The following is a 57,671-nucleotide window of genomic DNA, read 5'->3' on the forward strand; positions in this document are numbered from 1 at the left end:
ACTATCAGGCGGACGCTACCGCTCCTACAGTTCCAAAATTCCCCTCCGCCACTTTCCCTTTCCGTATATTTTCAAGTTCAATCTATATAAGCAAAAATGCTACAGTTACCTACAAGCGAGCTTGTGTGCAACCGTAGCATAGAATGAGAGTGACGAGCCTCAGGTGTCGTAGCTGACCAGATAATGATGGAGCTCCGTATTATAGCTGCCGATGCTGTGTTCGATCAGCCTGCCTTCCCCGTCATAGGAGTTGCGCAGGCGCTTCAGCACAGGCGTCCCCGGCGGAAGCTTCAGCAGCAGGCATACCTCAGGTGGTGCTGACTCGACAAAAAACCGGTCCCTGAAGTTCTCCAGCACGATGTCGTTCTCCTCCAGCGAGTCGTACAGGGACTGGATGTCCTCCCCCAGCTCTGCCGACCCTCCGCCGGGCAGTGCTGCTGCCGTCAAGAAGTGCACCAGATGGATATAAGGCTGTCCATCCAGAATATACAGACGTTCAATCCGCTGGCAATACGGCCCGTAGCGGCTGTATTCCTCTGTCCCAGTCTCATTGGTGACCAGACTTGTGCTCAGCAGCTTCTTTTCCAGCTTATGACCTGCTTCAACCAGCAGCTCTGTGAACCGTTTGCCCTTAGAGAGCTTCTGATAGGCGGTATTGCGCATGACAATGGTTCCGACACCGCTTTTCTTCTGCACATAGCCTTCCTGGGCCAGCTCCTGGACCGCACCTCGGACCGTCATTTTGCTGACCCCGAACTCCTTCTCCAGCTGCGGCTCGGAAGGGATAATGCTGCCGAGCGGGTATACCCCGTGCAGAATCCGGTCCTTGAGGATCTTCTGGATCTGCTGGTATAAGGGGCCTTGCTTGCGTTTCAGAGACACCTTACGTTCACTACCTTTCAACATCTGAGGTATGGCCATCCAGCGCGCGGAGCACCTCGCTCTCGGTGAACAACGCTGTATCGCCCGGGATGGTATGGGCCAGCATCGCTGCGGCCGCTGCCATATCCACCGTCTGCTGCTGCGGATAATCCTGCAATTCACCATGAATAATGGCACTGGCATAAGCATCCCCGGCACCGATCCGGTCATACACCGGGAAGGTGAGCTTACGGGAGAACGCGAACGTACCTTGACGGTACAGATATCCTGTGAGGGAATGCGTATTGTCTGCGTTAATCTCACGGTGGGTGCCCGCTGCCGCTGCGATTCCGAAGCGCTCCGCCACAGCGGGCACCGCTTGCTTCAACTGTGTTATTCTATCATAATCTGCCGCTGCGGTGCCAAGAATGTACAGCGCATCCTTCTCGTTCATCAGCACCAGATCGGCAAGCGTAAGCAGCTCTTCGTAATGCGGGCGGGCCTTGGCATAACCCTCCTCGCCCCATAACGCCGGACGGTAGTTACAGTCGAATACCACCCTGCCCCCCGCACGCTTCACCTCTGCCGCAAGCTGCTTCATTTGCCCGCGCACCCTGTCATTCATAGCCAGCGTAATGCCGCATAGATGAAGCACATCCACCCGGGAAACCAGCGCCGCCATATCATACTGATCAGCCTCAGCGGTATTGAAGCTGCTGCCCAGCCGGTCGGTATACGTGACTCTTCCGGGGCGGGCACCGAACCCGTTCTCCAGGAAGTACATCCCGAGGTGCTTGCCGCCCCGGCGGATCAGTGACGTATCTACCCCAAGCTTGCGCAGATAAGCGATTGCGGCTTCCCCTACCGGAGTCTCCGGCAAGGTCGTGATTAATGCTCCGTTATGGCCATATCTGGCCAGCGCTGCCGTTACATTTACCCCGCTGCCCGAAAAAGAGTACTCCAGCCTGCTGCTCTGGGCCAGTGTCTCCACCCCCGGAACCTGCAGCCGCATCATCACTTCGCCAAATGCAGCGATTCTAGGCATACCGGTCCACCAGTGATTTCATCGCGCTGAGCAGCGTGCGGACATCCTGGATGTTCGTGTTCCCGGTCTGCGGATCGATGATCGAGGAATAGACATGCGGGATCACCTGCGGTACACCCGCCTGAAGCGCAATCTCCAGAATGGGCGCGAAGTTATCCAGATCGATGCCGCCCGTAGGCTCAAGGGCAAATCCTTCTTCTCCGCAGGCCTTGGCTACCGCACGATACTCTTCTTCCAGCTCCAGCCCCTTCATCGGATAATATTTGAGCGCATTGCCGCCCATGTCCCGGACCAGGGCGATGGCAGCGTGCACCGGAACGATGGCCTGCGAAGCATTCCCCGCGCTGACCGGGCCGGTGGATATATTGACATAGCCCGGCTGTCCGCAGGGAGAGACCAGGCTGTTAATCCAGCTGTCCTTGGCTCCCAGATTGGCCCGGGTCGCTCCTACAGCCGGAAACACCTGATTGATATGGCTGCCCGCATAGCTTGAAGCAATCTCTGCGACTACCGCCGCCTGGCGGTTGTCCCCGGCTCCAAGCCCGATGGATACGGCATCCTGGATCATCTGTCCATACTCCGTCATAGCGGCGGACGCTTCGCGGGCGTTGGCGTAATTTTTGGAGAGTACGCCTACCAGAACATGCCCTTCGGCAGCCTCGTATATATCCTTGGCATTCCTGATACTGCCGGCCAGTACATTCAGTGCCGCTCTGTTCTTATAGAATCGCTCCTGAATCTTGCTCATTATGATCTGCCCCCTATAATCTCATGAATTCTGCTGACAATGACCTGCAGATCATCGCCCTGCAGCGGCCTTGGATCGATATCGAAATACCCTTGCTTCACTCCATAGTCCCGGGTGTACACTGCAATCTCGCCTTCCCGCAGGCGGTCATTGACCTCCCTTGCATCCACGCCCGCAGCAGCGGCATCAATCTGGATGCGTCCCCGGTAAATCGCCCGGCCCGCTTCATCCTGCACGGTGCGGACCGACACTCCGGGAAGACCGGCCAGCGGCTGAAGCGCCTCCAGTGCCTGCTTCTCCTGCTGGCTGTTGTCCGCCTTGTCCTGGTACTCGTCCAGAGCCTTGAGCAGTCCGAAGGTCGTCTCTTTGCCGACCTTCATGCTGCGGCCGATCCCGTGCAGCTGCACCTTTAGCCACCCGATGTATTCCTGCTTGCCAGCTACAATGCCTGAAGTAGGACCTTCCACCGCCTTCGAGCCGCTGTAGATGGCCAGATCGGAATACTGGACATACTTGCGCAGATCCTCCTCCGCAGCCGCATCGACAATCATCGGTACTCCCCTGCGCTGTGCCACCTCCCAGGCTTCCTCCACCGAGATCATATTCTTCTGGACCGCATGGTGGGATTTCACATAGAGGATCGCTGCGGTACGTTCACCGATGGCCTGTTCAATATGCTCTGCACGGCCTTCGTTGGCATATCCCGCTTCAACCACCCGGCCGCCGCCGAGGAAAACCATCGTCTCCACCGGCGCTCCATACTGCACATTATGGCCCTTCAGCATAATGATCTCATTCTTCAGCACCGGCTCCTGGTGCAGACGCAGACTGAGGCGGGGATCTCCGGCGGTCACAATGGCTGCCACCGACAGCGCAATGCCGCTGGAGGCCGAATTCACGACAACAGCCCCTTCCGAGCCGAGCAGACGGGCGATGTACGCTCCCGATTTGTCCACCAGATCCGCAATCTCCACGTACTGCTGCCCGCCCTGCTTCATTGCCTCCATCACCGAATCTGTTGGGGCAGATACACCAAGGATGCTCATTCTTCCACTGGCATTAATCACACGCTTCAATCCATATTTAGCTTGTAATGAGTGATCCATTGATAAAGACTCCTTTTGCTTCAATATAGTGATTCGCGGTCCGGACATCGCCCTCCGAGTCTATAAGCTGCTTCTCTCCGGCTTCCAGAGCGAACAAAGTCAGGTTGGCCTGCCCGCCTACCCGGATCTGCCCAAGCTCCGGCTTGCCGAGCCACGCTGCGGCGCTGCTTGTGACTGCACGGATCACTTCTTCCAGGCTGTAGCCGAGATAGAGGAATTTGGTCAGTACATCCGCCATACTGTACACTGGACCATTCAGCCGGTTGCCCCGGTAGATGTCTGTGCTGATCGTATTCAGCGCAACCCCTGCCTGCTTGGCCTGCTCCGCCACTTGGAAGGAGAAGCTTGCCGTGCCGTGTCCTACATCCAGCAGGACGCCCCGGGCCACAGCGTCCAGCAGCTCGGGCAGCGGGGTGCCGCCCGCCTGGAACAGATTATTGGCTTTGCCGTTCAGGTAATGGGTAATTACATCGCCTGCCCGCAGCAGCTCCAGCACTTCGGAGATCGCAGGCGGAGCGGAGCCGATATGCACCATGAGCGGGAGCTTCATCTCATCCGATAAGGTACGCGCCAGCTTAAGCGGCTGTATGCCGCTGTCTTTGACGACGCTTTGGCTGATGCGGGCTTTCAGGCCGACGATGAATTCAGGATAAGCCTCTACTGCTGCAAGTGCGCAGTTTCGGTCAATCCAGTCCAGCTTGGAGAGCTCATCGGTCCGCGTAAGGCCGATTCTTGAGATATTGAGCAGCGCGAATACCCGTGTATCCGCCAGAAGACTGGCACTATAAAAAGCCCCGATCCGGTCTGCCCCGCAGCTTCCGGCATCCACCACTGTCGTCACTCCCTGCTTCACCCCGATCTCGTCGATCACATCACCATAGGGGTCAAGCTCCGGCACAGCATGTACATGCAGATCAATCCATCCGCTGGAGCCGTATAACCCGGAGCAGTCCAGCAGGGTCCTGCCTTCTGCCTGGCCCGGCGGGGTAATCGCGGTGATGATCCCATCCTGAATGGAGATATCTACCGTCCGGCCGTCCACCAGCCGCAAATTGCGCAGCACGTTCTCTGTGCCCACTTGTCCCATCTCCTTTTTTCCAAATACAGATTTACAGGGGAATTACAAAAAATGATTAATGACATGAACTCCATACATCCTTATATTTAACAAGTAGTAACGGACATGCCGTCCTCTTAGAAAAATATAAAGCTGCTTCACTCCAAAGATTATAATGTTATAATGTTTATAGTAGCACAAGTGTAATCCAGAAGAGAACTGCAATTTCTAAGTCAAGAGGTTCCATCCTAGATTTCTAGTCCGAATATCTTAACACTGGAGGTACTGCTGTATGGCTAATTCCGCACCCAAGCCATCCTTGCTGAACCGGTTCCGGCTGACCTGGAATCATTTCAAGTCAAGGCTGCTGCTGAAATACGCTTTTTCCTATATCCTCATGTTCCTGATCCCGCTCACAGGTGTTACCATCTTCGTCTATGAAAACGCCGTCAAGGGCCTGCGGGTCGAAATTGAACAGTCCAATGTCAATCAGCTCAATCAGGTGAAAAGCACCATCGACGGCCGGATGAACGAGCTTCAGGAGATCGCCGGAAGAATCGCCTATGACAAGCATCTGACTCCTTATATGGTCCGGCATCCCTATTACAGTCTGGAGGCGATTCAGGCACTGGCCAATTACAAGGCCAGCAGCAGCATCGCGGAGGATCTGTTCCTCTACTTCCACGGTGATTCCAATATCTATTCTTATCGCGGCCTGGCTGATCTTCATGTCACCTTCGATACCCTCTATCAGTTCGAGCGCTGGACCTCGGAGGAGCTGCGGCGCGACTTGAACGAGACCCGTCAGCCGCTCGTCCGTCCTGCCGAGAATGTGACCGTCAATTCCCGGATGGAGCCGATGCTCGCCATGCTTGTCCCGGTGAAGCCGAATGACCCTTTCCCTTACGGGACGGTCGTCTATCTGATGAAGGAATCCAATCTTACCGGCGTTATGGATTCGGTTCTGAGCGATTTCTCAGGCAGCAGCTATATCTTCGGCCCCTCCGGCGAGGTGCTGACCGCGAACAGCCATGGCGTCAGCTTTCCCCAGAACGAGCTTCAGACCCTATCCGCCCTTGAGCCGGGGATACACAATCTGGAGCTGGACGGGGAACAGTACTCCGTCGTGTCCGTGCAGTCGGAGGAGAATGGCTGGACCTACGTCACCACGATGCCCAGCTTCCAGTTCTTCAGCCGGGTTGCCCATGTCCAGACACTGATTCTGATTGTCTTCTGTATTACAGTCGTTACCGGCATAGCGGCCGCGCTGCTGCTGGCCAAGCGGCAGTATCACCCGATCCGCGATCTGATGGAGTTCGCCAAGCCGAGAGGCAACAGCAATGAGGCTCCGAAGCTGCGCGATGAATGGGAGTCCATCCGGCAGACGCTTCATGACTACAGTGCCCGGATTGATCTCCAGGAGCCTTTTGTCCGCAACCAGTGCATGCTGCTGCTGCTCAAGCACGGCCAGCCGGATGATCCCGAGATTGAACAGATGATCCTGAGCGCAGGCTTCCGGCATCCGCAGGGACAGGGTCTCTACTTCTCGGCCATCCTGTCCTGGGATGATACCGCTCCGGGCGGCAAGTCCTGGCAGGAACGCCATCTGCTGCAGGAGATGCTGAGCAATATCTGCCTGCCGGGCCCGGATGCGCAGATCTTCGGGATTGAATTCTCGGTCAAGGACCAGTTCGCCCTGATCATCTCCCTTCCAGGGGAGGGAGAACTGCCCGTTCAGAGCCGGATGGAGCAGGTGATTGAAGCGATTCAGGATGTGATCCGTGAACACTCGCAGCTTGCGCTGAGTATCGGTGTCGGTATGGCCTACCGTGATCTCGCCCGGCTGAACCAGTCTTTCATTGAAGCCGCCGCCGCGTTGGAGCACCGGATGATCCGGCGCAGCGGCCAGGTCACCTACTTCGAGCAGCTTGCGGAGCTGAACCCTGCCGCTGCCGAGAGCTTCTGGATTCCGCGCAAAACCATGCTGAAGCTGGAGCAGAGTCTGAAGCAGGGCAACGAATCGGTAGCGGCCCAGATGATTACCGACACCATTGACACGATCAAGGACGAGCCGCTGCAGGTTCATCTGTTGCGGTGTATCTGCTTCGATCTGCTGAACGCTTTTCTGCGCACCGCCTCCGAGCTTGGAATGGATGAGGTGTTCACCAATATGCCGGAGCTGACCTCCTTCGAGACATTAGAGGAGCTGGAGAGCCGGCTGCTCTCGCTGGCTTCCGCCATTTGCGCGCAGGTCGAGCGGAACACAGAGACCAGTGAGTCTTCCCTGATGGATGACATTCTGGAGTATGTGGACCAGCAATTCGCAGACTACACCCTCAGCCTGGAGCATGTAGCGCTGAAGTTCGCCATCTCGACCTCTTATTTAAGCCGGAGCTTCAAGGAGAAGACCGGCAGCAATTTCTCGCAATATATCTGGCAGCGGCGTGTGGACGAGGTCATCCGGCTGCTGGAGAACACCAGCGCTCCGCTCAAGGAGATCATCGAGCAGGTCGGTTACCTGGATGCGCCCAATTTCATCCGCAAGTTCAAAAAAGAAACCGGTCTGACGCCGGGGCAATACCGCAAGGAACATGCCTTGAAGGGGGCCGCTGCGAAAAGACCGGTTTGAGGCGGGGCTTCCGCCCTGTGGATAGGCTGAACCGTGGATAGGCTGAACCTGAAATTGCGATGTCCAAGCAATTATTTATCCTGTGAATAGTTAATAGCCTGAACCCCTGAAATCTGGTGAGCACCCCTATAATTCTGCAACAAATGCAACATTTCCCGTATCGGTTTGGCCCGAATCCGCGATTGTTGCACAAAAGGCAGGATTTCACCTTTTTCAGGCCGCTTAGCAGGCAGATTGTTGAATTCTATGCAACAATCTGCCTGTACACCTGGCTACGTACGAACCGAAGCTGCAAAAAGTGCAACATTTATGTCCTCAATGCCTTATAAAGGAGTTCCCTGGCAGTTGGGAGTGAACCCCTCGCCCGTAGGGGAACTGGGACTGGTTGCTCCACTTCATTGCCTACTCCGATTTCTGAAGCTGCCGCCTACTCTGCTTCCTGCAAAATATGCTCTACCAGCTCATCCAGCGGCACGGTAGCCAGCGCAATCGCGGTATCGGTTACTCCGTAATAGATATAGAGCAATCCGTCCTTGACTACATTGCCGGTCGGGAAGATGACATTCGGAATCTGGAAGCCGAATTTCTCGTAATACGTCTCCGGCTCCATAATGAAGTTATGGGTCCGGGCGATGATTTTCTCCGGCTGCTCCAGATCCAGCAGCATCGCCCCCACGCGGTAGACGATCTCTTCATCTACGCCGTGATAGAGCACCAGCCAGCCCTTGTCTGTACGGATTGGAGGCGTAGAGCCGCCGATCTTCCGCGATTCCCAGGACAGGTTCCCGGCGGTGGCGAGCAGCTTGGGCTCTTCCCAATGCACGAGATCCTCGGAATAGGTAATCCACATGGCGGCTTTCTCCGTTCCGTAAGCCTCGCCCACATATTCTTCGGGGCGGCGGAGCAGCACGAATTTGCCGTTTATTTTCTCAGGAAACAGGATGTTGTCCCGGTCGTTAATGTCCAGCGGCGTGGTGTCCGCGACGAACTCCCAGTCCAGCAGATTGGTTGACTTCAGAATCGAGGAGCGGGTCAGCCAGTGGCCCTCCTCTCCCCCCCAGCCGTCCGGGTAGGCCGGAATGGAGCGCTCAGGGACGCCGCGCCCGGTAGGATAATAGCTCATGGCGCAAGGGCGCAGGGCGTAGTTCAGGTAGAACGTTCCGTCGATCTTCACAATGCGCGGGTCCTGCACACTGCCGTACGGGAAGCCCAGCATATCCGGCGTAACAATCGGCTCATCCTTCACATGGGTGAAGTTCACGCCGTCCTCGCTCTCCAGTAGACCCAGAAAGTTCTTGCACGGAGTCAGGGACCCGGCTGTACGCTCAATCATATAGAACTTGCCGTTATCGATGATAACCGCAGGATTGAACACGGTCACCTTGCGCCACTCATAGCCGCCCGGGACGACAATCGGATTATTGGGATGTCTTGTAATTTGCATGTCTATTCCTCCTGCGAATGATGTTGGTGGTATATAGGAAGCACTGTGGTATACAAGAAACACTTAGGATTTGAACTTGAAGCTTGATCGTCACTGCGGTGAACATTTGGACTTTCGGCCGCTGTTGTGTTTGAATTTCCTGATTATAACCGCTCCTCGCGGTAGAAATCCGGTGACAGCTTATGCTTCCGATGCTAGCTTTCCTACGGAAAGCTTTCAGGCGGACGCTGCCGCTCCTGCAGTTCCAAATTTCCCCTCCGCTTCTTTGCTTTCAGTTAATTTCATTCGTGCTTCTTTGCTTCCTGTCGTGCTTCTTATATAGCTTAAGCGTCTGGACCTCATAAGGCCGGAAGGACAGCGGGATCACGCCGCCGGTGGTCTCCACTGAGCCGGTCTTTCTCTCCAACAGATTGACCCGGCAGGCGCTGATCTCCTCGTCCTTCCAGTCCAGCGTGGCTGTCTCTCTGCTGCCTGCCGCCTCATACAGCCGGACAATCGTGCCGCTGCCGTCCTCGGCCCGCTTAATTGTGTCGAGCATGACGTGGCTGCTCTGGAAGGCAAGCCAGGCATGGGTGCTTGGATAGCGGCCGGAATGTGCAGCTTCGCTAATGGCCAGCAACGGCTCATTCAGCTCCGCCGCTTCCCGCACCACATCGGCCTGCCGCCATTCTCCGCTGTGCGGATAGAGCGAATACGTAAATTCATGCTCCCCCTGGTCCGCATAACTGTCCGGCCAGCGCGGGGAACGCAACAGCGAGAGGCGCAGCACCCCGTCATGGATGTCATAGCCGTATTTGCAGTCGTTCAGCAGGCTGACGCCATAGCCGCCTTCGGACAGATCGGCCCAGCGGTGTCCGCAGACCTCGAATTGCGCCTGCTCCCAGCTGGTGTTGCGGTGGGTCGGGCGCTCCAGCGCGCCGAACGGAATCTCATAGGTAGCCTTCGCGGCCACAATATCGACCGGAAAAGCAACCTTCAGCAGCTTATGCTGCTCCCTCCAGCTTACGCGGGTGCGGAAATCCACTCTGCGGCTGTTCCGGGGCAATACAATCTCCTGCTCAATCTGTGATTCACCGAGCTGCCAGCGGAACTTCAGCACGGTCTGCACAGGTCCGCTGCTGACCACCCGGCGCTCCAGCAGCTTCGCCTTGCCCGCAGGCTGCTGTTCATAACGCGGGTCTATATCCCAGGCATCCCACAGCGGCGGGGTGTCATGATAGAACTGCAGCTGGTTGCCGGTCTGGCCGGGCTGGAGCAGCTCGCGGTCCGCGCTTTTGTCATACCAGCGGCTGATCTCGCCGTCTTCATTAAACTTCAGGATATAATGGTCCGTCTCCCATTGCTCCGGGAAGCCGTCTCCCGCGGCTGAATCAACCTGCCGCTCAAGCCTTACTCCGGCTGGTTCCCCAGCCTCCCGCAGCCAGATTGTCCGGCAGCCGAAGGCCGGGACCTTACGGACCTGCACAGCCAGCGTGTAGCTGTCTCCTCCAGCCTCCGTGTTCCAACACTCACTCGGCAGCAGGCCGTCTTCATCGAAGGCCTGCATAGCAGCCAGCTCAGGACCACCCTCCAGCCGGATGACCTCCGTCCGCTCCCAGCCCAGGCTGTTGAAGACCACATAAGGACGGCCTTCGCCCGAAGTATTCACCCGGCCTGCCAGAGTGTGCAGAGCAGTGTCCAGCACCTGCCCGCCCAGACGGAAGATCTCAGCGTATTCCTCACGCGAGGTTGTATACACCTCCGGGATGGAAGTCCCCGGAATGATGTCATGGAACTGGTTGAGCAGCAGCAGCTTCCAGCCCTCGGCGAGCTCCCCGGCGGGCAGCAGACGCTGCACATCCGCCTGATTCTGCTGCTCCAGCTCCAGAGCACCGTCCTTCTGCGCCAATACACTCCAGATCTCCGCCTGCCGGTATAAGACCTCCGCCTTGCGGTTGCTGCGTTTATTGAAGGCATGGGTCGTGAAGGTGCCCCGGTGCAGCTCCAGATAGAGATCGCCGTGCCACGCCGGAAGCTCCGGCTGACGCGCACCGATCTCCGAGAAGAAGGCTTCGGCCGTAGAGAATCCGCTGACCGGCTGGCCCGGCGCGAGATCAGTACGGGCCACATATTCCAGCATCTCATGAGTGACTCCGCCGCCTCCGTCTCCGTGGCCATAGAGCAGCATAAGCTCATCATGCACTTCCTTCTGAGCGTAGGCCTCCCAGTGCTCCAGCACATCCTTCGGGTGGGTATGCTCGTTCACCCCATGGTTCTGATAGGCCACAATCTTCGTTCCGTCTATGCCGACCCAATGGAATAAGGTATGCGGGAAGGGATTGGTATCATTCCAGCCCAGCTTGGTGGTCATGAAATAATCGATGCCCGCCTGCTTCAGCAGCTGCGGCAGGGAGGCGCAATAGCCGAAGGTATCCGGCAGCCATTCAATCGTAGAATGCTTGCCGAATTCCTTCATATAAAAGCCCTGGCCGTACAGCATCTGCCGGACCAGCGACTCCCCGCCGGGAATGTTCAGATCCGGCTCTACCCACATGCCTCCGACCAGCTCCCACCGGCCTTCAGCGATCCGCTCCTTGATCCGCCCGTACAGCTCGGGATAATGCTCCTTGGCGAAGGCATAGAGCTGGGGCTGGCTCTGCGAGTACCGGAAGTCCGGGTACTTGTCCATCAGGGTGCAGACGGTGGAGAAGGTCCGGCTGACCTTGCGCACCGTCTCCCGGACCGGCCACAGCCAAGCCACATCAATATGCGACTGGCCGACCATATGCATCGTCCCCGGGTCCAGCCCTGCGGACCGTTCCGCTGCCGCAGCCGCCCGCAGCAGCTGTTCAGCCGCAGTTACCGCACCGCCGTCCAGCAGCCGCTCCTCCTTCATATAGAGCGTGTCCATCACCCGCTCCAGCGCCTTAAGGCTGCGGATGCGGCGCATGTCGCCCTCCGGCAGCAGGAGGGCTGCTTCGTGTACGATTCGCACCGTATACAGCAGGCTGTATACCGGACGATTGACGCGCACAAGCTTAATTTCAATGCCCGTCAGCGGCGGCTTAATCACCGCCTGCCGGTTCAGCGGGTCCTCCGGCTCAGGCACCGGATCATACAGCTCGATGTCCAGCTTGAGGCATTCACCCGGAGCATAAGATGGCAGCGGAATGAACCAGTGATTGCTGTCCAGCCCATGATAGGGCGCTCCGTCCAGCTTCAGGAGGCCTTCCCCGCGTCCCAGATAGAGCAGCGCTGCTTCTTCCGGTCCCCAATCCCCCGGAACCGTAATCTCCCGCTGAAGGAAATACGTAGTACCATACCCGCCATCCAGCCGGGAAATGTTGTACTCCTGATGCAGTTCCTCCTCATGCTCATAGCAGCCCGGAGTGAGGTAGCGGGACCCCCGCATCGTCCATTCCGCAAGCTCTATCTTCTCAGCCCACTGCCGCTTGGCCAGCCATCCGGTGAACCGCTCTATTCGCTTCATGGCTTAGCCCTCCTCTCTGACCTGGAGCGGCGCGCTCAGATACTCTGCGGAATGAGGGCCTGCCATCACCGCGAATTCTCCCGGCTCGACGATCCGCGTCAGATCCGCTGATACATATTCCAGCTCCTCCCGGCCTACACGGAACGTTACCGTCTGCGTATCTCCCGGCTGAAGGCTGATTTTGCGGAAGCCCTTCAGCTGCTTCTCGGGCCGGGTAATGGAGGAGACCAAGTCGGAAATATACAACTGGACCACCTCGCTGCCCGCCCGGTCACCCCTATTAGTCACATCCACGGAGACAAGCGCTTCTTCATCCGCAGAGATGACAGGAGGTTCCACCTTCAGGTTGCTGTACCCGAATTCAGTGAAGCTAAGACCATAGCCGAAGGGATATTCGGCGTGGAAGTCTGTCTCCAGATACCGTTTGCCTCTCGTCCGCCGCTTATAGTAATACACAGGAAGCTGGCCGACATGCTTCGGAACGCTGATCGTCAGCCGCCCCGAAGGATTCACCTCGCCGAACAGGATATCGGCAATTGCATGTCCGCCCTCCTGGCCCGGGTACCACGCCTCCAGAATGGCGTCGGCGTGCTCTACAATCCAAGGCTCGGCAATCGGGCGGCCGTTGATATAGACCACAATCAGCGGCTTACCCAGCTTGTGAAGCTCCTGCGCCAGCTCAAGCTGCACACCCATCAGATTCAATGTGGCCCGGTCGATGCCCTCCCCGCATTCCATGTCGCTCCAGGAATGCTCTGTCACGACAGAAGCGCCGGTGAGCAGATCAATCGTCCCCTCACCGAAGTCTCTGGCGCTGGAGCCGCCAATAGCCAGCACCACCGCATCGGCTTCAGCCGCACAGGCCAGCGCAGGAGCAAAGCCTTCGCGGGAATCGCCCTTAATCCGGCAGCCGGGTGCGTACAGGACCTTGTCCGCTTCGCCGCCCAGCGCCTGCCGGATGCCGTCCAGCACGGTAACAATCGCGCCTGCGGGCTGTGGCGAGGTGTAGTCACCAAGCTGGTTGTACGGCGCATCCGCATTGGGACCGATTACGGCAAGCTTGCGAATCTCCTTGCTTAGTGGCAGCGCTGCGTTCTCATTCTTCAGCATGATGATGCTCTCACCGGCGATCCACCGCGCCAGCTCCCGGTGCTCCGGCTTGCCGATGATTTGCTCTGCCTGCTCAGGATCGGCATAGGGACGGTCGAACAACCCGAGCTTGAACTTCAGCTCCAGAATCCGTGCCGCCGCGCGGTCCAGATCGGATTCCTGCAGCCGCCCGTGCGTGATAGCAGCCGCGATATGCTGCTCGAACATCTCGCCCGACATCTCCATATCGATGCCGGCCAGCAGTGCCTGGGCTACAGCCGTTTCTCCGCTATCTGCGGTGTTATGACCATTCGTCAGCATGCCCAGCGCTCCGCAGTCCGTGATCACGAACCCGTCAAAGCCCCATTGCTCCCGCAGCACATCCTGCAAAAGATAACGGTTCGTCGTACAAGGTACGCCGTCAATCTCGTTGTACGCTGTCATAATGGACAGCGCCCCGGCCTCTACCGCCTTACGGAACGGCAGCAGATCGACCTCATGCAGCTCGCGCAGTCCCATATGCACAGGCGCGGAGTTCCGCCCGCCTTCCGAGCTGCCGTAGGCGGCGAAGTGCTTCAAGGTGGCCAGCACGGAATCCTCCGCGTCCAGCCGCTCCCCCTGCAAGCCCTTCACGGCCTCCACACCCATCGCCGCGATCAGGAACGGATCTTCGCCGAAGGTCTCCTCCGTCCGGCCCCAGCGCGGATCACGCACCACATCAAGCACCGGCGAGTAGGTCGCAGCTCCGCCCTGGCTGCGGGTCTCCAGTGCTACCACCCGGCACATCTCCCGGTACAGCTCCGGGTTCCACATACTGCCCAGAGCCAGCGGAACCGGAAATACGGTTGCGCCGATTGCCATATGCCCGTGGGAGCATTCTTCGCCGAACAGAATCGGAATCCCGAGCCGGCTCTCCTGCATGGCGTAAGCCTGAATTGCATTAACAGCCTCCGCCCCCTCCTTCGGGGACAGGCCGGTCTCCAGCGTGACCCCGGTCCACGGGTCCGCACGCAGCGTCCCATACAGGGAGCCGACGCCTCCGGCAGCAACCTGGCGCTTGAAGGCTTCCGTCATACCTGTGGTTCCGTCCGCGTGCTTCTCATAGCACTGCCAGCCGAAAGGCTGGACTAATTGTCCAGCCTTCTCTCCAAGCGTCATGCGCTGCAGCAGGTCCTGTACCCGATCCGCCACAGATTGTGTTTTATCCTTATAGATCATTTTTACAGCACCTTTCTGCCGGGCCTGATTTAGTTGGTTTTCCAGCGGTCATAGGCAGCCTGGTTAATCTCGGCTACACGTTCTCCGCCCATTTTCTTGACAGTCGCCACATAGTTATCCCAGCCGGTCAGCGGCTCGGCTCCGGTAATGAACTTCGCTTCCATCTGCTTCACATAAGTGCTCAGGTCCGAATTCAGACTGCTGATTTCCGTCTGCTCTTCCACGGTGAGGAACAGGGCCGGGAATGGAATCCGCGCGCCTTTATCCAGCAGCTTCTGCTTCGTCTCCTGCTCTACCCAGAGGTCGAAGTCTGTCTTCAGCCCCTTGTTAATGTCATCCATGGACAGGGTTGGGGCAGGAATACCGTAGTTCGGCGTCAAGGTGGCCCGGAAATCTTCCATTTCCTTGCCGTCCGGTACAGGCAGGTATTGCTTCACACGGTTGTCTTTGTCGGTGTACTCCCAGAGTGTACCCTCCGGCCCTTTGTTGAAGAACAAAGCTCCTTCATAGGAATAGAGGTAATCCACCCAGCGGAGCGAGGCTTCCGGTGCAGGATTGCTGTTCGTAATGGCGAATGCGCCTGTCGTAATTCCTCTGTTCTTGGCAATCGCCGGAGCGGACACCGATTCACTGCGCACAGGGGCGAACATCGGATCTGACGTGGACGGCTCTCCACCCTTCGTCATATAAGCGTGCCAGTCGGAAAAGAGCGCCACGCGGTTATTCTGCGCCTTGGCCTTCTTCTGCTCCGCCGTCTGCGAGAAGCTCTCATGATCCAGCAGCTCCTCGGACCACAGACGGTTCATATACGTCAGATACTCCTTATAGCCTTCTTCGAGCGGTGTATAGTGGACCTTATCCGCATCGTCTACATAGATTTCTTCTTCATAGATGCCAAAAGCGCCCAGCAGCCAGGTGCGGATATCGCGGAGGTTCGCGGCCGTTGTCGTCACTGAAGAGATCGGAATTTCATCGGCGGTTCCGTTGCCGTTCGGATCTTCCTCCTTCACGCGCTTCAGGTAGGTGTACAGCTCCTCGGTCGTTTCCGGCAGCTTATCGATGTTCAGCGCCTTCAGGAAGTCGCCGTTATACCACATCGGGTTGCGGTACCAGTGCTGGCTCATTTCCACCACCGGCAGGGAGTAGATATGACCGTCCGGGGCAGTAATCGATTTGCGCACATCCGGGTTCTGCTCCAACAGCGCCTTGAAGTTCGGGGCATACTCTTCGATCAGGTCCTCCAGCGGGATCAGAATCCCCTGTTCGCCGTAATTCATCTGCTCGGCAGTCGTCAGACCGGCCGCATAGAAGATATCAGGGTAATCGCCGCTGGCGAACACCAGATTCTTTTTGGTATCGAAGCTGTCCTTCGGCGCATTTTTATATTCCATCGTAATCCCGGTCTTCTCCTTCATCTGCTGGAGCACCGGCATGTTCTCCCAGTTCTGGATGCCCACATCCGGGGCCATCATGGACAGAGTGATCGGCTCACTCACAATCGGGAAGCCCTCTTTGTTCACTGTAGCCTCTCCGGTACCCTTGTCCGTTTTACCTTCATTTGCCCCCGAGCTTCCGCAGCCTGCCAGCAGTCCAACAATCACAGCTGATGACAGCAGAATCTTCCATGGTTTACGTGTGATCTGCATTAATAATTCCTCCCTTAGGTTCATTACATTTTAACCTTTAGCCTTTCACAGAGCCAATCATGACCCCTTGCACAAAATAACGCTGCAGGAACGGGTAGACCGCTACAATCGGCAGTGTCGACACAACGATGACGCCATATTTGACCAGCGATGCTGTCTCTGCCTTATTATTCATGGCCATAGCTACCTCGCCGTTGATCGCAGCGCCTGTAGTTTCGGCCGACATTTCCTGCAGGACCAGAATCTGGCGCAGCACCATCTGCAGCGGATATTTGGCTTCATCATTCAAATAGATCAGGGACGGGAAGTAACTGTTCCAGTGTCCAACCCCGTAGAACAAGGCCATCACGGCGACAATCGGCGCGGACAGCGGCAGGATGATGCGGATGAACAGCTTCAGATTCGTACAGCCGTCGATGTGGGCCGCTTCCTGTAATTCTTTTGGAATGGTGGACTGGAAAAAGGTGCGGGCGACCACGATGTTCCACACCGATGCGGCCACCGGCAGGATCAACGCCCCCATGCTGTTAATGAGGCCCAGGTTCTTAACCAGCAGATACGTCGGCACCAGCCCGCCGCTGAAGAACATCGTGAACAGAATAAGGCCCATGAACAGCTGGCGTCCGACAAAATCAGACCGGCTGAGTGCATACGCAGCAGGCAGTGTAACCGCCAGATTCAGCAGAGTGCCCACCGCTGTGTAGATGATGGTATTGAGATATCCGTTCCAGATCTTCGGGTTCTCGAACACCAGCTTGTAGCCGTCCAGCGTCACATTCTTCGGGAACAGCCACATGGCGCCCGAATTGACATCCTGCGGCGAACTGATGGACGCGCTGAGGATGTAGATCAGCGGATAGAGGACCACTACCAGCGCAAGGCACAGATAGATGTAGGTGCTGATCAGAAACAGCTTATCTCCCCTGGATTCTTTCATCGCAGTAACCATAGACTTCAACTCCTTTCTACCAGAGGCTGTTCTCACTGGTGCGTTTGGCAATCCGGTTCACGGTAACGAGCAGTATTACATTGACTACCGAGTTGAACAATCCGACAGCCGTCGAGAAGCTGTACTGGGCGTTCACCAGACCGGCGCGGTAGACATAGGTGGATATGACATCGGAGGCTTCCATGTTAAGCGAATTCTGCAGCAGCAGGATTTTCTCGAAGCCCAGGCCCAGAATGTTACCCATGTTCAGAATCAGCATGATCGTAATCGTGGGTATAATCGTCGGCAGGTTGATATGCAGCACCCGCTTGATCCGGCTGGCTCCATCCACGATGGCCGCTTCATGCAGCTGTGGATCTACGCCGGACAGCGCTGCGAGATAGATAATCGTCCCCCACCCGGTGCTCTGCCAGACGCCTGAGAAGACGTACACCGTCTTGAACCAGGCAGGATCGGTCAGGAACTGCGCGGGCTGGAAGCCCAGGAATTCAATCGCCCGGACAATCATTCCGCTGGAGGGCGACAGGAAGGTAATAATCATCCCCGCCATGACGACCACTGAAATGAAATGCGGCGCATAGGTAACCGTCTGGACCGACTTCTTGAACGGGCCGTTGCGGACCTCATTGAAGGCCAGGGCCAGAATGATCGGCAGCGGGAACCCGATGGCAAGCTCATAGAAGCTGATGCTGAACGTGTTCCACAGCAGATCCCAGAAGAAATAAGAATTGAAGAACCGTTCGAAATGGTCGAAGCCTACCCAGTCGCTGCCCGTAATTCCTTTAGAAGGTACGAAGTTTTTGAAGGCAATCTGAATGCCGTACATCGGACCATAATGAAAGATGAAGAAATACAGTAACGCGGGAAGCATGAACAGATAGAGCTCCCAATTCTGCCAGATTCGTTTGCCAAGGGACTTGTTCCCCTTCATTCTCCCACTCCTCTCTATGTTAGTTTTCATTACACATAAATCTGTATCCGCTTCGCATTATTGCAATGGCCTTGCCTGCTAACGCTTACATCCCAAATTGTAGTGAAACTAAGCTGACACCGTAAATATGTAGGTTGTGCATTGTCATGTTAACGGACTGTAAAACCGCGCTGTTACGGGGCTTACGGGCTTAATAGCTTGTATGTGCCGCCGCTGGCTGTCTGCCGTAAATGTGTGAATTATGAACCCTCATCCCCGCTGCAAAAGTTACATATTGTGATCCCCGGGCAGGTATGCAAACATTTGCTACGAATGCCGACACTACAACACCCTACTGAAGATATAGGAGGTTTCTGTCATGACCCGTACAACTGCCCACCTGATCTCACACACCCACTGGGACCGGGAATGGTATATGCCTTATGAGCGTCACCATGTGCTGCTGGCGAAGCTGATGAACGAGCTGCTGGAGACGCTGGAGCAGGACGAGCGCTACCGGTATTTCCACCTGGACGGACAGACCATTATTATTGAAGATTATTTGCAGGTGCATCCTGAGAAAAGAGAGCAATTGGAGCGGTTCATCCGCGAAGGCCGGATTGTCATCGGTCCCTGGTATGTGCTCCAGGATGAATTCCTGACCAGCTCCGAGGCCAATGTGCGCAATCTGCTGATCGGCCATCAGGACGCCGCGAAATATGGCGTGATCTCGAAGCTCGGGTACTTCCCCGATTCCTTTGGCAATATGGGCCAAGCCCCACAGCTGCTCAAGCAAGCTGACATTGAGACAGCGGTATTCGGCCGCGGCGTGAAGCCGACAGGCTTCGATAACATGGTCGGCGAGCTGAACAGCACCAGCTATGAATCGCCTTACTCCGAGATGTATTGGGAATCCCCGGATGGCTCGACTGTGCTGGGACTGCTGTTTGCGAACTGGTACAGCAACGGCAATGAGGTACCGGTGGATGCAGAGGAAGCCAAGGTCTTCTGGGACAAAAAAATCGCGGATGCCGGCAAATACGCCTCCACCCCGGAGCTGCTGTTCATGAACGGCTGTGATCATCAGCCGGTGCAGCGTGACCTCGCGGATGCGCTGGAGACAGCCCGGAAGCTGTACCCGGACACGGACTTCGTCCACTCCAGCTTCGAGGAATACCTGAAGGCGCTGGCGCCTTCGCTGCCCGAGGATCTGGTCACCGTGCACGGCGAGCTGCGCAGCCAGCATACGGACGGCTGGGGGACGCTGGTGAATACCGCTTCCGCCCGCGTCTATCTGAAGCAGCTTAACCAGCAGGGCCAGACGCTGCTGGAGAAGGGCGCAGAGCCGCTGGCGGCACTGGCTTATCTGGTCAGCGGACAGGTCTATCCCCACGCGCTTCTGACCTACGCCTGGAAGACGCTGATGCAGAACCACCCGCATGACAGCATCTGCGGCTGCAGTGTGGATGAGGTTCACCGCGAGATGATCAGCCGCTTCGAGAAGAGCCGCCATGTTGGCGAAGCTATTATTGAAGAGAGTCTGAAGGCGGTATCCGCACAGATCGGAACCCGGAATGTTGCGGCCTGGGGCGAATCGGCCCGGCCAGTGACGGTGTTCAATACTACCGGCTGGGAGCGCAGCGGAACAGTTAGCGTGGAGGTGATCTTCGCCAAACGTTATTTCAAGGAAGGGCCGAATCCGGCGGCGATTGCCGAAGCGCTGGATCAGCTTCCGCTTGAGCTTTCGCGCGGGCGGCTAGTGGACGCTGAAGGGCAGACCGTGGCTTGCCGTGCGGAGGATCTGGGCACCCGGTTCGGCTATGAGCTGCCGGACGACCAATTCCGGAAGCCTTACATGGCCCGGATGGTCCGGCTGACCTTCGAGGCTGCACAGGTGCCGCCGTTAGGCTACAGCACCTACGCCTGGGTAGAGTCGGCGGATGAGTCTGCCTGGGCTGCTGCTGAAGGCCCGCTTAAGCTGCTGGAACGTGGGATGGAGAATGAATTCCTGGCCGTTCAGATCCGCGAGGACGGTTCTTACGATGTGGCTGACAAGCGGACGGGCCGCAGCTTCACCGGACTCGGCGTCTATGAGAACTGCGGCGATATCGGGAATGAATACGTGTTCCGCCAGCCCGAGGGCGATGCTGCACTGACGACCAAGGGCCTTGCCGCCCGGATCTCGCTGGCTGAGCATGAGCCTTACCGCATCACGTATGAAATCGTGCATGAATGGGCGATTCCCGCTTCCGCCGATGCTTCGTTCGAAGATGAGAAGCGCAGAATGGTGCCGTTCCGGCAGCGCAAGGCCGGACGTTCCGATGAGCAAGTACCGTTGCGGATCGTGACCCGGATCAGCCTGGAGGCCGGCGGGACCGGCGTTCAGGTCTCGGCCGCATTCAATAATCAGGCTAAGGACCACCGGCTGCGTGTGCTTATCCCTACCGGGCTGGCTGCCTCCACCCTGCGGGCCGATTCTATCTTCGAAGCTGCTGAACGCGAGATTGAGCCGGCAGCGGACTGGATCAATCCGAGCAATGCCCAGCACCAGCAGGCTTATGTCAGCGTGTCAGACGGCAGCGCCGGACTGCTGGTGGCCAACCAAGGGCTGAACGAATACGAGGTGCTGCGGGACGGCAGGAATACGATTGCCGTTACCCTGCTGCGCAGCGTATCGGAGCTGGGGGACTGGGGCGTGTTCCCTACACCGGAAGCCCAGTGCCTGGGCGAGCAGACCGTAGAATTCGCGGTCCGTCCCTTTGCCGGGGATGCGGACTGGACGGAGGCTTGTGCCTGGGCCTATCAGTACCAGGTGCCTTGGTTCACGGTCCAGACCGGCTGGCAGGAAGGCTCCCTCCCTGCTGTCTATCAGCCGCTGGAGTGGCAGGGCCGCACCCTGGCGCTGTCTGCCTTCAAAATGTCCGCAGACCATGAGGACATTATTCTGCGCTGGTACAATCTGGCGGGAGTAGAGCAAGAGCTCGCGCTTACGCCGCATTTTCCGGTGAAGGCTGTCCATGCCAGTGATATTCTGGAACGGCGCAAACAGCGGGAAGTTCTGGATGAAGGCACTCTCCGCCGCTCTGTCGGTAAAGCTCAAATCGTCACCTATGCCCTGCAAACCGTACAACCCTAAATTGACTATGCCAGGAGGAGTTACACCATGAATCTGCCAGCTTCCATTACCGCCTATCTGAATGAGGCCGATGAACGGCTAGCGCATCACCCGAAACTGCAGCAGTTGTTCCGCAACTGCTTCCCGAACACACTGGAGACCACGACCAAGCTGCTGGATGACGGCACGACCTTCGTGTTCACCGGCGATATTCCGGCCATGTGGCTGCGCGATTCGACGGAGCAGGTGCGGCACTATATTCCTTTTGCCAAAAACGACCCTGAATTGCAGCGGATTCTCCGCGGCCTGATTGCCCGCCAGATGTTCTATGTGAATATTGATCCGTACACCAATGCCTTCAACGAGACGGCAAGTGACAAGCATTACCGCGATACGGACGACTGTAACTTGAACCCGTGGATGTGGGAGCGCAAATATGAGCTGGACTCCCTCTGCTTCGTCGTTCAGCTGGCTTATATGTACTGGAAGGAAGCGGAGCAGACCGATATCTTCGATGCCGCCTGCTACCAGGCGCTGACCTCCATCGTGAACACGATCGAGACCGAGCAGCATCACGGGGAGAAATCCCCTTACCATTTCATCCGCCAGACGCTCCAGGATACGGAGACGCTGTACAATAACGGACGCGGGATGCCGGTCAACTACACGGGGATGAGCTGGTCGGGCTTCCGACCGAGCGATGACAGCTGCGAATTCGGCTACAATATTCCCTCGAATATGTTCGCTGTGGTCATTCTGGGATATATCGGCGAGATGGCAAGCGAGGTCTACCAGGATGAACGGCTGGCGGCGAGAGCGGCGAAGCTGCGCAAGGAGATCGACTTCGGCATCCGTACCTATGGCATCGTGACCCATCCGAAATACGGCAGAATCTACGCCTATGAGACGGACGGCTACGGAAATTACTCACTGATGGACGATGCTGGTACTCCAGGGCTGATCTCTATTCCTTACATTGGTTACGTGGGCGTAGAGGATGAGATCTATCAGAACACCCGCCGGTTCGCGCTCAGCTTCGATAACCCGTTCTATTTCGAGGGCAAGCACGCCAAGGGCATCGGCAGTCCGCACACCCCGGGCGGTTACGTGTGGCATATGGCGCTGTCCATGCAGGCGCTGACGGCGGATAATGATGAGGAGATCAAGGAGCTGATCGATATGCTGATCCGGACCGATGCCGATACCGGCTACATGCACGAGGGCTTCCACCCGGATAACCCGGCCGACTTCTCGCGCGAATGGTTCGCCTGGTCCAACAGCCTGTTCGCTACGCTGATCGGTAAGGCGATGGATAAGGGATTGGTTTAGGGGATTGGTCTAGGGGGGCTGGTCAAGAGCATGGCAGCCTCGTCATCCGCGCGGACTCTAACTGTAGTTTGTACAACTAAAATGGCGCAGAATCCGGCTTGAATCGGTTTAGTTGCAGTTTGTACAGCTATAATTCCCTACTTTCCACAAAAGACGGCTAACCGCTGTTTTTAATTGTACGGAATACAGTTAAACCACTAAATCGGAGGTTTCAGCACAGTTTAGGTGTATGGAATACAATTAAGCATACGCTCCAAGGTAGCCGCCTGCTCGAATAAGCGGGTAAGATCGCCATATCCCCAGGAGAACCCTAAGCGGATAGCTTATCCTGCAACAAGCAAGTGGAATAACGTATCTTAATTCGCCCATTGGGCTGGAGTTACCGGCAACAGGTGGACAAACAGCAACTAATATAATTAGTTTATGCTACTTTGGATGAATCGGGAGAATTTAAGTGTTGTTTATCCAATTGCTGGTTCGGCAGCGCTCATTCACTCAACAGCAGGTGGAGGAAATCCATCTATTATACTTCTCTCAGCAGAAAACGGCTGCGGCTCCTTAACATCAAGGAGGCCGCAGCCGTTTCTATGTGTTTAACTCACCTCAGCTTAGTAGCCGCTCTGGCTCTGCTCGCCCTTGGCAATCGCTACGCCGCCGCTGGTGCCGATCCGGCTGGCGCCTGCGCCGATCATCACGAGCGCGTCTTCCGCGCTGCGGACACCGCCGGAGGCCTTCACGCCGATCTCAGGGCCGACCGTTGCCCGCATCAGGGCGATATCTTCCTTCGTTGCCCCGCCGGTCGAGAAGCCGGTTGAAGTCTTCACGAAGTCTGCGCCCGCTTCTACAGCAAGCTTGCAGGCCCGGACCTTCTCCTCTTCAGTCAGCAGGCAGGCCTCAATAATGACCTTGGTCAGCGCTTTGCCGCGTGCGGCTTCGACTACAGCAACCATATCGCGCTTCACCAGCTCGTCATTGCCGTCCTTCAGTGCGCCGATATTAATGACCATATCCACCTCACCGGCACCGTTCGCAATGGCATCCTTCGTCTCAAAAGCTTTCGTCTCAGGCGTCGATGCCCCCAGCGGGAAGCCGATTACTGTACATACCTTCACTTCCGGTGTATCCTTCAGCACGGCATGCGCCGTTGCCACCCAGGCCGGATTCACGCACACAGAGGCGAATTTGTAGGCTTTGGCCTCTTCGGCAAGCTTGATAATATCGTCTTTCCGGGCATCCGCCTTCAGCAGCGTATGATCAATAATCCCGGATATTGTAGTGTCACTCATGTTCAATTCCTCCATATAATCGGTAATAGATGTTCACATCCCTTGTATCATACCAATAGTCGGACGCTTTTGAAAGCTGGAGGGCATAACATCTGCTAATCCGTATCCGCTCCGGGCAGCATAGATCAAGCGCACCGAACCCTTAGCCCTATACATTCACCTGCCGGATGGCCTCCCGCAGATCGCCTGTACTCGCGCTGACGCTCAGCGAAGCCTCGTAGACTTCTTTGATTCGCGCCAATTGCAGATCAGTCAGCTCACGGATCTCCCGGGTCTGCTCCGAGACCTCTCCGGCAATATCGGCCATGCTGCCCACCGCTGCCGCAACCTCCTCCGAGCCGGCGGAGAGCTGCTCGGCGGTCGCCGACACATCAATGATCTGTCCGGCCACCTCGCGGAAGGCGGCGGAGGCCTCCAGCAGAGCAGCCTCCGCTTCGGCTGACATCCGCACCCCTTCCTGCACTTCAGCGGACGCTTCCGTCATCTGAACCCCGATGCTTGCCGAAGCCTGGCTGATGTGCAGCAGCAGCTCGGTCACCCGCTCGGCCGAGGCTGCGGAGCCTTCCGCCAGCTTGCGTACTTCACCGGCTACGACAGTGAAGCCTCTGCCGTGCTCCCCCGCACGCGCCGCCTCAATGGAAGCATTCAACGCCAGCAGCTTCGTCTGATCCGCAGACTGCCTGATCGCAGCCAGCGCACCTTCAATCTCATCCGTGTACCCTTGCAGCCGCAGCACAATATCCAGCGTCTCCCCGGTGGATACAGAGATCGATTTCATCTGCTGATTGGTGTGGTTCATCGCCGTCTGTGACGCCTCTGCAATGTCCAGCGCCTTGACTGCGAATTCCGAGACCGCTGCCGAGGCCTCCGAGATGCGCGAGATGCCCAGCGCCATCTCATCCATGGCTACTGCGCTGCTCTGTGCGCCTTCCGTCTGTGAGTTAGCCCCGGCATGGATATTGCTGATTCTGCCGCTCACCGTCTCACTCATCTTCAGCACATCATCGGCATTCCTGGCGAAGGTCTCGGAGGAGCCGTAGAGACTGTCAGATGCGGTAGACACCCCGGATACCATCCCTTTCACTCTGGCATTCAGATCCCCTGACATCTGGAGCATCGCCTGATAAGCCCTGCCAATCTCATCCCGGGAGTTGACCGGACGGGCATGCAGGATACGGGCTGCCCCGGCGAGATCCCCTTCAGCCATCGTGCCCGCGCTCTCTGTAATCGTCACCAGCGGACGCAAGGACCGGGAGACGAACCAGGCCAGCACCGCGAGTGCGCCCAGAGACAGAGCTAGAATAATACTATAGAGCGGCAGGCTCTCCATCAGGACATCACGGGTCAGCGTACTCAGTACAGCAACATCGGTATCAATGCCCAGCGCCCCGACCAGCTTCCCGCCGCTGTCCTTCATAGGAACGAATGCTGAGATATAATCCCCGTATTCGGGATTGCTGATCAGCGGCGTGCTGGCATTCTCTCCGGCAAGCACAGCCGTAACTGCGGCCGCTGGCATATCAGTACTCTCATTAATCCCCGAAGCCAGCGGGTCTCCCTCCGGCCTGCCGTCAATCATCAGCTGCGGCTGGCGGGCATCATCAATCCGCACAAAATATACATAACGGGCACCAATCGACTTCCGGAACTGATCCAGTTCATTGCGGAGCGACCAATACAGGTCCGACTCCTGCGGATCGGCCAGGAATTCACTGTAGCGCCCGGCATCAATCTGCGTCACATAATGGCTGGCAATACTCATGTTGTAGCTGCTGATCGTCCCTTTGACCGCTGATCCGGTGTTCACCCACTGAATGGCGGCATTGCCTGCTGTAATGCAGAGAATCACTACGGTCATAACACAGAGAATACGGGCAATCAGTCTGGTTCGGATAAAAGAAAACATGGAGGCCTTCCCTTTCGCGCATCACAATTGCGTGGTTATAGTAGGGCCATCCGAAGAAGCAATGACAAATGTCCCTCTACCGGAAAATTTCGACAAACTTTTCAAAAACCCTTTTCCAAAGACGGCGTAGACGATTAAAATTTGTAGGATGAATCCTTTACATTATTAATTGTCAAAAAAAGACTGCTTCTGAAGCCTAATCGCTCCAAAAACAGCCTTCTGTCCTTGATTCGTCAATGGCCGCCCGAAGACGACAATCCAACCCGCTGCACCAGCCGGGCACTTTCTTCATTTAGACCTGTGAGAGTGACCTTAGTACCCAATGCCGCGTATTTGTCCATCGTCTTGGCAATGGCCCCCACCGCCGACTGATCCCACACATGGGAACGGCTGAAATCGATAATGACCTGCGCCGGATCACTGTCATACATGAATTCATTCACGAAATGGCTCGTGGTTCCAAAGAACAGCTGGCCCGATACCCGATAAGTCGTTACAGATGCCGTAGTATGAACATTCAGCTGAAGGGAAGCGATTTTCCAGGCAAAAGACAAAGCACTCAGCAGCACGCCGAACAGCACGCCGATCGACAGGTTATCGGTAGCTACTACTGTAACCACAGTGACCACCATGACCAGGGCATCGCTTAGCGGAACTCTCCGCAAGGAGGTCAGGGACTTCCATTCAAAGGTGCTGATGCAGACCATAATCATTACACCGACCAGTGCGCCCATAGGAATCTGCTTAACAACATCACCCAGCACAAGAATCAGGAACAATAGGAAGATCCCGGAGACAAAAGTGGACAAGCGTGTCCGTCCGCCCGATTTCATATTGACCATCGACTGGCCGATCATCGCGCAGCCTGCCATGCCTCCGAAGAAGCCGGTCACGATGTTGGCCAGCCCCTGCCCCTTCGCTTCCCGGTTCTTGTCGCTGCCGGTGCCTGTGATATCATCAATCAGCGTGGCTGTCATCAGCGATTCCAGTAATCCGACGACCGCGAGTGAGAGCGAATACGGCAGTATAATCAGCAGTGTATCCAGCGTCAAGGGAAGGCTCGGCAGATGGAATACCGGCAGCGCTGAATTAATAGTCCCCATATCGCCCACGGTTCTTACATCCAGACCCAGCACAATGCTGAGGACCGAGACTACGACAATGGCGACCAGCGCCGATGGCACCGCCTTGGTGATCCGGGGAACCGTATAGATGATGACCAGCGTAAGAGCCACAAGTGCGTACATGATCCAGCCCTGTCCCTCAAAATGCACGAGCTGAGCCATAAAGATCAGAATCGCCAGCGCGTTGACAAAGCCGGTCATGACCGGCTGCGGCAGGAAGGTGATGAACCGGCCCAGCTTCAGCAGCCCCATCACAATCTGCAGGATGCCAGCCAGCACCGTAGCCGCGAACAGATACTCAATGCCGTGCGACAGCACCAGACTGCCGACCAGCAGCGCCATCGCTCCTGTCGCCGCCGAGATCATCCCCGGCCGCCCGCCGGCGAAGGCTGTTACAATAGCGATACAGAAGGAGGCGTACAAACCAACCATAGGGCTTACGCCAGCAAGGATGGAGAAAGCAATCGCTTCAGGAATTAAGGCAATAGCCACGGTCATGCCCGATAAAATATCACTCCGTGTGTTGGAGAACCAACCGTTGTTGTATGAGACGATTTGCTTCAAAATTTCAGTTCCTCCTGTTACCTGAATTCACCCTGTTTCACTTAACGGTATAATCCGGAGGCCTTCACCTCATTGAAGAAGGTGTTGAACTCCTCAATATTAAGCTGCTGCGCCGCATCAGACAAGGCTGTAGCCGGATCAGGATGCACCTCCACCATAATACCGTCGGCTCCGGCAGCAAGCGCAGCCTTGGCACACGGGATCAGAATGTCCTTGCGTCCGGTGGAATGGGTGACATCGACCAGCACCGGCAGATGGCATTCCTGCTTAAGAATCGGTACCGCCGAGATATCCAGCGTATTGCGCGTCGACCGCTCATAGGTGCGGATACCGCGTTCAATCAGCATAATCTCCATATTGCCGCGGGACATAATATATTCTGCCGCATGGACGAATTCATCCAGCGTGGCAGATAGTCCGCGCTTCAGCAGCACCGGTTTGTTCACTTCCCCTACCGCCTTAAGCAGCTCGAAGTTGTGCATGTTCCGCGCGCCGACCTGAATGACATCCACATAATCCAGCGCTTCTTCAATATGCCGGGGATCGACAATCTCACTGATCGTCAGCAGCCCGTATTCATTCGCCGCTTCACGCAGAATCCGCAGCCCATCCATGCCCAGTCCCTGGAAATCATAAGGGGAGGTCCGGGGCTTGAAGGCGCCGCCGCGCATAACCTTGACGCCCGCCTTCTGCAGGGCCGCAGCCACCGTACGGGTCTGCAGCTCGCTCTCCACCGAACATGGGCCAGCTACCATCAGGGAGGATAACCCGCCTACTGTAACGCCGCCCGGCAGCTCAATAACTGTATCCTCCGCATGGTCTTTACGCGCTACCAGCAGGGTCTTCTTATGCTCCGTACTTTGCAGATCAAGCGAAGCTGAGAAAATCTGCTTGAACAGCGTACGGATGGTTCCATTCGTGAACGGTCCTTTATTGCCTGCGACCATTTTCTCCAGCATCGCCTTCTCCCGTTCAGGATCGAACTTCGGCACGCCTTGCTTCTCTTTGAGCACCCCAATCTCCTGAACGATTCCGGCACGCTCCGAGATCAGCTCCAGCAGCTGACCGTTAATCTCATCCAATCTTGCTCTCAGATCATCCAATTCCACATTACTCATTCCAAGACACTCCTTTGTGATATTAATAGTTAAGGCTATGAACGAACGCAAAAAGACCCCCCGCCGCAAGGGACGAGGAGCCGTGGTACCACCCTTATTTAGAACTGAATCCTGCTGACGCATCAGCACATGACGGCATACCTGAAGGATACCGGCCAGTCGATTCATTCTGTCTTACATCCGTTAACGCAGGAAGCGGGCCACCCTACCCATAACTGCTGCAGCAGTGTACTTCAGGGACCGACTCGGAAGTGAACTTCGGCACTAAGCGTCTAATGGGGGTGCTCTCAGTCTCCGGCACGCCTTCCCTGTTAAAATACGCTATGAAGTGCTTACTCTCTTCGTCATTGTCATTACAAGGTATATCGGTGCTGCTTATGCACCAGTTTCTGCTATCTTAATCAAAAAGACTTCCATATGCAAGACATCACAGCACTGCATTGCAGCTTTAACTCAGCATTGTGATTATTTTGTGAAGAGAGGTCTGCTTATTCCTGTTCCGCAAAAAATTTCCCGATTACTTTCACAATGCTGTCGCTTCTCAGCGGCTTGCTAATATACTCATCCATCCCTGCTTCAAGGCATAGCTCCCGGTCGCCCTTGAGCGCGTTGGCCGTCACTGCAACAATGACCGGCTGCCGGTCTGCCGGCTGCTCTGCCCTAATGGCAGCTGTGGCCTCCAGGCCGTTCATCCCGGGCATCTGCACATCCATGAAGATCAGATCATAGCCATGCCGGGCCGTCATATCGACCGCCTGCCGCCCATCCTCGGCCACATCGACGGCGAAGCCGCGCTTCTCCAGAATTTTGCGCAGGACGATCTGGTTGATCACATTGTCCTCGGCTACCAGAATATGCAGGGACCGGCCTTCTGATTGCGGCTCCGGCAGGTTCGCATCCGGCCCGTCAGCCGGAAGCGACTGCGCTTCTGTCCGGAGGACCACGGTGAACACAAAGGTCGCCCCCTGCCCGGCTGCTGTATCCAGATAGATCTCTCCGCCCATCCGCTCGACCAATTGCTTGCTGATCGCCAGCCCCAGACCGGTGCCTTCACCCTGGCGGCCCCTGAAATGCTCCATCTGATAGAACGGCTCGAACAAGCGGCTGCGGGCCTCCTCGGGAATCCCGCTCCCCGTATCCGCCACGGTGAACTGGAGCGTTACGCCTGCCAGGCCATCGGCAATGCGCTTCACGCCTACCTTTACCCCGCCGGTACAGGTGAATTTCACGGCATTGCCGGCCAGATTGAGCAGCACCTGCTTCAGCCGCTCCCCGTCCCCGATCAGCCGCTGCGGCACATCCGGCTCCGTCTCCACGCTGAGGGTCAGCCCTTTGCGCTCCGCCTTGAGCTGAAGCAGCTCCAGTGCGGAATCCATACAGTGCCGGAGGATGAACGGCTCGTCTTGGAGTGAGATTTTGCCTGCCTCAATCTTGGAGAGATCGAGAATGTCGTTGATGATATTCAGCAGGGATTCACCGCTCTGGCGGATAATCTCCAGGAACTCCCGCTGCTGCGAACCCGGCTCACTGCTCTCCAGCAGCAGGTCGGTCATCCCGATCACCCCGTTCATCGGAGTACGGATTTCGTGGCTCATCATGGCCAGGAACTCACTTTTGGCGCGGTTCGTATTCTCTGCGGTCTCCTTGGCAATCAGCAGCTTCTTCTGCTCGGTAATATCCTTGACGATAATATAAAAGCCTACGGTAGACTGGTTGATAATAATCGGCGCAAGGGTAGTCAGGACCTCCACAGAATGCCCGTCCTTATGCCAGATCAGGTTGATATCCTGTCCCACGGAGCCGCTCCGCCGGCGGGGACCGAGTACATTCTGCAGCTGCCGCTCGCCGATGATCCGGCTGACACTCATGCCCACCATCTCGGGGATCGTATACCCCGTCAGCCTTACCGCCTGTTCATTCCCGTTAATAATATGGCCTTCCAGGTCCAGCGATATGATCGCGTCATGATTATATTTCTTCAGCGAGGTATAACGCTCGACCGATTCCTGAAGCTTCTGCTCCACAATCTTGCGCCGGGTCACATCGCGGCCGACAGCCAGCACCCCGCGCTCCCCGCCGTCTTCCACCGTTCTCAGAGAGAATTCAATCCAGATATATTGGCCGTTCGCATGTAATATCCGCAGCTGGACATCAGGCGAGTCAGCCATCTGCTGCGCACTGATTAAGGCCAGATCCTCAGAATGAACCAGTCTGCTGTTATCCCGGCCGATCAGCTCCTCCGGTCTGTACCCGAGCACCTCTTCCACTGAAGGGGAGCAATAGCGGCAGACTGAACCCGGCGCAGCATAGTACACAATGTCCCTGATGTTGCCGGCAATCAGCTCGTACAGCCGCTCAGACGGTCCGGGAAGTGCCTTAGCCGGTGCCGCAAGCTGCCCTCCAGCCAAGTGAACGATATAATACAGCCCCTCTCCCGTCGAAGGCTCGCTCACCCTCGCCACATGCAGCAGCACCGGAACCGCAGAGCCATCCGCATGGCGCAGCTTAATTTCGGCTTCAAAAAAAGGGGCTGCTCCTGTCCTGAGGCTCCCCATCCTGTAACTATGTATGTGCAGGCTATCTTCATCCCAGAACGCTTGGAAGCTGCGTCCCAGCAACTGCTCTTCGGAATATCCGAGCAAGAGGGTTACCGCCGGATTCACTTTCATCCATTCTTCAGCCATGGAGAGAAAGGCTACTCCGGCAGTTCCTGTCTTAAATGCCTGTTCAAATGGAGAAGACGTCTCCGTATGCTGCCCTAGCATAAGATCCACCGCCCGTTTGTGAAGTATTAGATGCAATTCCTTTATATTAAATCTGCAATATAAATATCTTGCATAATCGGGCGAAAGTCAAATCATTATGTCGAATACTGACAATTCCTTATTCAGCGGATTACAGCAGCCCGTGAACCCGCCGCCAGACAGAGATCTCCCCAGCTCCCCACCTTAATGAATCCCCTGTTGCTATTTCAAGCTAAATCTTCTGCAGGTCTTCTCCGTAGAGCAGCCTTTTCACGGTTTCGGTGAACGCTTTAACCTGAAAGGGCTTGGTGATATATTCGGCAAACCCCTTCTTCCGGGCCTTCTCAATATCCGAGCTTTGCGCAAACGCACTCGTCGCCAGCACCGGAATATGACAAGTTGCCTGATCCTGCTGCAGTATTTCCAGAGCTTCATACCCGTTAAGTCCGGGAAGCCCGATGTCCAGGATGATCAGATCCGGCAGAGCTTCCCGCGCTATTTGGAGTCCAAGCTCTGCCGTATCAGCCTTCAGCAGTAATACGGAGGGCAGATTTCTTTTGAAGATATGATGTACTAGGGCCATATTGAGCTGATTATCTTCTACATATAATACCGTCCACTTGCACTCCTCCATCCAGCTTATCCTCCTAAAAAGTCTCAGCACCCCTAACGGCAGATGGGCAGAAAATAAAAAAACCGAAGAAAGGGACGATTCCCCCTTCTTCGGCTCATGTTCGGCTCATTTGCATGTCCGACTCATTTCCACCTCATATATGGTTAGACTTCATTGAAAAGTATAGGCTATCACGCTGGTATCTTTGTCGAAATCCCAATCCACATAAATATCCGCCAGCTCTTTGCCGAGCATCTGGGCTATAGTGGTGGTATCATCCAAATACCTCTTCTCCATCTTGCGCTTGGTAGTCTTAAGCGTATTCTCATAGCCGAGGCCAATCAATTCCTTCTCCAAAGGAATCATGATGCCTTCGCGCTTGATAATCAGAATGCGGGGTCCCAGCCACCAGGAGTCTGTATGGACCGGTTCCTTTTGGACCTTCCTGGTCACCTCGTTAATCTGGGTATGGACTTCCTCGCGCCCGGCATAATCATCAATCGGTACGTCGTCATTCTTGATGAGCGCCACGATCATCCCCGATGCGTTATGAATGCCCCAATCATAAAAAAGCTCGCCGACCTCAATAGCCAGGCTCTCCTTCAGGTACGCTGCAAGTTCGGGAAGCAGGGACTTCATCAGAAGCTCCCGTGTATAACGAAACGCCTGTTCTTCTTCCTTATTCAATAAAAACCTCTCCACAGGTCCGATGAAATTACGGATATGCAGTGCTATACATTGCTCCCCGATAGAGGCATGTATCGATTCAGGTCCCTTCCCGAAACGTTCCCGCAGTAGCCTTCCTGTGAAACTGGAAAGTTGGCTAGTAAGTTCTGTAGTGCTCATTCAATTTCCTCCAGCATAATATTCTAGTGTCTGTGTGTAGATTTGGGGAGACGCTCCGCCTGCTGAAGAAACGGTTCGTTCAACTTAGTATAATCTCAACCGCCCAGTTAGTATATATTAAAATAATTTATATTTTTCTGCAGCAGCTTAGCCTGCTTCTATATGTATCGGCGTGCTCCTAGTATTGCCCAAATTATGTCATATTACTTAGACACGGCCGAAACGTACAAGAACATGCACCCGTCAGTCAGAAGCGATTATATACAAAAAGGTGTTCCGCTGCCGGCATGGCTGCGGAACACCTGTGAATTCACTTGCCTATCTCTTGCTGCTTGCCGCGGTAAGCTTCGGTGAAGACCTCGAAGAACGGTGTCGTGTCCCGTTCTGCCATCGTGTCCTCCGCCCCCGGATTCCAGCCGATCTCCTTCCGCCAGCTGCCCAGCCGGCCGGATTCAATCAGCTCCTGCTCATCCGGGTTCGCAGACTTATCTGCCTGCGGTGCCACATACAATGCATCGACAGGACAATAAGCTTCGCACATGAAGCAGGTCTGGCAATCCTCCTGGCGGGCAATGACGGCAAGCTTGCCCTCCATCGCGAAGACATTCGTCGGACAGACCTTCACGCACAGCCTGCAGCCGATGCAGCGGTCCTGGCTAACCAGCTCAATCATATGGCCCGCTCCTCTCCCGGAATCCGCAGCTCATGGGCATGAGGCACACTTTCCGTGCGGATACCGATCGTATTAACGCCGGAGAGAATCAGGCGGTGGGTCTGGCGCGGGTCCAGCGCCGGATACTCGGCCAGGCGCTGCAGGCCGCGGCTCTCCTTGCGGGCCAGCGCAGCAGTGTAAATCCAGCGGCCGACATTCAGCATAGCGGCCGCTTCACGTGACTGCACGATGCCCTGAACCGTGGCAGGCACCTGCCCGCCCAGCTCGGGCATCAGGCGGTTCAGGCGCTGCAGGGCGGCAGCGACCACGGGCTCGCTGCGGAAGTAATTGATCCGCAGCGGCAGGATCTCCTGCTGGACCGCCGCGATCAGCGGCTTCGCGTCCAGCGTCCTTGCCGTGCCGGCGCCAGCCGGCATGCCGTAGCGGCCCGCCGCGCGGAGCATCCGGCGCTCCGCCGGATGCGGCTGCTGCAGAGCGAGCCGCGCCGCGCTTCGTCCTGCCCAGCTGCCGCTGCAGATGGCCCAGGATGCATTGTAGGCGCCGCCGCCGGAGATGGCGCCGGTCACTTTCTCGCGGGAGGCGGCGTCGCCTGCCGCATACAGCCCCGGCACCGAGGTTTCACACCCGGGGCCGGTCAGGCGCAGGCCGCCCGTGCCGCGCATCGTGCCTTCATAGCGGAGCGTAAGCGGAAATTTATCCTTGAACGGATTAATCCCCGCCCGCTCCAGCGGCATGAAGAAGATCGGATGGGCGTTGCGGAGGAAGTCCTGCTTCTCCTTCGTATCTGCCAAATCCAGAGAAGCATAGACCGGGCCCTTCAGCATCAGCTCGGGAATGCTGCCGAAGGTGCGGTCACCCCGGTGCAGCGGCCTGCCCGCAACATCATACAGCGTGGCCCAGGCCAGCATCCGCCCGCGGGTGACCGTTCCATCCGCGAAGCTCGGAGCATATTGCCGGGTGAATTCCATGCCCGACAGCTCGGCACCGGCTTCGGCTGACATCAGCAGCCCTTCACCGGTAAGCACATTACAGCCCAGCCCTTTGCTGAGGAAGGTACAGCCGCCCGTAGCCATAATCACCGCATTCGCCTTCACTTCCCAGCTCTCTCCGGTCAGGCGGTTGATTCCGCGGGCGCCACCCACGCCGTGCTGATCATGGAGCAGCTCCAGTGCCGGAGATTGATCCCAGATGCGCACTCCCGCCTTGCGCACCACTCTGCGCATAATCCTCATGTATTCCGGGCCATGCAGATGCGTCCGCAGCGGCCTGCCCTCCTCATCCTTCGGGAAGGGATACCCCCATTCCTCTACCAGCTGCAGATTCTGCTCGACCTGATCCAGCACACGGTGTATCCAGGCATTCTCCGAGAGATAGCCGCCGGCCTTAAGTCTGTCCTGCACGGCCTGCTCCCGCAGCTCGGCTACCGGCGGAATCACCAGCAGCGTCGTTCCCCCCGGCGCGGTAGCCCCGCTGGTTCCGAGATATCCCTTATCGGCCAGGATCACTTTCGCTCCCTGAGAAGCTGCACTCCATGCCGCCCATGCTCCGGCCGGGCCTCCACCCAGCACTAGAACATCTGTTGTAGCCTGCTGTTGCTGCGGCATTCCGCTTCCTCCTCTTTCGGTCCTCTGAACATTACTTGAGCTGCCAATCGCTAATATTGAAATCCTTCTTGGCCAGCTTCTCATCGACGAGGAAGTTCTTGGTGCCCTCCAGCAGCTTAATGCCGTCATCTGTGAAGGCTGTATCCTTGATATCACTGATTGGATTGACCTGCTTCGCGAGCTCCGGGGTGGTATCTCCGATCTCAGCCAGGAATGCATAATATTCATCTTCATGCTGCTTCAGGTCGGCCAGTGCCTTCTCCCGGGCCGCATTCCAGACCTTGGGGAAATCCGGGAATTTCGCAAGGTACTCCTCTGACACTACGGTAGCGCTGCTACCGAGCAGATCCGGATGCTGCGAGGCATCATCCAAATGGGTGTACCCCTGCTCAATCTGCTTAAGCGCCGCCACACCGTTATTGGTGGTCGCGTCTACATCGCCGCGGGCCAGTGCTGCGCTTGCATCGGGAATCAGCATGTGAACCAGCTTATAATCAGTTACGCCCTCCTGCTTCAGCAAGCCGACTACATAACGGTGCATAAACGAACCTTTTTGGATGGCAATCGTCTTGCCCTTCAGGTCCTGCACCGTCTTCGGCCCGTCCTTCTTGCCGATCAGATAACCGACTGTATGCGCTGAAGTCTGGGCGATCAGCCGGGTCTTGGCTCCTGAGGCGTAGGCGATAATCGCCGGGGTATCCCCGAGGCTGCCGAAATCGAGTCTTCCGCTGATTAAGGATTCCGTCTGATCCGGCCCGTTCGGGAAGCCTGTCAGCTTGATTTCGGTAATTCCGTATGGTTTCAGCTCTTCCTGAATAATGCCCTTGTAAAGGCCCCAGCCTTCCGCGCCTCCCGGCAGATTCAGCTTATTGGAGCCGATGTAGCCGAAATTCAACACGGCCGGAACATTGCTTGCAGCCTTACCGCCAGCCGCTTCAGCGGTATTGGTACCTCCACTGCCTGCTGCCGAGTTGCTCCCCGAGCCTGTATTATTGCCGCAAGCCTGTAGTACCAGCATGATCATCACCACACCTGTAATCAGCGTGAGGCGTCCCCTTTTGCTCCATATACCTGTAATCTCTCTGTACAATCTGCTCATTGCTGTATTCTCCCCTCAGTCGTCTACTGGATGTTGTTATCGCATATCAGAAATCAGAATCCTGCCCGCGCCGCCAGCTTCACCATGAAGTCATGACTAGCCACCGGCTGTCTGCCCTTGCCCCAGCCTACCTTCTCGCGGTAGCCTCCAAGCAGGCCTTGCTCCTCCAGCTCTGCCTCTGTAATCCCGGTAATTCCCTCGGAATCCGGAGCAACATACAGCGCATCCACCGGACAATACAGCTCACACATGAAGCAGGTCTGGCAGTCGCTCTGCCGGGCGATCACGGGAATTCCGTTCTCTACCCGGTCGAATACATTGGTCGGGCAGACGGATACGCATTGGTTGCATTCTATACACCGGTCAGCGCTGATGACTTCAATCACAACAATACACTCTCCTTCGCTACCTCTTCTGTCTTCACCCATACCTGATCCAGTCCGCCGCTGATCAAACGGTGATGCTGGCTGTCATCACTTCCCTTGAAGTCCTCCCGTTTGTGCATTCCCCGGGTCTCGGTGCGGGTCAGTGCGGAGCTGTACATCCAGCGTGCCGTCGCCGTCATCGCTTCGGCTTCACGCGCCTTTACACCTTCCGGCGTGCGCTGGATTTCCCGGCTGCGCTGCTCCTTCCATAGTCCGTCCAGACGTTCCAGCGAAGAGGCCAGCCCCTGCTCTGTACGGAACAGATTAATATCGTACGGTTTGACTTCTGCCTGCACAGCCTCCACATATTCTGCGGTTCTGGCAGCTGCGCCTGCCCGGACTTCCCCATGAACCAGCGGGGAAGAGGACAAGCCGGAAGGTGTCCGATGGCTGGCATGCCGGCCAAGTCCTGCGGCATAAGCCGCAGCCCCTTCTCCGGCGAAGGAGCCGGAAGACATGGCCCAGGCGGCATTATGGCTGCCGCCTCCGGTGAACCCGCCGCAGATCAGCTCGCGGGTGGCGGCATCTCCCGCCGCGTACAAGCCGGGCACGCCTGTGCCGCACTGCTCATCCGTAATCCGGATGCCGCCGGTCCCCCGGACGGTCCCCTCCAGCCGCAAGGTTACCGGGAAAAGATCCTTGAAGGGATTAATTCCCCGCCGGTCGAACGGCAGGAAGAAATTCGTCTGCGCCACCCGCAGCAGCGGCTGCAAAGCCTCATCGGCTCCGTCAAGCTTCGCGAACACCTGGCGGCCCGCCAGCAGATTCCGGGCAATGACCGAGCGGCCCTTCTTGGAGCCCGCTCCTTCCACCACGCTGCCGTCCTCATAATAGAAGCTGGCATAGCTATAATATGCGGTCTTCGTTACAGAGGAGAAGGTCGGGCAGATCGCATAGGCATTGGAGAACTCCATGCCGGACAGGCTCGCTCCTGCTTCCGCAGCGAATAAGTAACCATCACCCGTCAGGACGTTGCAGCCCAGCGCCTTACTGAGGAAAGCGCAGCCCCCGGTAGCGATAACCACCGCCCCGGCATGCACACTCCAAGCTTCTCCGTTCTGGGTCTGCACGCCGGCCGCTCCGGCTACCCCGTGCTCATCGGCGAGCAGCTCCAGCACGGGACTGTGGTCCAGAATCTTCACACCTGCCTTCTTCACCAGCTTGCGCATCAGACGCATATATTCAGGTCCCTGCAGGCCCCGCCGGTATGGATTGCCTTCCTCATCCACCGGGAACGGATAGCCGCTGACACCCAGTCTGTTCATATTCTCATAAGTACGGTCCAGCACCCGGTCCATCCAGCGGTGCTCTGCCAGCTTACCGCCCATAGCATAACGGCTGGCCTTCGCGGCCTCGCGCAGCTCCTCCTCCGGCTTCACGTACCATACTCCTGTGCCCGACGGGGCAGTCGCGCCGCTGGAGCCGCAGTATCCTTTATCGGCCAGAATCACCTTCACTCCCTTGGCTGCGGCTGTAAGTGCCGCCCATGTTCCTGCCGGACCTCCGCCGATTACCAGTACATCTGCCGTCAGTTTCAATGCTTCCTTCAGTGCCGGTTGGCTCATGTTGTTGCCCCCTTGGTTTCATTAGCGTTAGCGTTTCATTAGCCCGTCTTCAACCTTGATAGCTGTCACGCCAGTACAGGAATTTGCGTTCGATGACGCGGAATAGAGAATCGATTAGCTTGCCGACCACGGCGAAAATAAGTATTCCGACAAAAATCACTGCCGTATTGGAATTCTGCTTCGCTTCATTAATGAGAAATCCAACCCCGGACTGTGATCCGATCAGTTCAGCAACCACCAGACCGATCCAGGCCACAGCCATCGACAGGCGCAGTCCCAGGAGAATGCCGGGCAGCGCAGCCGGCAGGATCAGCCGCCGCAGCTTCTGCAGCGGACTGAAGCCGAGCACCCGGGCCACTTCGAACAACTTGTTATCCACTCCCCGGATGCCCATGAAGGTATTAACATAGAGCGGGAAGAAGGAGCCGCTCATGATAATAACCACCTTCGAGATCTCGCCGAAGCCAAACCACAGAATAATTAGCGGGGCAATCGCCAGATGCGGAACCAGCCGCAGAATCTGAACACTTGGGTCCAGCAGATAGGCTGCGCTGCGGAACAGGCCGGTCAATGTCCCCAGCAGCAAGCCGAGAATACCTCCAATCAGGAACCCGATGCCCGCCCGTCCAATGCTGACACCCACATGATGGACGAGTTCTCCCTTAACGGTCAGATCCGCAAATGCAGAGAGGATCGTCAGCGGTGCCGGAAGAAACTCCGGCGAGATCCAGCCTGCGCTCCCGGCAAGCTGCCACACGGCCAGCACCGCTACGGGAATGGCTGCCCCGGCTACCCAGTCATACAGAAGCTTTTTCCAGAATACTGAATCTGTCTTTCTCTTGTTGTTAGCCGTAGTAATTGAAGCAGTTCCGCTATAATCACGGGCTTCCCTTACCCCCTTGGCTGTCTTGATTATGGCTTCGATCCCTTCACTCATGCTGTTCTTCCCCTCCTATCCCTGATAACTGTCCCGCCACCGGAGCAGATGCTGTTCAATCAGGCGGACAATCGTGTCACTCAGCAGTCCGACAGCGGCAAATACAATAATTCCGACAAATACAACCGGCGTATCGGCAAACTGGCGGGCATCTGACATCATGTAGCCGATCCCCGAGGTAGAAGCAATAAGCTCCGCCACCACCAGTCCCAGCCAGGAGAGTCCCAGCGACAAGCGCACCCCGAGCATTATATTCGGCACCGCCGCAGGCAGCACCAGCCGCACAATCTGCTTCCCTCTGCTGAAGCCAAGCACTCTGGCTACCTCAAACAGCTTGTTATCCGTCCCGCGTATACCGATAAAGGTATTGATATAGACCGGGAAAAACGCCCCTTTGGCAATCAGCAGCACCTTGGATTCTTCGCCGATGCCGAACCAGAGAATGAACAGCGGTACTACGGCAAGGCTCGGAATCATCCGGATCATTTGCAGCGAGGGGTCCAGCAGCTTCTCCGACCGGCGGAATAATCCGACCAGGATGCCGAAGAACAGACCAAGCCCTCCGCCAAGCAGAAATCCTGACAATGCCCGCACGACACTAATTCTCAGGTTGCTCCATAAATCCCCGGTAGACGCCAGCGTAATGAATGACTGGGCAATCGTATAAGGTGTCGGGAACAGCATCTCCGAGATCACTCCGTAATAGCCCAGAATCTGCCACAGGATCAGTATCCCTGCCGGAAGCAGCAGCCCCAGACCGGCAATGACCACTTTTCCAGGTCCATCAGGCTGTCCGGTTTTTCCGGCATTCCCTACAGTTACAGTCCGCTCTGCCATGGCTGTCTCTCCTTCTGAATTAATTAATATATTCGTATGGATTAAGTCGGATATGAATTAGCACTTAACCTCACTTTTCCATAATAAGCATCTGGAGTTACTTTATATTCCGGCCCCGTCCTTCAGCTCAAGCTCCTCCACCTTCTCGAAGTAATTCAATACCTTGAGCCGCAGCTCTTGAAAGGAGGTTGTTGTTTTGGAGCGCGGATACGGCAGGTCTATGGGAACGATCTTACGGATTCGGCCGGGACGAGGCTCCAGAATCACCACCCGGTTCCCCAGGAACACGGCTTCATCTATATCATGGGTCACAAAAATCATCGTCGTCCGGTTCCGCTGCCAAATGTCGAGCAGCACCGACTGCATATGCGCCCGCGTAAAAGCATCCAACGCGCCAAAGGGCTCATCCAGCAGCAGAACCTTGGGACTGCGCAGCAGCGCCCGGGCAATCGCTACCCGCTGGGCCATCCCGCCCGACAGCTCACGGGGATAGGACTTCTCGAAGCCGCCGAGCTTCACCAGCTCAATCAGCTCATCTACCCGCTGCCGGATATCCGGCCTGCCCAGCGGCAGATCCGAGGCAATATTCTTCTCTACCGTAAGCCAGGGAAACAAGCGGTGCTCCTGAAAAATAAACCCCTTATCGATTCCCGGCCCGCTGATCGCTGCCCCCTCCAGGGTAACACTGCCGGTATAGCCGGTATCCAGACCGGCAATGATGCGCAGCAGGGTGCTTTTGCCGCAGCCGCTGGGTCCAATCACCGTGATGAACTCCCCCTCCTGCACCTCCAGCTCGACATCCTCCAGCGCCTGCACCTTGCCTCCAGCGGTATCAAAGTGCTTATTCAGTTCTGTGATAGACAACAATGCCTCTCCCATATCTGCTCCTCCTTCTGGCTGAATTCCCTTAGCAACAAAAAAACAGAGGGACCTCGCGCAACAATCACGCAGGCACCTCTGTATGAACAGTCGGTAAAATATAATCCAAAGTAAGTTGATTGGAATTTGTAAATTTAAAATATCATCCATCAGGTAATCTGTCAATAAAAATACACAATATCCGGGCGGATTAATTTGATTTACTGCTGACATTCTTCTGAAACTATGAAACAGTAACGATGAACCAGACAATGTTAATAGCTATTCGCAAACTTCCACTCATATACTTACAATTAGTAAGTAATTGTGATATACTGGGCTATATCCTTGCACTAACGGACAAGCTTACAAGTAACTGCTGCTCACCATTCTGGATGATAAGGGGTCTGTACCATGAACAATCAAGGGAATACACAAGCTAATGCGCAAGCAAATACACAAGCGGATGCTCAAGAAAAAGAAGCAAGCCTGCCGGAGTTTGAATTCGGCATTTATACATTGGGCGATATTGTTACCGACTGCCATACAGGGCAGCGGATCAGCCCCGCTCAACGCCTGCAGGAAGTCATTGCAGCCGCGAAGCTGGCCGATGAAGCCGGACTGGATGTATTCGGCGTAGGCGAGCATCACCGGCTGGATTTCGTAATCTCATCGGTGCCCGTTGTCCTGGCAGCTATCGCCCAGGTTACACAGCGGATCAAGCTTACCAGCGCTACGACCGTGCTAAGTACCATTGATCCGGTCCGTGTCTTCGAGGACTTCGCCACCCTGGACCTCTTGTCTGGCGGTCGGGCCGAGATCATTGCCGGACGCGGCGCTTTCCTGGAATCCTTCCCGCTGTTCGGCTACGAGCTGGAAGATTACAAGCAGCTGTTCAGCGAGAATCTCGACCTGCTGCTCACACTGAACCAGCATGAAGTCATGAACTGGAAGGGCAAATTCCGCTCCCCGCTGCATAACGCCGAGATCGCTCCACGTCCGCTGCAGCAGAGACTCCCGCTCTCGGTCGGCATCGGCGGTTCAGCCGAAAGTGCCGAGAAGGCTGGGGCCCTTGGCATAGGCATGGCTATCGCTATCCTGAGCGGCAGCCCGGAGCCCTTCCAGAATCTGGCCGGCACCTACCGCCGCGCCGGTGCAGCCGCCGGCCACCAGCCGGAGGACCTGAAGATCGCCATCACCAGCCATGGCTACATCGCCAAGACCTCTCAGCAGGCACTGGATGAGTATTACCCTTATTACTACAGCTACCGTAATGCGATCAGCCCGCGCCCCGGTCAGGAGTACCGGATCTCCCGCAGCGAGTTCGGCCGGTTCACCTCGCCGGACAACACCCTGGCCGTGGGCAGCCCGCAGCAGATTATCGAGAAGATTCTCTATCAGCATGAGCTGTTCGGCCATAACCGCTTCATGACCCAGCTCGACATCGGCGGCCTGCCTTACGCCAAGGTAGCCGCCGCCATCGAGCTGCTCGCCACCGAGGTCGCCCCGGTGGTGCGCCGCGAGGTTGCGAAGAAGCAGCGCGGAATTTCCTCCGCGCAATAGGGGCTATTGCGCTGGATGGGGTGCCGCCTAACTGATTGGCTCATTTAACTAATATCTGCTGGATTCAGGGGCACTTGTGCTCCTGATTCGCTCATTTAGCCAACTTTTGCTCGATTCAGGGGCACTTGTGCTCCTGATTCGCTCATTTAGCTAACTTTTGCTCGATTCAGGGGCACTTGTGCTCCTGATTCGCTCATTTAGCTAACTTTTGCTCGATTCAGGGGCACTTGTGCTCCTGAATTGTTCATTTAGCTAACTTGCACTCCTCATCCAGCCTACCTTCAGCACCACCAATGGGATTTATCCCTTTCATTTCCCCGTACAGCCCACTTCCAGCGCCACCAATGGGATTTAGCCATTTCATTTACCCATCCAGCCCACTTTTCAGCGTCACCAATGGGATTTATCCCTTTAATTTCCCCGTCCAGCCCACTTCCAGCACCATCAATGGGATTTATCCCGTTAATTCCCCCGTCCAGCCCACTTTTCAGCGTCACCAAAGGGATTTATCCCTTTAATTCCCCCGTCCAGCCCACTTTCAGCGCCACCAATGGGATTTATCCCTTTCATTTCCCCATCCAGCCCACTTTCAGCGCCACCAATGGGGCTGTCCCAAAAGCCATGAAATGGCTGCTTGGGACAGCTTTTTATTTTGGAGTAGGATCAACGTGAGCACTTGGGTGGACGCTTCGCGAACGGACCGTTGTTTGGGTCGCTGTGGTCTCCAGATTTTTTTCATTCCCCTTAGCGGTGAAAATCCGGAGACCAAGGCGACCGCTGCCGCTTTTTCACAATCGTTCCGTCCTCTCCGCTGTTTAAGCGGGAAAAGTTTCTTCAAATCTTTCTAAAATCACAAAAAGAAACCTCTCTTTTGTTAAAATGGAGTTACCACACAACCATTTCAAAGGAGAGGTTTCTTTTGTACATTCAATATACCATGGACCAGCTTTGCTTGCCAATGGATCTGGAAGAAGATATCCCGGAAAATCACCTCGTTCGCGTCGTGAATGCCGCCGTCAATCGGCTGGACAACGCCATTTTTGACGCGGCCTATCCCGGCGGCGGCCGTGACAGCTACCATCCTAAAATGCTCACCAAAGTCATCATCTACGCTTACACTCAGCGAATCTATTCGTCTCGCCAAATCGCCAAAGCGGTCCGGGAGAACATTCCCTTCATGTGGCTGGCCGGACGGCAGCGACCCGACTTCCGCACGCTGAATCGCTTCCGTTCCCAGCGGATGAGAAAGGTCCTCGAAACGGTATTTACCGCCGTGCTTCAGTTTCTGGCTGACGAAAATTACGTGTCTCTGGAGCATTATTTTGTGGACGGAACTAAGATCGAAGCGAATGCCAATCGCTACACCTTTGTCTGGAGCAAAGCGGTCAGCAAACACAAAGCGAAACTGCAAGATAAGGTACAGGCCCTATTCGCTGACATTGAAGCAGCGGAAGAGCAGGAAGAACAAGAGAATCAGGGCAAAGATCTGGCTGAACTCAGCACGGGTTCGCAAATGGACAGTGAGAAACTCGAACAAGCCGTGCAAAAGCTTGAAGCTCAGCTTGCCGAAAAACCGAAAGACAAGCCCCTAAAAAAGACGGTTGGGAAGTTGCGTAAGGATTTGCTCCCTCGACTGCAGAAGTACGAACAATATCAAAAGCTGCTTGGGGACCGGAACAGTTTCAGCAAGACCGATCCCGAGGCAACGTTTATGCGGATGAAAGAAGATCACATGCGAAATGGCCAACTGAAGCCAGGTTACAATCTACAGATCGGGACCGAAAACCAATTTATTTTAACCTACAGTCTACATCAAAGACCGGGTGACACCCGCTGTTTAGAACCACATCTGGCAAAAGCAAAGCAATTCCTCGGAAAACTTCCAAAGACGGTCATTGCAGATGCCGGCTATGGAAGTGAAGAAAACTACGCCTATCTGGAAAAGAGCGGGATACAGGCCGTCGTGAAATACAGCACCTACCACAAAGAAAAGAGCAAAGCCTGGAAAGCCGACGTCGGAAAAATCGAGAACTGGACCTACGACGGATCCGAGGATCGCTGGACGTGTTTAGTTGGACACCCGCTGTATTTCCAACGAGAGAGCAAGGAAACCACAGAGAGTGGATACGAAATTAAGAAGCGTCATTACCAAAGTCAAAGCTGCGGAGGTTGTCCGCTAAAAGAAAACTGCACGAAGGGAAGCGGAAACCGGGAAATCGCAGTCAGTTTGGAGCGACTTAGATACCAGAAACAGGCGAAAGAAATCCTCCGAAGCGAGGAAGGCTATCTATTGGCCGTACGTCGAATGACGGAGCCGGAAAGTGTATTTGGACAATTAAAAAATAACCGGGGCTTCCGGCGCTTTCTGCTTCGCGGCATGGAAAAAGTGACGCTAGAGGTCGGTTGGCTTTCGCTTGCTCACAACCTGCTGAAGCAAGCAGCGAATGACCAGAAACGCAAGGGAGCGATCCTCCAATAATGGAGAATCGCTCCCTTTCTTACAAATTAATCCTTTAAGAAGGCATGGAATTTTTCCCCACCAGTAGAGTATCTACTTTTGGGACAGCCCCTTTCATTTCCCCATCCAGCCCGCTCCCAGCGGAGTCCACATATCACCCTAATTCCTAATATTAGTTTGAGTTCAAGACCCGGCTGACGGAGGATGCCACGGATGTGAGTGAGCAAGCCCATCAGGAGAGCGCATAACTTCGCATTCCCTAAGTCGTTGGCCGCCGTTCCTCAAACAGCAAAAAAAGCCCCCAGCGATTGCTGGGGACCTGTTCAATAGTATGAATTAGCCAATATTCAGGCAAACGATGGCTTGTTATTATCCACTTTACCGCTGACCAGCTTCTTGTACTCGTCGTCTCCACCCTCCACGGATGGTGCCAAATACACGCTTGACGCTGAGGGCGTAAGCTTGGGGCCGGATTTGCGTCTGGAGCGGCCTTTGCCTCCCGCGCTGTTGCCGTCACCGCTTGCAGACCGGCGGACAGTACTGGATACACTAACGGCATTCTTCATATTCTTCATCCTGTTAGTCCCCTCCCACTAAATGATTGACGGTGCGGAACAAATCCCGGTTATAGGCCACGACTGCTGTAATATCCTCTCCCGATAATCTCTGATTTCCCGAGAAGTGCACGGACAGCACATGGTTCTCCCCTAAAGGATAGCATAGGATATATACCTCCGCAACTTCCGTACGCTGTAAAAAAGTCCATTCTTTTGCCAGAAAAGCATCCAGCACCCCCGGCTTCACGCTTCCGTCCTCGAAGGCGGCGAACGGATACATCTGCCCGCGCCCCACATTGCCGCCGACCTGCTTCAGGCCCGCTTCCGCTTCGGCCCGCCACATGGCGGCTCCGATGACCCGGCAATCCTCCGGGGGCAGGAATGAATTGCGGACGGCTTCGCTCAGTGCCTGATATTTCTCGGCTGCCTGGGGTGGCGTTACATTATTATTATATTGCCAAAAGAAGTGAAGGATACTTTCTTTTCGCCTAAGCTCTGCCCGAAGCTGCAACAGCTCTACAGCCGGGTCGTGGTACATCCCCTGCGCCTGAATACTGTCGATGATCTTGCCACAGCTCACATCCACCGCTGCTGTAACATTCTCGTGCTGCCACTCATATTCCAGCGGGGTTAGTCCCAACAGATCCGACAGCAGATGATACTCTTCCACATTCTCACCCGGAATCAGATCACTGCGCGCGGGTACCTGATCCGGCAGCAGGCAGAAGACCCGGCCGCGCCGCAGCCGTGCCCAGAACAGGCCCATTTCGAACTGGGTGTTGTCCCGGGTCACATAATAATATTTACCCCTAATCCGGGCTACATCATCCGGCGAGAACACAAAGACGGCAAAATCGCTGATATCCAGATTCCGCTCCAGCGCTTCCATGGTGTACTCATTCGGCCGGAAAGCAGCGGCATACCACGGATGGACCTCAGCGGTCCGCTTCAGCTGTTCGTGGATAGCCCTGGCATAGCGGATAGATTCTCTGGAAGAACCAATGAATAATCTAGGTCTGATCACGGCGGCACTCCTTTGTCTGTTTCCCCAATATGTAATAATTATACAGACATTTCCTGCCAACGAATAGGGCTTCAGGCGATATTCAACAGCCGCATAGGAAGATGAGAGTACTGTAATAATCATCGTTGTTAGCGGTAGTTGGAGTAGGTATTTATCTTCAATTTTAAATTTTCGGTATTCTTCTGCCGATGAAACGGGTAATAGATTGTTATCTCTCCGGGAAATGAGGATTTATTTGTATGCGACAAAAATTACATACTGCAGTCCTGTCAGCCTGTCTGCTGACTTCATCCATACTCGCACCTGTCCTGCCGTCTTCTACCGCTTATGCTGCAACTGCTTACACGGCCAAAGTGTTCGCCAGCTCCCTGAATGTACGCAGTGAGCCTGCTGCAAACGCTGCCGTCACAGGCTCTCTGGCTGCCGGAGCCACCGTTACCGTCACTGAAGAGCAGCATGGCTGGCTCAAGGTCCGGGCCGGCTCTGTCTCCGGCTGGGTAGCCGGTTATTATCTGAAGCGTACCAGCGGAAGCTCGTCCACCAGCACTTCTTCCGCCAGCACTTCTTCCAGCTCCACCGCCTCCAAGGCATCGGCCAAGACGGCGGTTAAGACCACATCGGCCTCCAGCGGAACGGCTGTCGTGACCGCGTCTTCCCTGCGCATCCGCAGCGGGCCGGGAACCGGCTATGAGGTAGTCGGCTCCCTGCAATCCGGCAACAAAGTGACACTCCTGCTCCGGCAGGGAGAATGGTCGCGGGTCCGCACCGCCGGAGGAACCGTCGGCTGGGTATCCTCCGGGTATCTGTCAGGCGGAACCGTCCGCAGCGCAAGCACTATCAGCTCAAATAGCCAGACTCCGAGTGTGGTACGGAAATCCGGCAGTATCCGGGGCAAGCTGATCATAGTGGACCCTGGCCACGGCGGCACCGATCCGGGCATGCTCGGGACAACCTATAACACGATGGAGAAGGATCTGACGCTCCAGACCTCCCTGTATCTGCGGGATTATCTGACCGCCAAGGGAGCCAGAGTGGAGATGACCCGGACCCGCGGGGACCAGAAGCCTGCGCTCTCCCAGCGGGTGCAGCTCGGGCGGTCGCTCGGCGCAGACGCTTTTGTCAGCATTCATTATAATTCATCACCGAAGAATGTCTCCGGCACGCTGACCTTCTTCTATTCGCAGCAGAACGACCTGCGGCTGGCCCGGGCAGTGGAGACCCGGCTGGGTGAGGGCATCGGCCTTCGCAGCAACGGCCTCTCCTTTGGCGACTATCATATTCTGCGGGAGAACCCGCTGCCGGCCACCCTGGTAGAGCTGGGCTTCCTGTCGAACCCGTACGACGAAGCAATTGTACGCAAGGCGTCTTATCAGCGGAAGGCGGCTCAGGCGGTCGCTGAGGGAGTGGCCGATTATTTCAACAAGTAGATTGGAATCAGAGACTGATCTCCCGGATGTTAAGCTCCGTTCTTTTGCTGAGGTCAATATATTCATCCCCGATGCGGATCAGCGGAGTCTCGATGTCATGCGGGTTCAAGTAGACAATCTCGCCGACCCGGCCATCGGTTAGGACCACTTCACGCCCAACAGACCGCTTGACGATATTTTCCAGAAAAACGGTTACAATATGCGGGTCCAGCGCGCCGAAGCTGCCTCTTCTCATCTGATCCACAATCATATGGAACGGCGTCGGTTCATGATATGGGCGCTTGCTGGACATCGCATGAAAAATATCCGCCACGGCCACAATTTTGCTGTACGGATCGATCTGTTCGTCCTTCAGCCCCAGCGGATACCCCTTCCCGTCATTTCGCTCATGATGCTGAAGCGCCACCAGGGCAATGCGTGAATTGGCTCCGGTGGTTTCTTTGAGGATCTCGTAGCCGTAGACCGTGTGCTTCTTCACCTGGGTGTATTCCTCGTCCGTCAGCTTGCCGGGCTTATTCAGCAGCTCTGAGGGTATCTTCAGCTTGCCGATGTCATGCAGGGTTGCAGCCATGGAGAGCACGGACAGCTCCGCTTCACTCATCTCCAGCCATCTGCCGATCAGGGTAGAGAGCACTGCAACGCCGATGTTATGCTCATATGTATAATCATCCTTGCCCTGCACCGAATGGAACAAGGCGAAGATATCCGGGTTGCGCGAGATCTCCTGGATGACCGGAAGCACCTCCTTGCGGATATCCGCCAGCGGGATTTTGCGGGAGATTCGGTAAGATTCGAATAATTCCTTGGACAGGTCCACTGTACTGTTGACCATCTTCTGATAGGGGGGCGCCTGGTCAGCCTCATCTGCAAAAAGAATGTCGAACCTGTCGATTTTTTGTTTGCGGATAAGCTCCAGATGCTCGGCATTTAGCCTGCTTCCCGCCGGAATTACAGTCACTCCGTAGGCATTAATCAGGTCATTCTTAATCGTTCTTCCCAGATCATTGTCCATACTATCCAGCCCTCCCCAATAACCGCAGCTATGTATTTATTGCCCATATAGCTATTATCGGTTGCAGGCCGGGAAATGCTGACAGGCAGTCCGTGAACCTTACATACTCAGGCTTCTTCCTCCTGCTTGCGGTATTCTCTTGGCGTGATGCCGGCGTTTTTTTTGAAGACACGGCTGAAATACTTCTCATCCTCATAGCCTACCAGCTCCGCGATCTGCGACAGCCGCAGATTCGTATTCTGGAGCAGTGTCTTCGCCTTCTCCACCCGGAGGCCGGTCAGATAATCCGACAGATTCTCCCCAGTGATCTGCTTGAACTTGCGAGATACATTCTCCCTGCTGATGAAAAAGCGTTCCGCAATATGCTGCAGCGTCATCTCCTGCGCATAGTTCCGGTCCAGGTACTCCCTGATCTCCTGGACGAGCCGGCTATCCGGCGTCTGCGGGCTGCCCTTGGACAAGTGGTGAAGCAGCGTTTTCAGCCGGCACTGCCAGTTCTCCACCGAGAACAGCCCTTCAGCGTCATAACAGCACTCCAGGCTAATCTCTGCCTCCGGCCGCCAGCGCTTCAGAACGTCCAGCATCTCCGTCTGCTGATGCAGCAGACTGCTCTCCGTGAGCAGCGGCAGCCCGGCCAGATGTCCGGCCCACTCCTCCGCCACCCGCTCCATCCGTTCCAGATCGCCGGACAAGACGGCGACTCTAAGCTTGTCCAGCCGTTCCTCCAGGCCGTAGTCGTTTACAGGTCTACTCCCTTCCCCACGCTTCCTGAAGAGATGAATACGCCCGTCCCGCTGCAATAGATTCCGCTCCGCAAGCGCCTGGCCTGCCTGTTCCAAAGCTGGCCGCAGCCCCTCCGGCAACGGGTTCAGCGGACTAAGCCCGATATCCAGCTGAACACCGAACGCCTGGGCGATAGCTTCATTCATGCGGTTAAGTATCTCCTCCGCCTGCGCTACAGCGCTCCACAGCAGCACTACAAGCTCGCCTCCGCCCTGCCAGTTGCGGAAGGCGTAGCCGCTCTGGCCCTCTGCCATCACTTCATTGCAGACATTGGCCAGCACGAAGGCCGTCAAGGCTACATCTCCATGGAATCTCCGCAGCAGATGACAATCTGCGCCTTGCAGCGGGATTACAGCGATTCTGCACTCCTGCGCCCCAATCGGCATTCCCAGCTCTTCACAGAGGGCCAGCTTCAGCTCATGGAACGAGGCCTGTCCGCTCACCAGATCGGACAGCATCTTGTCCCAGTAGAGCGGACGCAGCGCGTTCAGCTGCATGTTCTGGCGCTGGCGCCGCTTCCGTTCCGCCTCCTCCTCCATCCACAGCTTGAAGGCATGCTCCGCAGAGGCAATCAGCTGCTTGCTGTTCAGCGGCTTCAGCAGATAATCCGTACCGCCATATACGATAGCAGGCTTCACATAATTAAAATCCTGATACCCGCTGATGACAATCGTCTTCGTATGCGGATAATGACGGTGCAGCCATTCCAGCAGCTCCGCCCCGTCCATCAGCGGCATCCGCATATCCGTGAAGACGACAGCCGGCTGATGCTCCTGCATAATCCGTGTCGCCTCCTGTCCGTTGGTTGCCTCATAGATCCCAGAGATGTTATAGCTGTCCCACGGAACAAAATACCGGATGGCCTCCCGCACATGCTTCTCATCATCTACAATCAGCACCTTCATCTCAGCCGCTCCTTCAAGAAATAGTCTCTATTCGCAAAAGCCGCCGGAATTAACCGTCGATCTCCTCCAGCGGAATAATCAGCGTAACGGTAAGCCCCTGGCCGTCTTCATTATTCTTAAGCTGCATCTCCGCTGCGCTGCCGAACTGCAGCCGCAGGCGGGCCAGCACATTGTACAGGCCGATCTCCTCCTGGTCCGGCTGGCTGCTGCCTCTGAGGCAGGCCGTAATCTCCTCCAGCCGCTCCGGGCTCATGCCCCGGCCGTTATCCTTCACGGCAAGCACCAGCCTGGCCGCCCCGTCCAGCCTGCACTCTATCTGGATCAGCCCCCCGCTTATCCCGTCAGCGAAGGCATGCTTGAAGATATTCTCTACAATCGGCTGCAGGATCATCTTCGGCAGGATCAGCTCCAGAGTCTCCGGCCCCGCCTCGACCGCAAGCTGCAGATTCTCTTCGCCGAACCGCTCCGTCTGCAGAATCATATAGTTCTGCACATGCTCAATCTCATCCCGCAGCGGCACCTGGGTCCGCTCGGTATTCATCGAATAACGCATCATACTGCCCAGGGAATAGATGAGATCATACACCTTCGGCGCATTATAGCGCAAGGACAGGCTGGCGATGGATTGCAGCGCATTGTAGAGAAAATGCGGGTTCACCTGGGCCTGGAGCGCCTTCAGCTGATTCGTCTTGTTCGCCAGCTCCAGCCGGTATTCCTTAACGATCAGCTCATTGATCGTGCGGGTCATGCCGGTGATCTTGCGGGTGAGGAGCCCGAACTCGTCCTCCCGCTCGGCATCCATATGCGCATCCAGCTGGCCGGTCTGCACCTTCTGCGTGAAGTGAATCAGCTTCTTGATCGGACGGGTGAAGCCGATCGAGATCAGCACGGCACTGATGCCTCCTATCAGCAGGAACAGCAGTCCGATGCCCATATTGAACCGGGTAATCACCCTTGCATCTGTGTAGAGATCCTCATAGGGCACCAGCTTGATAATGCTTCCGCTGAACAAAGGGGCCTTGATCTGCTTGTACATTACGATTCCCTGGAAGCCGTCCTTCTTCCAGGCGAAATGCCCGCTGTCCTGCTCTGCGGGGAGACGGCTCCAGCCCGCTGCGACCGGCTTCCCGATCCAGTCCGGATCGGAAGCGAACAGCGCCTCGCCTTGCTCATTCAGCACATACAGGCGCTCTGTGTCCGAATTGTACATCGACTCCACGATCCCCTCCAGCTCCCCCAGCGTATAATCGATCGACAAATCTGCCAATACGCTGTCACTAGGAGTCCGGTAGATGGGAAAATGGGCCGTAAAGACCGGCACGCTCCCCGGCTTCAGATTGGGGAAGCCGGACTTCACTCCGTATTGATGATCCATATGCGTCACTTCGAGATACGGGCGGTAAGTCCCTCCGGCCTGCCCCTCCGCAGCATAGCTGGCATTATCCTCACGGCGGAAAAATCCCTTAAGCAACAGATTAGACTGCCTGGCGGCCCTCACATACAGATGAATCTGATACGTATTGCGGTCTGAGAGAAACAGATTGTACAGCTGGGTGGAGATGATAGCCCGGGTATCCGGCAGAATCGTGCCGGGCGGGGCCTGGGCAGCGCTTTTGGCGGTAAGCAGGGTGGTATAGAAGGAGCTGGGAACATTGATTCCGCTGTAGAGCGACATCGCCTGCTGGTTCATGCCGCTGAAATAGCTCCGGAGATTCGCCTCCCCCAGCGTCAGCAGCTTCGTATTCTGCTTCACGGACTGGTCCGTAACCGACTGCCTCGTATAGAGATAAGAGAAGGTCACAGAGATGCCTGACGGGATCACTGACGCCAACAGCACTAAGGCCATCAGCCGTGTCCGGATGCTGTTCTTGAACATGGGGGAACCTCCTACAAGTTGTGTGAGCCGTATGGCCTGCAATATAATCCACTTTTCCCGGCATGAAATGAAGTGTTAGCGGTGGCCCGGGCTTTCTATAATCAAGCTGTGAACCCGTAGATATCTTACCAAAACTTACCCAAAGGAGAGTCCATATGAGAAAAACTCTGCGTATGCAGCGCGGCTGGGGACAGCAAATCGTATTTCTCGGCCCCTGTCTGCTCTTTTTCCTGACCATTGTGGTCACCCCGTTCTTCCTCGGCTTCTACTACTCCTCCACGGACTGGAACGGGCTGGATCTGGACAAAGCGGTCTGGACCGGCGCGGCCAACTGGAAACGGATTTTCATGAATGACGATAAGTTCTGGGAGTCCCTGGTCTTCACCCTGCGCTTCACCGTGATCTCGGTTGTGGCTGCCAACGTGCTTGCACTGCTGCTGGCCTTCATTCTAATGACGACGCTGAAGACGAAGAAGCTGCTCCGCACCGTCTTTTTCATGCCCAATGTGATCGGCGGCATTCTGCTCGGTTACATCTGGCAATTCATCTTCACCAAGGGCTTCGCTACGATCGGCGAGCTGACCGGGATTTCGTTCTTCCAGCTGCCCTGGCTGGGGACGCCAAGCACCGGGTTCTGGGGGCTGGTCATTGTGTTCGTCTGGCAGACAGCCGGCTATATGATGGTCATCTATATTGCCGGGCTGGCCGGGATTCCGAAGGATCTCATTGAAGCTGCCCGCATAGACGGTGCCCGTGCTCCGCAGCTGTTCAAGAGCGTCTACATCCCGCTGATTATGCCGGCGATCACCATCTGCCTGTTCCTGACGACCTCCAATGCCTTCAAAATGTTCGACCTCAACCTGTCGCTGACCAAAGGCGGACCCGGCACCTCGACCCAGTCGCTGGCCTATAACATTTATGCGGAGGCACTGATCAACAACCGGTATGGCCTCGGTACAGCCAAAGCGCTGCTCTTCTTCGCCGCCGTCTCCCTGATTACCGTCACCCAGGTCTGGCTTACCAAACGAAAAGAGGTGTCCGCCTAATGAACAGCAGCCGCTACCGCCCGGGCAACTTCATCCTCGAAATTGCCGCCATTCTGCTGGCTATTGTCTTCCTGTCGCCGTTCTATCTGGTCCTGAGCAACTCGGTTAAGGGGCTGAAGGACATCCTGATCGATGCCGCTTCCTGGCCGCAGGTGTTCCACTGGAGTAACTATTCCAAGGTCTGGGATGCCATTAACTTCCCGCAGGCCTTCTTCAACTCTCTGACCATTACGATTCTAAGTGTAATCTTCATCGTACTGTTCAGCTCGATGGCCGCTTACCAGATTGTGCGCAAGCCGACGCGCTTCAATTCCTTCGTGTTCCTGCTGCTGGTCTCGGCGATGATCATTCCGTTCCAGTCGCTCATGCTGCAATTGGTCCGGGTGACCAGCCTGCTGGAGCTGCGCGGCGAGCTGTACGGCATTGTGGCCTGTTATCTCGGCTTCGGGATGCCGCTGTCGGTCTTCCTGTTCCACGGGTTCATCAAGACGGTGCCTCTGGAGCTGGAGGAAGCCGCGCGGGTGGACGGCTCGAATCCGTACGGCGTGTTCTTCCGGATCGTCTTCCCGCTGCTGCTGCCGATTATTGTAACCGTCATTATCCTGAATACGCTATGGATCTGGAATGACTATCTGCTGCCTGTCCTGGTGATCGGCGGGAATAAGGATCTGACGACCCTGCCCGTAGCTGTGACCAAGTTCTTCGGACAGTACACCAAGAAGTGGGATCTGGCCCTTGCGGGTCTCGTCATGGCGATCACGCCTATTCTCTTGTTCTTCCTGTCGCTCCAGCGTTATATTGTGGAAGGCGTGACTGCAGGCTCCATTAAGGGATGATCACTCGGCCAGCTTTCCTTTGCAGCAATAATATCCACTTTTTCGAGCAACATATGAAGTGTAAGTCATCTATCCATTCCTTTACGCTCTAAGAGCAAGAACCACAGACCAGGGAGGTTATTCTATGAAAAGAAAGTTCGCGTTCATCATGGCAACCGTTTGCACCCTCATTATCGCAGGTTGCGGGAACAGCGGCAATACGAATTCCGCGGGCAATGGAAGCGCTACGAATGCTCCTAACGCGTCAACCGAATCCGCAGCACCGGAAGCCGGCAAAACGCCTGCCAAGGATGTCACGATCAAGATGTTCCAGTTCAAGGTGGAGATTGCCGAGCAGCTGAATGCACTCGCCGAAGAATATGAGAAGGAGACGGGGGTGAAGGTGGAGGTCGAAACGCACGGCGGCGGTGAGGATTACGGCGCACTGCTGAAGGCGGAGATCGCTTCCGGCTCTGAGCCTGAGATTTTCAATAACGGCGGGTATACTGCTCTTGTTCCTTATATGGACCGTGCCACTGACCTGAGCAATGAGCCTTGGACCGCCCAGTTGATTCCGACCGCCAAGACACCGGCAACCGTAGACGGCAAGCTCTATGGTATGCCTATGAATGTAGAAGGCTACGGGCTGATCTACAACAAGGATCTGTTCGCCAAAGCCGGCATAACGGAAGAGCCCAAGACACTCCCGCAGCTCAAGGATGCCGTAGCCAAGCTGAAGACCGCCGGCATCACGCCGTTTGAAGCCACCAATGAGTGGTGGTCGATGGGGATTCACCTCGTTAACGTGGGCATGGCGCACCAGCCTGATCCGAAGCAGTTCATTGACGATGTGAAGGCGGGCAAACAGACCATTAAGGGCAATGCCGTCTTCAAGCAGTGGCTGGATCTCGTAGATGTGATCTTCGATAATGCCCAAGACAACAAGATGACTACCGATTACGCGACCCAGGTGGCTGAATTCGCCTCCGGCAAGGCCGCCATGATGCTGCAGGGGAACTGGACGCAAGGCGATATCGACAAAATCGATCCGGCTCTGAACCTGGGCCTCCTCCCGCTCCCGATCAATAACGAAGAAGGCACCATCCTGGTAGGCGTGCCTAACAACTATATCGTGAACAGCAAATCCGCACATCCGGAGGAAGCCAAGGCCTTCCTGAACTGGATGGTCAGCTCGGAAACCGGCCAGAAGTATCTGACCAAGGAGTTCAAGTTCATCCCGGCGGAAGCAAATATCACCGCAGACGCTGCTGATATCGGCCAGGTCGCCGTTGCCGTGCAGGAGAAATCCGGCAACGCGCTGGGCTGGAACTGGGATATGTTCCCTGACGGCGTGACCCAGGGCTTCGGCGCTGCCATGCAGGAATACCTCGGCGGCCAGCTGAACCATGATCAGCTGCTTGAGAAGCTGGATAAAGCGGTGCAGGATATTGTGAAGCAATAGGGGGCTAATCCTTTAACAGAAAAGAGGTGTCTTCAGAAGCCGGCAAACGGCAATTGAGACACCTCTTTTGTTATGCGCATGATTTACGTACGATGCTCGGTGAGCACGCTCCGCTGTTTAAGAGGGGAAGTTACAAACACAGATTCAAGTGCACTTCTGCTCTTCATTTACGTTCGCCGCTATCTCTTGCCAATTCTGAGCGTTTTCTCTCACCGACCGATTGTATGGATAGCATTGTTGCACATCTTGCAGGATTCCTCTATTAATGGCACTGGCTGCGGTACAATGTTGCATTATTTGCACAAATTTCGGTGTTTATAGCAAGTTAGCGCTGAATTTGTTGCATTTGTTGCAGGATTTCAGCATCAGCCGCTTCTATGGGGCAGTATTGTTGGTCGAGTAGGCGGGGCCTTTCCTTCGTGGATTGTGCCCCTACCCCTCACAGATCCGTACGTGCGCAATTTACGCATACGGCTCTTCACCCCATCGTTCACCATTGGCCTTAATCGTAGATATTGACGTAGATCCGCGGCTTAGGTAGCCTGAATTCGTTTAGCACTTCGTAGAACCTCTCCCAGGTGAAACTCCTGCGCTGACTTCTGCGGTTTAGCCATGTATAGATCAAGTCGAGCGTTTGCATGTAATAGGTTTTTATTTTCTCCGAGTTATCCGTGATTCCATAGTATCGGTAGTGTCCCGACAGTTTGGACCGGATGACGCCTAGAAACTCCTCCTGCTTCATGTGGCGATTCCACCTGACCCAGCTCTTCATGGCTCTGACCTTCTGTCTGAATTTCTTCCCACTCGTTTTACGCTTTACCCGGAAGGTTCCTTTTCGGCTCTTGGCGCAGTAGTGCGTGAAGCCTAGGAAATCGAATGTTTTCGGTTTCCCTTCGCCCTTCCTCCGTGATTCTGCTTCCGCAAAACGACCGAACGCGATGATTTTCGTCTTCTCTTCCGCAATGCTTAACCCGAATTTCTCCAGCCGGAGCACAAGTGCGGTATAGAAGCGTTCTGCATCTTCTTTGTACTGGAAGCAGCATACAAAATCATCGGCGAAGCGCACCATTTCGGCTTGCCCCCCGCACTGCTTCCTCACCGTCACGGTAAACCATAGGTCAAGGACATAGTGCAGGTAGACATTGGCTAGCAGGGGCGACACCACCGAACCTTGGGGAGTTCCTTCCTCCGTCGGTTCAAAGTGTCCCTCCTCCTGAATACTGCTTTCAGCATCCGTCTCACCAGCCGGTGGATGTTTGGATCTCCGACTCGCAGTTCGAGGAATTTCATCAGCCATTCGTGATTTACATGGTTGAAGAAGCCGGAGATGTCCGCATCGACGACATAGCTGGTTTTCCCCTGCTCGATGACCCGGTTTAGATGTTTCAGCGCACTGTGCATGTTTCGGTTCGGGCGAAATCCATACGAGAAATCCATGAAGTCTTGTTCATAAATGGCTTCCAGTACTCTTTTCAGCGCATGTTGCACCAGTTTGTCTTCATACGCAGGAATTCCTAGGGGCCGCATGTTTTTCCCGTCCTTTGGGATGTACACTCTTCTTGCGGGCTGGGGTCTGTAGCTTCTTCGCTTTAAACGGTCCACCAGGTGTGTTACATTCGCTTCCACGTTGGCTTCGTACGTCTCTTTGGTCGATCCATCGACTCCGGTTGCCTTTCCCGGTTTCATCTCTTTGTGACTTCTCTTTAATGCTTCTGTGTCAATAAGATGTCCGATGGAGTTGAACCGTAACTTCGGATCTGCTTTGGCCATTTCTGCTATTCTTGTTAATTTCGTTTCCATTTTTTTCCCACCTCTGTGTGTGGCCAATGTGTCCTTACCAAGATTGATGGGGTGTCGCCTGCCTTTCCTCCGCCCCCATTACAGGGGTTTCACAGGTCTTATGCGGCAATCCGACTCCCTGAACGCCGT

At 55.8% G+C, this 57,671-nt stretch carries 40 protein-coding genes and 1 pseudogene; 9 read left to right on the forward strand and 32 right to left on the reverse strand.

The genetic code is table 11. The annotated features are described in order from the left end of the window. Positions 1-159: 159 nt before the first annotated feature. The 5 genes from NYE26_RS26670 to NYE26_RS26690 are packed head-to-tail and all read right to left on the reverse strand — an operon-like array spanning position 160 to position 4,847. Positions 160-906 carry a GntR family transcriptional regulator gene (locus NYE26_RS26670; protein ID WP_209876752.1) on the reverse strand — a complete coding sequence of 249 codons (747 nt, stop codon included), beginning with the start codon at positions 904-906 and terminating at the stop codon, positions 160-162. Continuing rightward, complete coding sequence (locus NYE26_RS26675; protein WP_036730392.1) at positions 893-1,906, reverse strand: sugar kinase; 1,014 nt, start codon at positions 1,904-1,906, stop codon at positions 893-895. Before NYE26_RS26675 ends, NYE26_RS26670 begins: the two co-directional genes overlap by 14 nt. Beyond that, complete coding sequence (locus tag NYE26_RS26680; protein ID WP_339251400.1) at positions 1,899-2,654, reverse strand: KDGP aldolase family protein; 756 nt, start codon at positions 2,652-2,654, stop codon at positions 1,899-1,901. Before NYE26_RS26680 ends, NYE26_RS26675 begins: the two co-directional genes overlap by 8 nt. Continuing rightward, the gene (locus NYE26_RS26685; RefSeq protein WP_339251402.1) at positions 2,654-3,760 is read right to left on the reverse strand and encodes a DgaE family pyridoxal phosphate-dependent ammonia lyase; all 1,107 of its coding nucleotides are present in this window, start codon (positions 3,758-3,760) and stop codon (positions 2,654-2,656) included. Before NYE26_RS26685 ends, NYE26_RS26680 begins: the two co-directional genes overlap by 1 nt. Next, positions 3,738-4,847: an amidohydrolase/deacetylase family metallohydrolase gene (locus NYE26_RS26690; protein ID WP_339251404.1), complete on the reverse strand. Its 1,110-nt coding sequence runs from the start codon at positions 4,845-4,847 to the stop codon at positions 3,738-3,740. The genes NYE26_RS26685 and NYE26_RS26690 overlap by 23 nt, the downstream gene beginning before the upstream one ends. A gap of 262 nt (positions 4,848-5,109) precedes the next feature. On the opposite strand from NYE26_RS26690, the gene NYE26_RS26695 reads away from it, so the two are divergent. Continuing rightward, positions 5,110-7,446, forward strand: coding sequence for a helix-turn-helix domain-containing protein (locus NYE26_RS26695; RefSeq protein WP_339251406.1), 2,337 nt, complete (start codon positions 5,110-5,112; stop codon positions 7,444-7,446). A gap of 427 nt (positions 7,447-7,873) precedes the next feature. Here the strand turns inward: NYE26_RS26695 and NYE26_RS26700 are convergent, their stop codons facing one another. The 6 genes from NYE26_RS26700 to NYE26_RS26725 all read right to left on the reverse strand — a co-directional run bounded on the left by NYE26_RS26700 (position 7,874) and on the right by NYE26_RS26725 (position 18,192). Continuing rightward, positions 7,874-8,890: a glycosidase gene (locus tag NYE26_RS26700; protein WP_339251408.1), complete on the reverse strand. Its 1,017-nt coding sequence runs from the start codon at positions 8,888-8,890 to the stop codon at positions 7,874-7,876. A gap of 271 nt (positions 8,891-9,161) precedes the next feature. Continuing rightward, positions 9,162-12,359: an alpha-mannosidase gene (locus NYE26_RS26705; RefSeq protein ID WP_339251410.1), complete on the reverse strand. Its 3,198-nt coding sequence runs from the start codon at positions 12,357-12,359 to the stop codon at positions 9,162-9,164. 3 nt (positions 12,360-12,362) lie between these two features. Continuing rightward, positions 12,363-14,666, reverse strand: coding sequence for a glycoside hydrolase family 3 N-terminal domain-containing protein (locus NYE26_RS26710; protein WP_339251412.1), 2,304 nt, complete (start codon positions 14,664-14,666; stop codon positions 12,363-12,365). Between the two features lie 29 nt (positions 14,667-14,695). Next, positions 14,696-16,312, reverse strand: coding sequence for an extracellular solute-binding protein (locus NYE26_RS26715; protein ID WP_036730406.1), 1,617 nt, complete (start codon positions 16,310-16,312; stop codon positions 14,696-14,698). Between the two features lie 37 nt (positions 16,313-16,349). Then, entirely contained in the window at positions 16,350-17,261 is a 912-nt protein-coding gene (locus NYE26_RS26720) for a carbohydrate ABC transporter permease (RefSeq protein ID WP_036694906.1), read from the reverse strand. 16 nt (positions 17,262-17,277) lie between these two features. Next, positions 17,278-18,192 carry an ABC transporter permease subunit gene (locus NYE26_RS26725; protein ID WP_235192024.1) on the reverse strand — a complete coding sequence of 305 codons (915 nt, stop codon included), beginning with the start codon at positions 18,190-18,192 and terminating at the stop codon, positions 17,278-17,280. A gap of 358 nt (positions 18,193-18,550) precedes the next feature. On the opposite strand from NYE26_RS26725, the gene NYE26_RS26730 reads away from it, so the two are divergent. Further along, complete coding sequence (locus NYE26_RS26730; protein WP_339251417.1) at positions 18,551-21,307, forward strand: alpha-mannosidase; 2,757 nt, start codon at positions 18,551-18,553, stop codon at positions 21,305-21,307. A gap of 27 nt (positions 21,308-21,334) precedes the next feature. After that, a complete protein-coding gene (locus tag NYE26_RS26735) occupies positions 21,335-22,615 on the forward strand; it encodes a glycoside hydrolase family 125 protein (protein WP_339251419.1) in 1,281 nt (426 codons plus the stop codon). A 608-nt stretch (positions 22,616-23,223) separates the two neighbouring features. Here NYE26_RS26735 and deoC read toward each other — a convergent pair. From deoC to NYE26_RS26810, 15 genes are all read right to left on the reverse strand, one after another. Then, on the reverse strand, positions 23,224-23,901 hold the full coding sequence (deoC, locus tag NYE26_RS26740) for a deoxyribose-phosphate aldolase (protein WP_209876732.1): 678 nt from the start codon (positions 23,899-23,901) through the stop codon (positions 23,224-23,226). Positions 23,902-24,049: 148 nt separating this feature from the next. Then, positions 24,050-25,807 (reverse strand): methyl-accepting chemotaxis protein, encoded by a 1,758-nt coding sequence (locus tag NYE26_RS26745; protein ID WP_339251422.1) that lies wholly within the window; start codon positions 25,805-25,807, stop codon positions 24,050-24,052. A gap of 233 nt (positions 25,808-26,040) precedes the next feature. Continuing rightward, the gene (locus NYE26_RS26750) at positions 26,041-27,498 is read right to left on the reverse strand and encodes a SulP family inorganic anion transporter (RefSeq protein ID WP_339257626.1); all 1,458 of its coding nucleotides are present in this window, start codon (positions 27,496-27,498) and stop codon (positions 26,041-26,043) included. A 38-nt stretch (positions 27,499-27,536) separates the two neighbouring features. Beyond that, positions 27,537-28,613, reverse strand: coding sequence for a bifunctional 3-deoxy-7-phosphoheptulonate synthase/chorismate mutase (locus NYE26_RS26755; protein WP_036730419.1), 1,077 nt, complete (start codon positions 28,611-28,613; stop codon positions 27,537-27,539). Positions 28,614-29,101: 488 nt separating this feature from the next. Continuing rightward, positions 29,102-31,378: a PAS domain S-box protein gene (locus NYE26_RS26760; protein WP_339251424.1), complete on the reverse strand. Its 2,277-nt coding sequence runs from the start codon at positions 31,376-31,378 to the stop codon at positions 29,102-29,104. Between the two features lie 211 nt (positions 31,379-31,589). After that, entirely contained in the window at positions 31,590-31,991 is a 402-nt protein-coding gene (locus NYE26_RS26765; RefSeq protein ID WP_339251426.1) for a response regulator, read from the reverse strand. A gap of 150 nt (positions 31,992-32,141) precedes the next feature. Beyond that, the gene (locus NYE26_RS26770) at positions 32,142-32,816 is read right to left on the reverse strand and encodes a Na-translocating system protein MpsC family protein (RefSeq protein WP_339251428.1); all 675 of its coding nucleotides are present in this window, start codon (positions 32,814-32,816) and stop codon (positions 32,142-32,144) included. A gap of 310 nt (positions 32,817-33,126) precedes the next feature. Continuing rightward, positions 33,127-33,489 carry a ferredoxin family protein gene (locus NYE26_RS26775; protein ID WP_209876726.1) on the reverse strand — a complete coding sequence of 121 codons (363 nt, stop codon included), beginning with the start codon at positions 33,487-33,489 and terminating at the stop codon, positions 33,127-33,129. After that, complete coding sequence (locus NYE26_RS26780; RefSeq protein ID WP_339251431.1) at positions 33,486-35,093, reverse strand: FAD-binding protein; 1,608 nt, start codon at positions 35,091-35,093, stop codon at positions 33,486-33,488. Before NYE26_RS26780 ends, NYE26_RS26775 begins: the two co-directional genes overlap by 4 nt. A 31-nt stretch (positions 35,094-35,124) precedes the next feature. Further along, on the reverse strand, positions 35,125-36,192 hold the full coding sequence (locus NYE26_RS26785; protein WP_339251433.1) for an ABC transporter substrate-binding protein: 1,068 nt from the start codon (positions 36,190-36,192) through the stop codon (positions 35,125-35,127). Positions 36,193-36,245: 53 nt separating this feature from the next. Continuing rightward, positions 36,246-36,578 carry a ferredoxin family protein gene (locus NYE26_RS26790; RefSeq protein ID WP_339251435.1) on the reverse strand — a complete coding sequence of 111 codons (333 nt, stop codon included), beginning with the start codon at positions 36,576-36,578 and terminating at the stop codon, positions 36,246-36,248. Further along, entirely contained in the window at positions 36,575-38,182 is a 1,608-nt protein-coding gene (locus tag NYE26_RS26795; RefSeq protein WP_339251437.1) for an FAD-binding protein, read from the reverse strand. The genes NYE26_RS26790 and NYE26_RS26795 overlap by 4 nt, the downstream gene beginning before the upstream one ends. 49 nt (positions 38,183-38,231) lie before the next feature. After that, positions 38,232-39,119, reverse strand: coding sequence for an ABC transporter permease (locus NYE26_RS26800; protein WP_339251439.1), 888 nt, complete (start codon positions 39,117-39,119; stop codon positions 38,232-38,234). 15 nt (positions 39,120-39,134) lie between these two features. Further along, a complete protein-coding gene (locus NYE26_RS26805) occupies positions 39,135-39,956 on the reverse strand; it encodes an ABC transporter permease (protein WP_339251441.1) in 822 nt (273 codons plus the stop codon). 102 nt (positions 39,957-40,058) lie between these two features. Beyond that, positions 40,059-40,835, reverse strand: a complete 777-nt coding sequence (locus NYE26_RS26810) for an ABC transporter ATP-binding protein (protein ID WP_076084669.1) — start codon at positions 40,833-40,835, stop codon at positions 40,059-40,061. Positions 40,836-41,228: 393 nt separating this feature from the next. On the opposite strand from NYE26_RS26810, the gene NYE26_RS26815 reads away from it, so the two are divergent. Together NYE26_RS26815 and NYE26_RS26820 are read left to right on the forward strand one after the other, a co-directional pair. Further along, a complete protein-coding gene (locus NYE26_RS26815; RefSeq protein ID WP_209876710.1) occupies positions 41,229-42,377 on the forward strand; it encodes an LLM class flavin-dependent oxidoreductase in 1,149 nt (382 codons plus the stop codon). 919 nt (positions 42,378-43,296) lie between these two features. Further along, a complete protein-coding gene (locus NYE26_RS26820) occupies positions 43,297-44,856 on the forward strand; it encodes an IS1182 family transposase (protein WP_339249124.1) in 1,560 nt (519 codons plus the stop codon). Between the two features lie 326 nt (positions 44,857-45,182). Here the strand turns inward: NYE26_RS26820 and NYE26_RS26825 are convergent, their stop codons facing one another. Then, positions 45,183-45,410 carry a hypothetical protein gene (locus tag NYE26_RS26825; RefSeq protein WP_036730425.1) on the reverse strand — a complete coding sequence of 76 codons (228 nt, stop codon included), beginning with the start codon at positions 45,408-45,410 and terminating at the stop codon, positions 45,183-45,185. 4 nt (positions 45,411-45,414) lie between these two features. Beyond that, entirely contained in the window at positions 45,415-46,416 is a 1,002-nt protein-coding gene (locus NYE26_RS26830; RefSeq protein ID WP_339251444.1) for a TIR domain-containing protein, read from the reverse strand. 239 nt (positions 46,417-46,655) lie between these two features. On the opposite strand from NYE26_RS26830, the gene NYE26_RS26835 reads away from it, so the two are divergent. After that, positions 46,656-47,843, forward strand: coding sequence for an N-acetylmuramoyl-L-alanine amidase (locus NYE26_RS26835; RefSeq protein WP_339251446.1), 1,188 nt, complete (start codon positions 46,656-46,658; stop codon positions 47,841-47,843). 7 nt (positions 47,844-47,850) lie between these two features. On the opposite strand, the gene NYE26_RS26840 is transcribed toward NYE26_RS26835, so the two are convergent. The 3 genes from NYE26_RS26840 to NYE26_RS26850 form a co-directional block, all read right to left on the reverse strand. Further along, positions 47,851-48,855, reverse strand: coding sequence for an HD-GYP domain-containing protein (locus tag NYE26_RS26840; protein ID WP_036730433.1), 1,005 nt, complete (start codon positions 48,853-48,855; stop codon positions 47,851-47,853). Positions 48,856-48,962: 107 nt separating this feature from the next. After that, positions 48,963-50,543: a response regulator gene (locus tag NYE26_RS26845; protein ID WP_339251449.1), complete on the reverse strand. Its 1,581-nt coding sequence runs from the start codon at positions 50,541-50,543 to the stop codon at positions 48,963-48,965. Between the two features lie 49 nt (positions 50,544-50,592). After that, positions 50,593-52,419, reverse strand: coding sequence for a sensor histidine kinase (locus NYE26_RS26850; RefSeq protein WP_339251451.1), 1,827 nt, complete (start codon positions 52,417-52,419; stop codon positions 50,593-50,595). A gap of 155 nt (positions 52,420-52,574) precedes the next feature. Between NYE26_RS26850 and NYE26_RS26855 the strand changes: the two genes are divergently transcribed. The 3 genes from NYE26_RS26855 to NYE26_RS26865 all read left to right on the forward strand — a co-directional run bounded on the left by NYE26_RS26855 (position 52,575) and on the right by NYE26_RS26865 (position 55,742). Next, positions 52,575-53,465 carry a sugar ABC transporter permease gene (locus NYE26_RS26855; protein ID WP_209876702.1) on the forward strand — a complete coding sequence of 297 codons (891 nt, stop codon included), beginning with the start codon at positions 52,575-52,577 and terminating at the stop codon, positions 53,463-53,465. Further along, a complete protein-coding gene (locus NYE26_RS26860; protein ID WP_036730441.1) occupies positions 53,465-54,301 on the forward strand; it encodes a carbohydrate ABC transporter permease in 837 nt (278 codons plus the stop codon). The genes NYE26_RS26855 and NYE26_RS26860 overlap by 1 nt, the downstream gene beginning before the upstream one ends. A 124-nt stretch (positions 54,302-54,425) precedes the next feature. Then, the gene (locus NYE26_RS26865; protein WP_339251456.1) at positions 54,426-55,742 is read left to right on the forward strand and encodes an ABC transporter substrate-binding protein; all 1,317 of its coding nucleotides are present in this window, start codon (positions 54,426-54,428) and stop codon (positions 55,740-55,742) included. A 502-nt stretch (positions 55,743-56,244) separates the two neighbouring features. On the opposite strand, the pseudogene ltrA reads toward NYE26_RS26865, so the two are convergent. After that, a pseudogene (gene ltrA / locus NYE26_RS26870) lies at positions 56,245-57,542 on the reverse strand (group II intron reverse transcriptase/maturase). Positions 57,543-57,671 lie beyond the last annotated feature (129 nt).

Origin of the sequence: Paenibacillus sp. FSL P2-0136, assembly GCF_037975325.1 — a bacterium.
GTDB classification, from domain to species: domain Bacteria; phylum Bacillota; class Bacilli; order Paenibacillales; family Paenibacillaceae; genus Paenibacillus_AQ; species Paenibacillus_AQ silagei.

Excerpts from the sequence above, each read along its gene's own strand:
- NYE26_RS26670 (WP_209876752.1), bottom strand. The coding sequence starts at position 906 with ATGTTGAAAGGTAGTGAACGTAAGGTGTCTCTGAAACGCAAGCAAGGC.
- NYE26_RS26675 (WP_036730392.1), bottom strand. The coding sequence starts at position 1,906 with ATGCCTAGAATCGCTGCATTTGGCGAAGTGATGATGCGGCTGCAGGTT.
- NYE26_RS26680 (WP_339251400.1), bottom strand. The coding sequence starts at position 2,654 with ATGAGCAAGATTCAGGAGCGATTCTATAAGAACAGAGCGGCACTGAAT.
- NYE26_RS26685 (WP_339251402.1), bottom strand. The coding sequence starts at position 3,760 with ATGGATCACTCATTACAAGCTAAATATGGATTGAAGCGTGTGATTAAT.
- NYE26_RS26690 (WP_339251404.1), bottom strand. The coding sequence starts at position 4,847 with ATGGGACAAGTGGGCACAGAGAACGTGCTGCGCAATTTGCGGCTGGTG.
- NYE26_RS26695 (WP_339251406.1), top strand. The coding sequence starts at position 5,110 with ATGGCTAATTCCGCACCCAAGCCATCCTTGCTGAACCGGTTCCGGCTG.
- NYE26_RS26700 (WP_339251408.1), bottom strand. The coding sequence starts at position 8,890 with ATGCAAATTACAAGACATCCCAATAATCCGATTGTCGTCCCGGGCGGC.
- NYE26_RS26705 (WP_339251410.1), bottom strand. The coding sequence starts at position 12,359 with ATGAAGCGAATAGAGCGGTTCACCGGATGGCTGGCCAAGCGGCAGTGG.
- NYE26_RS26710 (WP_339251412.1), bottom strand. The coding sequence starts at position 14,666 with ATGATCTATAAGGATAAAACACAATCTGTGGCGGATCGGGTACAGGAC.
- NYE26_RS26715 (WP_036730406.1), bottom strand. The coding sequence starts at position 16,312 with ATGCAGATCACACGTAAACCATGGAAGATTCTGCTGTCATCAGCTGTG.
- NYE26_RS26720 (WP_036694906.1), bottom strand. The coding sequence starts at position 17,261 with ATGGTTACTGCGATGAAAGAATCCAGGGGAGATAAGCTGTTTCTGATC.
- NYE26_RS26725 (WP_235192024.1), bottom strand. The coding sequence starts at position 18,192 with ATGAAGGGGAACAAGTCCCTTGGCAAACGAATCTGGCAGAATTGGGAG.
- NYE26_RS26730 (WP_339251417.1), top strand. The coding sequence starts at position 18,551 with ATGACCCGTACAACTGCCCACCTGATCTCACACACCCACTGGGACCGG.
- NYE26_RS26735 (WP_339251419.1), top strand. The coding sequence starts at position 21,335 with ATGAATCTGCCAGCTTCCATTACCGCCTATCTGAATGAGGCCGATGAA.
- deoC (WP_209876732.1), bottom strand. The coding sequence starts at position 23,901 with ATGAGTGACACTACAATATCCGGGATTATTGATCATACGCTGCTGAAG.
- NYE26_RS26745 (WP_339251422.1), bottom strand. The coding sequence starts at position 25,807 with ATGTTTTCTTTTATCCGAACCAGACTGATTGCCCGTATTCTCTGTGTT.
- NYE26_RS26755 (WP_036730419.1), bottom strand. The coding sequence starts at position 28,613 with ATGAGTAATGTGGAATTGGATGATCTGAGAGCAAGATTGGATGAGATT.
- NYE26_RS26760 (WP_339251424.1), bottom strand. The coding sequence starts at position 31,378 with ATGCTAGGGCAGCATACGGAGACGTCTTCTCCATTTGAACAGGCATTT.
- NYE26_RS26765 (WP_339251426.1), bottom strand. The coding sequence starts at position 31,991 with ATGGAGGAGTGCAAGTGGACGGTATTATATGTAGAAGATAATCAGCTC.
- NYE26_RS26770 (WP_339251428.1), bottom strand. The coding sequence starts at position 32,816 with ATGAGCACTACAGAACTTACTAGCCAACTTTCCAGTTTCACAGGAAGG.
- NYE26_RS26775 (WP_209876726.1), bottom strand. The coding sequence starts at position 33,489 with ATGATTGAGCTGGTTAGCCAGGACCGCTGCATCGGCTGCAGGCTGTGC.
- NYE26_RS26780 (WP_339251431.1), bottom strand. The coding sequence starts at position 35,093 with ATGCCGCAGCAACAGCAGGCTACAACAGATGTTCTAGTGCTGGGTGGA.
- NYE26_RS26785 (WP_339251433.1), bottom strand. The coding sequence starts at position 36,192 with ATGAGCAGATTGTACAGAGAGATTACAGGTATATGGAGCAAAAGGGGA.
- NYE26_RS26795 (WP_339251437.1), bottom strand. The coding sequence starts at position 38,182 with ATGAGCCAACCGGCACTGAAGGAAGCATTGAAACTGACGGCAGATGTA.
- NYE26_RS26800 (WP_339251439.1), bottom strand. The coding sequence starts at position 39,119 with ATGAGTGAAGGGATCGAAGCCATAATCAAGACAGCCAAGGGGGTAAGG.
- NYE26_RS26805 (WP_339251441.1), bottom strand. The coding sequence starts at position 39,956 with ATGGCAGAGCGGACTGTAACTGTAGGGAATGCCGGAAAAACCGGACAG.
- NYE26_RS26810 (WP_076084669.1), bottom strand. The coding sequence starts at position 40,835 with ATGGGAGAGGCATTGTTGTCTATCACAGAACTGAATAAGCACTTTGAT.
- NYE26_RS26815 (WP_209876710.1), top strand. The coding sequence starts at position 41,229 with ATGAACAATCAAGGGAATACACAAGCTAATGCGCAAGCAAATACACAA.
- NYE26_RS26825 (WP_036730425.1), bottom strand. The coding sequence starts at position 45,410 with ATGAAGAATATGAAGAATGCCGTTAGTGTATCCAGTACTGTCCGCCGG.
- NYE26_RS26835 (WP_339251446.1), top strand. The coding sequence starts at position 46,656 with ATGCGACAAAAATTACATACTGCAGTCCTGTCAGCCTGTCTGCTGACT.
- NYE26_RS26840 (WP_036730433.1), bottom strand. The coding sequence starts at position 48,855 with ATGGACAATGATCTGGGAAGAACGATTAAGAATGACCTGATTAATGCC.
- NYE26_RS26845 (WP_339251449.1), bottom strand. The coding sequence starts at position 50,543 with ATGAAGGTGCTGATTGTAGATGATGAGAAGCATGTGCGGGAGGCCATC.
- NYE26_RS26850 (WP_339251451.1), bottom strand. The coding sequence starts at position 52,419 with ATGTTCAAGAACAGCATCCGGACACGGCTGATGGCCTTAGTGCTGTTG.
- NYE26_RS26855 (WP_209876702.1), top strand. The coding sequence starts at position 52,575 with ATGAGAAAAACTCTGCGTATGCAGCGCGGCTGGGGACAGCAAATCGTA.
- NYE26_RS26860 (WP_036730441.1), top strand. The coding sequence starts at position 53,465 with ATGAACAGCAGCCGCTACCGCCCGGGCAACTTCATCCTCGAAATTGCC.
- NYE26_RS26865 (WP_339251456.1), top strand. The coding sequence starts at position 54,426 with ATGAAAAGAAAGTTCGCGTTCATCATGGCAACCGTTTGCACCCTCATT.